The following is a 57,671-nucleotide window of genomic DNA, read 5'->3' as shown; positions in this document are numbered from 1 at the left end:
CGACCGTGCCAAAGCGCGTGCTAACATAACTGCCTTTTACAAAGGTTTCGGACGGTGAACGGCCGGGACGCCTACTCGAATGCTATGCGCGTGCTAACATAACTGCCTTTTACAAAGGTTTCGGACTATCATATGCTTCTCTAACTCTATGCTCAAGTCTATCAGTGCTAACATAACTGCCTTTTACAAAGGTTTCGGACGGTAAATCCGCACTACGTTGAACCAAAGTGCAATTTGTGCTAACATAACTGCCTTTTACAAAGGTTTCGGACAGGAGAGCAAACTATTCATTTACTCAAAGGTCAAGTGCTAACATAACTGCCTTTTACAAAGGTTTCGGACTGCTAGTCGTCCAAGGTGGCTTCAGACAAGCGATTCCAGGGTTATTTTCGAGCGAGGTCTCTCTATGGTGCATAGAATATTCTACAGAATCATCATATTCTCATCTCAATTTCTCCAAAACACTATTAAAATCAATCAATTCGAGCACTGCCCCAGTAAAATGACCAGCCCTATCGCTCGAAGGTATAAAAAACGAATGACGAGCTTCAGCTGTGATGTCCGAATTCACCGCTTAACGCCCGCCAGATCGTTTCCGAATCCTTTGTAAAAGGCAGTATTGTTCGTCGCTTTTGCATTAGACGGTTTTAAACCGTCTGCGCAGCACTTAATACGACTGAACTTATTCCCCTATAGAGAATTACGCTTATTTTACTATATTATGGACTAAAATACAACCTTTGTATGCCTTAGTCCATAATCGCTCTGTATTAGTATAACAGCTTAACCAAGTCCCGCGGCACAAATTCTCTTCCGATAGTACTAATCCGTTTGTCGAGCTGTTCATTGGTTACCGGGCCGATTCTAACAAACATGACTTGATCTTCGGTGGAATGAACAACCTTTTGAAGCTTGACCTTAAGGCGAGCTTCCTGTACATCCGTTAACTGGCACAGAAATACGGAATATTGTATATGTTCGCCGTTTGCATGCATCATTTTGTATACTTTACGCCACCGTTTCGGTTCGGAGATATCATAGCTGACCAATACATATTGTCGCATTCCGTTCTTTCCTCCTTACCTAGTCATTAGAGGGCGAAATTCCGGCAGATCACCTTCAATAAACCGTGCCAATAACCGCGTTTCTAAATCTAATGTCCTTCTATAGCTGATACGGTAACCGAAGTTCGGATGCATGAGTTCTTCATGCATCCGCCGCTCATACGCGCCGAAAAAGGCGTTTCGGCCAGCTTTTTTCAACTGACAGCTGTCTTGTCCGATATAGAAATCTCCGAGTGCTACTTCTTTCGTATTCCATGCGCGAATTACTACGCTATCTACAATCAATGGTCGGAAGGCTTCCATAAGGTCTAAAGCCAAGGCGGGGCGGCCGGCTTCCATACTGTGAAAAAAGCCGAACAGCGGATCAAAGCCCACCGATGCGCAGGCCGTTACCAAATCCCTAACTAACAAGGTATAGCCCAAAGAGAGCATCGCATTGATCGGGTCCTTCGGAGGACGGCGGTTTCTTCCATTCATCAGAACGGTTCCATCCATAATCTCGGTCTTCAGCATGGTCGAAAAAGCGCCCATGTATAATCTGGCTGCTCTTCCTTCCAACCCGCGCAGCGATTCTCCATTCCCCGCTTCCAAAGCCTTGTCCCTGAGATCCTTCATTTCAGCCAGCACTTGTTTAGACACGTTGCCATTGCGTCGCAAAAGGGTCCGCTGATTGGCGATTTTGGCATAAACGATGTTGCGTGCCAATCGCAAGGAAAACTCCGGATGTTGAAACTTAAGAAATTGCTGCTGACGAAGCCGAACATTCTTGGTCGTAAGGGGACTCGTCATACCGATTAAACGGCCATGTGTCGATAGGTAACTGATAGTAACACCGTTTTGCATAAGTAAATGAATCAATTGCGTAGAACATTGCACGTTACCCATTAGCGACAGGTGAACTAAATCCTTAACGGGGAGCTGCTCTACCCGTATTCCCTCCCGGGAAGTAATAACCAGGCTTTCGCCCGTGACGCCAAGCTTGGTACCGGGTTCCGACACATAAAGAATACCGCCGTCCGAACGGGATGGAATGATCCGACGGATGGCCGTTTCCTTTCCTAACAAATGATTCGTTTCATCGGGCATACATATGTAATTAAGCGAACAACGAAAGCATTTATTCGAATCAACGAGAGGCTTGGGAATTTCGCTTTCTACCAAGAGCCGGGCTTTCTTCACATAATGCAGGGTAGCCCCGACGAGCGACTCGGTAAATTCGATATGAATTTTCTTTTTGTTGCCCCGGTAATACAGAAAGCCGTAATTTGACTCGTAGCCGTTCGCCCGCAGCAGCAGGCCCAAGGCGCAAAGCTGAATCTGGTCGTTAGGCCATGCCGCCCCGGATAATTCATATCCCTCTACGATAAAAGACTGTTTCGTTTCCGGCGCACTGGAATGCTTACCTTCTACGGGGACCCAGTTTCCCTCTTCCAGTTTGACCGCGTCGAGTTTCCCGACCAGTTGCAGCCGATCGTCGCCCAAGTGAAGACTAAGGGGTGCCTCCCCCCATAAATCCGCAGGAGCCATCTCTCCTTTGCGCAGTCTCTGCTGAGCCCTATCATGCTGTGCGGAGCCTTCGATCATATCGGCGCTTTCCTCAAATAATCCTTGAACATGCATCAAGTGAAACAATCGCGGACAATACTGTACCTCATTTAACATTCTAACCGGAACGGCACCCATAGCTGACGAATCTCCCCCTAACCTGCCTGCCGATTCATCACGACTTTACGGGGTTACTTTGAAGCGAATCTCTCAATGTGGCATATAGTTTGTTTTTGACAACACTCCAATATTCCACTTGCGGAATCCAAAAGTCAGAAGGAAAGAAATAACCGCCGGCATCTTTAAAAAGCGTTTTATGCTCCCCTCGAAGCTCATCGGCTTGTTCTATATCTTCCGTCCACTCTTCGGATAACTCCACTTCGTCAGGCTGGTCGGCAGAACGTATTCTACTAACCAGTCTGGTAGATTCTCGCCATTTATATACCTCTAATTTGAAAAGGGGTTCCTTTTCTTCTACAAAAGCTCCCTTGCCCATTATCCCCCTGATTCTTTTGGACTTCGGGACATAGACGCCATCACCCGCAAATCTGCAAGCTGCGCGATACGGCTCGCTTAGCTGCTGCCAGAACCGTTTTTGTAAATTTTGTGCGGCATTCAAATCCGCGTGAATTTGCGTTAACCGAGCACCGTTCTTTTTCCCAAACGAAACGAACAGCTCACCGCCTGCCATGGGTATCAGATCCCCGGGCTTTAACCGTCCAAGATCCTTCTCAGGCATGAAGGCTTTATCCAATCGCTTTAAGACGGAAGAACGATCTTCCAGGTCATCTTTCGTTACAGCATGGCAACGTATACCCGGCGACCCCGTCTTCGCATGAAATCGCGATGAATATTCCGATGATACATCGCCGACCAACAATCCGAAGAGCTGTCCTTGCATATGCACCTCCCGCGGAATACTGCGGTGGGACCATTTCATCAGCCGGGAATTTTCGCTGCGGGAGCGATCGAGTCGGAACAAATATCTCCCCAAGTCTTCAAAAAGTACGGCTTGGCATGCCGGATAAGCGGCGACCCACTTCTTCGCTCGTTCATCATACACATATCCTAACGCCGTCATTACGATGAGATTGGCCGCTTGCTTCAACCGGTCGTTGCGTACCGCTTGCATGTGACGAAGCAGCCGGCTTGCGAACTTTTCATCCGAAGGGGGCCGCTTCAACTGTTGAGCGGGCAACCGGCTTCTTTTACTCCATGAGACCAGCAGCTTCCGGGTATTTTCCAACTCCTCCAAGCTCCACATCGAAAGTCCGGCCAGACCGTGCCGTTCCCTGGTCAGACTGCGCCTCCACTCGGAGAAAGCGTGCCCGACCTCCTTTTCCAACAGACGGTGGATACGAATGACCGCTTCGTTCCATTGTTCTTCAGAACCACGGATTTCTCCCTTCAATTGATCCAACTGTTCGAGCCAGCTGCTTTTTAACGGGGCCTCCCAACGATCTGTACCAGTAATGATTTCCATTAGTTTCTCGAGCATCGCTTCACGCTTCTGCAGGTCCGTATGACCAGCCAATCGCAGAATGCCTGCAAGCTGGCGTACTTGCAGACGAATCGCGTACATGGCTTCGTTACGCTCCCTGCGCTTGCTTTCCACCTCAGGCGTCGCGTCTTCTCCCGGAAGCTTTAACAGCACGCTTCGTCGATGTACTGCATACAATCCGGTCTGATGAACCGGTACATGAAGCTTGTCTCCGGAGGGCTTGGTTTTGACTACCTCAAACACACTCACCGCCGCCGATGTCCGTTGGCCCAAGTCAACACTCATTACACGGAGGCCTTGCGCGATGCTTTCGGGCCCCATTGGTCCTCCTTCCTCCGTTTGCTCCATCCACTGTTCCAGCTCTGCCGGCTTGTAGGATATAATTTTGGGCCAGTCCTTGGTATTCATTCGAAATAGCTTGCCAACCGGTGTGTTAACCCGATTGTTTCTCATGGCCTGCAGCGGCTCTACATCCACGGTCAAGTTAAAGTATACACTGCCGATATTGCCTTCCGTTAATGTCTGCTGCTTTAGCTCCAGGTGCCGCCGATCAAACTGCAGCTTCGCGCCTCCCAGCGTCCCCGAAAGCTCCAAGCGAGAACTATAATCCATAAATCGCAGGGTCTGTTTGCCCTTAGGATTGTCAAGTGAAGGAGTTAACCGTATTTGCCTCCAAAATTGTCGGGAAGTGGCAAGCTCGATGGTGATCCCCTTTCTCTCCGTCCAACCGTTGCCCTCAGGCCAAAGCAATCTTTCTAATGAAACACTCATATGCTTGTGTTTATCAGGGTCATTGGCTGTAAGCACATACGAATGTAAGTTCCCCCCTCTAGCATCGTATCTTACCCATAACGGGTGACGAATGGCGTCCGGATGCGTAAAGTTGGCTGTCGTCTTGGCCTTGGTATGCTTGATGAGAAGACGGTTGAGTACAGCCAAATATCTAAGCCTTTCCGGCTTATCGGTCCATAGATGGCGGTTCTCGATTTTGGATAGGTAAAGATACACTTTCGGGTCTCCAAATTCTTTGGGATGATCCGTTTGGTATTCAGCGACAACATCCCAATAAGCCTGATTGTCCGTTATATCGTCCTTAAATAACCGCAACCACTTCGCCGAGATTCGTTCCCATCCGCGAATTTGTCTGCTTGTGATGCGGTAGCGGTCTTTAGGGGCAAACGAATCCTTTTCGATTTCAAGACCTCGCTCTCTTTCATAGGTTTGCATTTCCATTAGCCATAGTTCATCTTCTTCCGTCCCAAAAAACTTCGTCATTACATCCGCAATCGACTGCTGCAGCTTGGAGCCTTCTTCAGCTATTCGGCGATTCCAGGATTCCCATGAGAGCATACGTTCAATTGCCTGTTGGAACATATCCCTATCCCAAGTACGGACAAACTGTTTTTTCTGCTTCGGAATCCAGTTGATATCTTTTTTTTGGTCGGTGTATAAAGGAATTAACGGCTTTAGGCCCCACTCCCGCAGCTTTTGTAATATGTACTTTGTGGGATCGGCTTCTTTCTTCGCCATCGCCTTATCTCTTTCCAGCTCCCAGTTCGGATCCCCTTCTTCTTGCATCCGTTTCCAACGCGGTTTATTGCCTGCGTTAGAGGTTCCCTCTCCCCCTTTACTGTCTGGGTCCGTGAGCGGACTCAGAAAGGCGCGGGCAAGCTGCTGGGCATCCCCGGTTCCACCATCGGCCGTTGGAACCATAAGGGTATAAAGCTGGCGCATCGTGGTAAAGATCTCCTCCACAGGAACCGGTTGTCCCTCCCAGCCGTTCTTTTCCTGCTGTTCACGGATTCGGTTTAGCAGTTCTACTTGATACTCCGCCTCCGAATGCTGTTCGTTTACAGCTTGCTGGCGCAGGCATAAGAGCCACTCCAAGTAGTATGCAACTCCTTCGTTAAGCAAACGGTGTGTACCCCATAGAGCCTTGCGAAGATTTGCAGCGTGCTCTTTTTCACTGGCTTTCGTCATCATTTTCAGCTTTATGCTGCGAACGGTCATTTCCATCACTCCCTCAACTCAACAATTTATCCATATTGTAACAAATGTTAAAGGATGCGGTGAATGGATTTTTTAAGCACAAAGATGAACCCTAGAGTTAGTCATGTTTTTATTTCATAGAAAATGAATATCACCTTTCGTTATGCATACTTATGGAATCATGACTGATCTAATTTTAAGGGAGGTTTTCTTTTGAAAAGACAATATTTCTTCTTTGTCTCTTGCGTGACGTTAATTATCATTGTTGCTCTCATATTCAATGCTCAACCTTGATGTATAGAACCCAAGAACACTTAAGAAACTGATATATTGGTTATTAAGGCCTATCGAGCCCGTTGCCTTTCCTCAGAATAATTAACCCCGCGGGCGATAGTGTCCGTAGCACAAAAAAGCCGGCTATAAGCTGGCGGACTTTCGCAAATCAGTGCCACGAATGCGTATAAACCGTATTCCAGATGCGAGAACCTAAAAGTTCGGCACTTTAAGCCGAAGATGTACCTTACGCGGCTTTTAAGAGGAGCAAAATAAAAGAGAGCAGATGAATGAATTCCATTTTTCCGATTCAAAAACTTGACATCATACCGCTGGCCATGTCTTGTATCTACAGCTCGTTTCGTGACGAGCACGATCTATAAACATAAGCGGTTAGCCAACAACGGGCAGGACGCAAAAGAAAACAAAAAAAACACCGCGCACCCAAAACCGAAATAAACTCGGTCATGGGCTGCACGGTTCGTTTATTATTGTTCTGCAGGCGGTTCTTTGTCTTTATCCGCCAGCTCTTGAATAGCCGATGCCGGGATGGTGTATGCCCACTCGCCGCCCTGCTTGGCGATCCAGACGTGGTCGCCCTCCGCTTTGCCCGCGTACACGGTTGATGCTTCTTTACCATCGTCGCCTGCCGTCTGAATCTCAATCCGCAGCTCGGGCTGTTCGAGGCCTTTCACCTCGGACGCGGGCTTGGCCGGCTGCTCAGTGGACAGGAAGGATACTTGATCGAGGTATCCGCCGGCATCCACGCCTTTGACTTCCTTATCCCCGAGCTTCCAGTTCGCCTCATAGGACGGCTTGTCCGGCTCCGCCTTGGTCAGCGTCCACTGATGCCCCTTCCAATCGACGCTCAAAGCGAGAACCTGCTCATAGTTGAGCTGAATCGGGCTTTTTTCCATAAAATCCATGGGCTGCTTCGCCAACGCCGTAAGCTCGGACTCACTGATCTGGAACACTTCAGGCGAGCCGCTGAACTTGGCGTAGTAGAAGCCCTGGACCGCTACCGGGCTGCCGACGGACAGCGTATGCGTCGTTCCGTCCGTGAGCTTCAGGCTGAATTCCTGAACCGGCGGATTCAGGCCGAATGGGGTCAGATCGGACGGATTCTCGTCGACGATTTTATCCTTTTTTACGGCGTTGAATGAATCGATCCACCCTGCCGGCTGAACCGCATTAAGCGGAAGCGCGGAAGGCCGGGTCATCGTCCAGCCTCCGTCTTTTTGCTGTAGCTCCATTACCGTATCGCCTTTTTTGATTGTGTAGCCTGCCACTTCTTCTTTATTCACGGTCACCAGAGCGGGCGCTTCCGGCGGTTTTTCCTTAAAAAAATCTTTGCTCGACGCAAACCAGAAGCCCCCGATGCACAGGATGACCAAGATGACCGTAGGGATCAGCCGCTTCATCCTTTTCTCCTCCTCCACCAAATCGCGCCGCCAAAGATCAGGAACAGCAGCGGGAAGAGCAGCACCGTTCCATAGAAAATCATGTTCGCCTGACCGGCAGTCACCAACGCGGTTTGAATAGCGTCTCCCTCACGGGGACGTATCGTGACCTGATCTGTCTGCTCCTGAAGCCATGCCACGCTGTTGAGCGCAAAGTCACGGTTGCCCTGCTGAGAAATGACCTGGTCGACGAAAAGCGTCGAACCGCCTAGAATGACCGCTTTCGGCTTCTGGTCCTTGTTTTCCACGACGTAACCCAAATTCAGCGGGCCTTGGATATCGGTTTGATCCTTGCTGCTTTGGCTGCTCCCCGCCAGCCGCTTCAGATCGGTTTCTCCGTAGGCCGCATTCGTCGTTTTAAGGATAGGGGTCGTCTGATAGTTCTCGTTCGGCTGATCCGCATTCAGCGACACAGCCAGCGTCATCATCGTAAGCAGATTATACTGCTGAAGCTTCTCCGTAATTTTGTGCTGCCCGTACTCCGGAATAATGGTCAGCGGATCATAAAGCATGCTTTGTTTCGGCTCGATGGCGACCGCATGCTGGTCTTTAATGCCGTAAGCCGACATGAGGCTGTCGATATTTTTCCACCCGGCCGCCATATCCTGATTAAACCCAAGCGCCAGGTACAGCTTGCCCTTGCCGTCCAAATACGTCTTGATCAGCTGGGCTTCCTGATCGCTGATATCGTGCTCAGGACCGATAATGAACAGCATCTCGGCGTCATCGGGAATTTTGCCCTCGCGCAGAAGGTTCAGGTCCGCTGCCTCATAGTTCTCGCCTTCGAGCCCGCTTCGCCACGTATTCATTTGATTTAAAGGAATTTCATTGTGTCCGGACAGAAAATACACTTTGCGCTTTTCCTTGCTGTTGAGATTCACAAGCGCCTGGGTCAGCTTCTCTTCGCCGCTGAACTTATACTCCCCTTGCTGTTGTCCGGGAAGGAACATATCGTAATAATAGATCGTCTTTTTCTGCGCACCGCTCTCCACTACCAGTGTCCCGGAAGGATCTACGTCATACTGCTTGGCAAGGGCCGGTTGCTTTACGATATCGTATTCGTCGAAGGTAATTTTCCCGTTGCGCTTCTTATATTCCTGCACCAGCTCGACCACCTGACGTTTAATATACGGATCGGTCTGATCGCTTGTCAGCGAAACGATGCGCACATCCTGATCCAGCGCGCCGAGCGTTTGCGTCGTCTGTTCCGACAATGAGAATTTCTTATTTAACGTTAGATCGAGCTGCAAGCCTTTCATCGAGTTCAAAAAGATCGTCAGCACGATGAAAATGCCGATCACGGCAAGAGACAGCACGACCGCGTTCGTTCCTCGTATCCACTTGTTCACTTTGGCTTTCCCCCTTCTGCTTGGCGCATAGCCCGCGCTTCAAGCGATTATCGATTATCTCCAGCGCTTGCGTTCCAGCACTTGAATGCTGAGCAGCAAGAAGACCGCAATCAGCGTGACATAGAAAAGCACGTCGGCAAAATCGAGCACGCCCTTCTGCAAATCGAGCGTACGTCCAACGATGGAGAACATCCCCAGGAAATCTTTGATTTTACCGCCTACCGTGTCTCCAAGCCATTCAATCGTCCAAAATACGAGCAGAATCGCAAACGCGGCGATGCCCGATACCATTTGGTGCGCCGTCAGCGAAGAGGCGAACAAGCCGATCGCCATCATCGCCGCTCCAAGCAGCAGCAAAGAAAGGTAAGACAACCACAGCGCCGGCATTTCGAACGTTCCGTAAGCGCTCAGAATGAGCGGATAAATCAGGCTGCCGATCACAAGCAGCAGTTGAACAATGGCCGCGGCGGCATATTTGCCGAGCACGATTTCCGTAATACTGGCAGGGGACGTCAGCAGCAGCTCATCCGTCCCTTGTCTCAGCTCCTCGGAAACCAGCCGCATCGTCAGCAAAGGGACGATAAACAGGAACACGAACGAGATATTCCCAACTACCGGGCGAATATCGACGACATACGGAGGATAGAGAAAATTCGCACTGAAAAAATAACCGGTAATAAGGAAAAAGAACGCAAAAGCCGCATACGCCGTCGGCGAGTAAAAATACATCTGCAGCTCTTTTTTGGCAATGGCCCAGGTTCTACGCATCCGGGTTCACCTCCCCCGAAAAGGCATCGCCGCCCGATGCACCTTCCAGCGCTTCGCTTGTCGTCAGCTTCAGGAAGATGTCCTCCAGGCTGAGGCTCTCCTTCTTCATGGACAGAATCGGGTATCTGCGCTCAGCCATTCTATAGAACAGCGCTTCGCGGATGTCCTCGTTTGCTTCCGCAGTAACAAGCACCTTGACGGTCGTATCCGGACTCTCCGCCGCGGCAAATACCCTATTCGAATGTTCATCATTTGCTTTCGGCTCCGATGCCCCCGCTTCCCCGGCCAGTTCCCGTACGTCCGCCACGCCGGGCATGCCGCTCAGCTCCTCAAGCACAGCCTCGCGCGGCCCTTTCACTTCCAGCGATACCTCAAAGGTTTCGCCCATCGTTTGCGCCAGCCGTTCGGGCTGCCCATCCAGCACGATCTTCCCTTGATTAATAATCAATACGCGATTGCACAGGGTGTTGATCTCCGGCAAAATATGCGTGCTAAGCAGCACGGTATGATTCTCCCCCAGCTCTCTGATGAGCTGGCGGATTTCGATAATTTGTTTGGGATCCAGCCCTGAAGTCGGCTCGTCCAGCACCAGCAGGTCCGGTTGATGGAGGATGGCCTGCGCCAGACCTACACGCTGCTTGTACCCTTTGGACAAACTGCGGATGACCTGCCGCTCCCGACCCTGCAAGCCGAGCCGCTCGACCACCTCGCCGATCCGCCGCTTCTGCTCCTTCACCGGAATACCCCGCAAATCGGCAATAAACTGCAAATAAGCCCCGACCGTAAGCTCCGGATACAGCGGCGGCGTCTCCGGCAGGTATCCGATCTTCTGCCGTGCTTTCTTTGGATGGTCCGCCATGGATAGGCCGTCAATCGTAATCGTGCCCTGCGTCGGATTCAAATAGCCGGTGATCATCCGCATCGTTGTCGTTTTGCCGGCACCGTTGGGCCCGAGAAACCCGACGATCTCTCCTCGGCTCATGGAGAAATCGATGCTTTGAACTCCTCTTTGATTCTCGTATACTTTGCTGACCTGCTTCACCTCGAGCATACCAAAACCTCCCGTCATAGCCGCTTTATCCACACTACAGCCATTCCCATCTTTTTTAAGGCTTAACCACAAACAATATACAAGCCCATGTATAATAAAACCTTAATCGAACCTGAAATCAGGATTAAAATTTGAATCAAATGCGATCCAAACCAAAAAAACCTTCCGACCCCATGGTCCGAAGGTTCTCCTGCTCAACATCGCTCTTATTTACAACGGTTTCCCTCGAATCGTACAGCTTGGCCCCTCCGAGCTGTCCTTGGAACCGGTCTTTGGCTTTAGTGGAGATTTCTCTTTACTCTCCAGCTGCTTCTTGGCGTTCGGAAAGAAGTCCTTGAGCGCCTCGCCATCGATCGGACCGGAATAATTCACGCCGATATTCAGCTTGCCCTCCAGGTCTTTAATACCCAAAGCACCGAAATTGTTGCTGTGATCCCATTTTTCGACGATCAGCTTGTCGATGGAGATATGCTCAATCACAACCGTCGGCCTGGCTTCCTCCGGCTTCGGTTCTTCCGGCTTGGCTTGGCCCTGTTCCTGAAGCTTGCGTTCCAGCTCGGCGATTCTCCGCTCCAAATGGCCGAAAGGATTGTCATTGGTCATAGACCCGCGCTTCGATTGGGAGAACGGCCACATGAGATCACCCCGTTTCACATAGAATGGACTAAGGTACTTCGACGGTACATGACGTTAAAGGAGGATGTCCCCTGTATTTTATCCATAAGTAGCCAATTTCGGTTTCGTCAAGTGAATAGGACTCATCAGTTACGATTCGGCAGCAACGTCCAGATTGCATCCATAACATCAGAAATTCAACGCTGTTCTTTGGCGTACAGTATGCCTACGGCAGTCCCGTCGTATGGCACAGCGGTGTCATCGATGACCGCGATCTGCTGGATACTCCGGCTGTCACAAGGCACATTCGCATCATTCAATATTAATGCTTCTCCGCGGTGCGGACGGCATAGGAATCCGGACAATCAGGAGGCCTTGATGAAAAGCCGCCCTAATCTCCTTGTCCGGATCGTACTTTCCTTCCGGGAGCTGGATGGTACGCTCAAAGTCTCCGTTCAACCTCTCGCGCATCAACGATGTCGTCCCCGGAAACAAAGTTTTGACCGTCCCGCCAATATGCAGCATCCCGCCGGATATGGACAGCTCCACATCTTCCTTGGCTACCCCTGGGAGATCTATCAATATAATAACTTCATCGCTGCTTCTCAGCATGTCCACCAGCGGAAGAGGATGCCCCTGCTGTTTATCGTTGTTTCCCTGGGACATCGGATTCATTCCCATCATCTGCTTGCCCCGGGACTGGTCAAACATGTCCGACCAAAAGTCGCTTCCGGTGAAATTTTTGGCAACTTCCAGCCATTTGCCGATTTTTTCGCTATCCATCTCCCCACCAGCCTTTAGTACTTTCATGGTTATATTTTCAAGCGCCAGAGTATACACATCATCATAATTCTTCCGGGGGTGATTCGAGAGGATGGGACATTCCAGTAATTAATCATATTTTCATTTTAAAAATTAATTCCATCAAAAATGCCTCGGCAGTCGATGCTGGACAAAATTTTTATCGGTATGAACAGTCTCGGGCAAACGTTGGCTGGGCCATGGACAAACTACCGTGATGAGGCGAGCCGGCACTTTGTTCAAAAACAGCTTGGTTTAAAGAAAAAAAACGCCGCACCGGCTTGGATGAAAGGCCGGGCGGCGGTATCTATACGTATTGCAGCTATTTCACCAGCTGCCCGCGTGTGACGCCGAGCTGGTTGGTCGATTTCAACGTCTTCCACACCTGTGTGCCGTTGATCTGTCCACGCAGGGCGCGTTCATACAATCCGAGCACCTCCTGTACCTTCTCCGGCGATTCCTCCAGAAACTCGACACGGTAGGAAGGCACCCCCAGCTCCATGAAGTTGGCCAAGTACTCCGCACCGGACTGGTCGATGGCATTGTACACGGTGTTCCGGCAGCCTTCATCGACACGAACCGGATGAGAGAAGCCGACACGGTCCTTCAGGGAAGCGCGATGGTCCTCGCACGGACGGCCGCAGTTCGTGTAGTTCGTGCCCGGGCTCATGAATGTGCAGTAGACGCAGTGCTCCGTATGGAACATCGGCAAATGCTGATGAATGACAATCTCCAGACGTGAAGTATCCGTACGGCGCAGCATATCGATCATTTGCTGAATGTTCAGGTCGTAGGACGGGGTCACCCGGGTCAGCCCGGCGTCCAGGAACAGCGCTGCCGTTTTATGATTGGCAACATTCAGCGAGAAGTCGCCGATCAGCTCCGGCCGGGCTTCGGACGGATGCTCGGCAAAGTAGCGCATAAACCAGTAGACCGCTCCCGTATTGCGTACCAATACGGCATCAGGCTTCAGATTCAGGATGTTCTTGAAATAACCCGTTTCACCAGGCATATGAATGCGCGGTGTCGCAAGCGCGATACGCTTGCCTGCAGCGCGGGCAGCCTCCACGGCAGCGGGAAACTGCTTGATGAACTCGAAATCGGCATAAATCAGGTCGACGTTCATCGAGCAGGCCGCCTGCACCTGATCGAGGCTGCGGCAGAGCGCCGTCAGCCGCGCCTGAGCCCGGCCGCCGACAGGCGTTGCCGGATCGGCCGCCTGCACAGGCGTATCGTCGTACGCCCCAACGCTGTGCTTGACATAAGCCCGGGGCTTCTCCCGCAGCTGCACCAGCAGCTCCGCGGCCTGACGGCGCATCTGGTTCAGCTCGCGCATCGGTACAATCAAATCGCCGCTAAGATGCACCTCCAGCTCGTTAAGCTCGAAGATCGTTCCGCCCAGCCGTCCGAACTGCTCCTGGAACAGCTCGACGGTCATCGGCCTCTTCTCGGCGGGAGCAAGCGGCAGCTCCGATTCAACGACTACGGTATGATTCGTATTCACGTCGGTCCACACGGTCTTCAGCGGCTGTCCGGCAGCTCCGGTCACCTTCACGTTGACCGGGAATACGCGGTAAGGCTTGTCCGTTTCAAACGACTGGCGCATTCTTTTGTCCAGATGCGGGTCGTTGGTCTTCCAAATCCGGTCACCGACATGCACGCGGCTCAGATCGACATCGTTGCGGCCGGCCACGATTTCAATGAGGCCGCCCGGCGCTTCGCCCTCCAGCTTTACACCCTTACGGCGCAGGTCGTACACGCGTCCGCCTTCTTCCTTCTTCGTCGGGTTGCCGGCATCAAAGCAAATGCCGTCACCCCGCTTCAGCGGCGCCTCCAGCTCGCACAATACGCCGTCTCTCAATACCTGCTTCACCCGTCCCAGGTACACGCCGCGGCTTTTGGGATACGTGCCCTCCACCAGCTGCTTATTGTTCGTCCCCTTCAGAAAGCCGTGCGTAAAGCCGCGCGAGAAGCTTTGCTCCAGCTCACGAAGCTCCTCTTTGGTCGGCTCCGGGTTCTCGCCGTCGAAGTACCGGTCAATCGCCTTGCGGTACTTGGAAACCACATTTGCCACATACTCCGGGCTTTTCAGCCGTCCTTCGATTTTGAAGGAGGTTACGCCCGCTTCAATCAGCTCCGGCACCAGCTCGATCGCCGCCAAATCCTTCGGCGACAACAGATAGGCCACATCCCCCATCGGCTTGTGCTCGCCGTCCACCATCAAGTCGTACGGAAGCCGGCAGGCCTGGGCGCACTCCCCGCGGTTAGCCGAACGGCCGCCCCACATCTCCGAGGTCAGGCATTGTCCCGAATAGGATACACAGAGCGCTCCATGGACGAATACTTCCATCGGAAGCTTAGCCTGGTCGCCGATCTGCTTGATCTGCTTCAGGTTGTTTTCACGCCCAAGAACAACCCGTTCCATATCAAACGGCTTCGTGAACTCCACCGCCTCCGGCGAAGTAATCGTCATCTGCGTCGAGCCGTGAATCGGAAAGTCCGGCGACAGCTCGCGAATCATCCGCACAAGCCCCAGGTCCTGTACGATGACCGCATCCACGCCGGCATCAATACAAGCTTCGATCAGCGACTTGGCATCCTCCAGCTCCTCTTCAAACACCAGAATATTAAACGTCAAAAAGCCCTTAACCCCGTAACGGTGCAAAAAGGACATGATCTCCGGCAGTTCATCGGTATGAAAATTGTTCGCCCGGGCCCGGGCATTGAATTTTTCCACGCCGAAAAAGATAGCATCGGCCCCGTTGGCTACCGCCGCGCGCATACAATCCCAATCCCCCGCGGGAGCCAGCAGCTCTATATCTGATTTGCGAATTTCGCTCATTGATCTTTTAACCTCCGAATTAAAAATACCTTATCCCTTCTAGTGTAACAGAAACTGACCCCGGGATAAACGGCTACTCCATCCCGTCAGGGTCTCTTGCATTCCAACCACCGGGAAAAGCATATCCGAACGCTTCATTATATAAGATACATTGGCGGCATATAGCGGCAAAGCCTGGATCCGGCCGGGTTTGCCGTTATGATGGCGGAAGCCCCTCGGCATCGAACTGGAGCCGGACTTGACTGGAGGGCAAAAAGTTAACAAAGCCCTCCATCCATGCTATAATGTCAGGGTAATGCAACCCAGAGGTAATTGAGGGATGACTTTGAATCCAATCCACCGGCGCAACGCCGTTGTCGTCATACTCGGACTGCTGGCACTGATGTTGGCGCTCATTTTGTTCATGCCCGCCAAGCAGCTCAAGGTACGCATGCTGTATGCCACTCAGGGGGACACTTTCGATACCGCCGCCTATGGGCATTTGCGGCAAACCCTTGTCGCAGGACTTGAGCTGGAGCGCTTGTCTTTGGACAAGCTCAGCGCACGGCAGCTCCGATCCTATGATACGATCATGTTGGATCCGTCCCTGCACCAGACGCTAAACGATCCGCAGCGCAAGCTGCTGATGGAATATGTCGAGGCGGGCGGACATCTGTTCCTTGAAAATACATTTGCCGACGATTTTGAGCCCGCCTTCCTGGGGGCCAAGGAAATTGTGGATGTGAAGGCGCCTGAGCGCAGCACGCTTCCTGTAAGCGCCGGCGCGTCACTTTGGTCCTACCCGGACACGGATCTCAACCTGCAAGGCGTTCAGCTGCTGCTTCGGTCGTTTGCGGATACCTTCTTCCGGCATGATACGGAAGGCAGCTTGAGCCGATTCTCCTGGGGTAAGGGCATCATTCCTTCCACCGCGGAAACGCTCGTCTCGATGAACGGGACTTCCTTATACACGGTGAACCGGTACGGACGGGGCACCGTCTTTTTTTGCGGCACTTTGCTGCCGAACCGGTATTATATTACGGGCTACGATCTGACAAGCGGCATGGATCCGAAGCTGGGCTTCGAGAAGCTCGCCGCGGAGACGAATGCCGCCAAGAAGGAGCAGCCGGGAGCGCTCTATTACGACCGCAGCCAGCTGCCGCTCGAGCCGTACTTTCACTTTACGTTCGCAGCCGGAAGCGACTTGCTGCGCAGCGAATATGCTGCCTTCGTCTCCAAGGCGAAGCTCGGCTACAGCGTGAAGAAAACGTTAGGCCCTTACGGGAGGCCGGCGATGGCGTATCAGAATCATTTTGAAGCGATGGAAGCGATTCGCGACGGCGAGGGCATTCAGTGGGCGGAGCTGCTGCGCAAGTACAACCAGATTCCATCCTTTTCGCTTGTCCGCTCCGCCTTCACTTGGGGACGGTGGCAGGAATCCGTGGTCGTCCACCTCAACACGGGCACGAACGAGAAGCCTGCGTTTGCCGGGGAGACGCCCAATTCGTTTTACTCCAGCGGCAGCCGGCTTATGGGCGAGGAAGGCCCGGTCCGGCTGGCCGCTTATCCGGAATACCGTTCGCTCGGGGATCCGATCACGCTGCCTTACCGTGCCGTTCCGGCACTGGCCGATGTGGACGGCGACGCAAGAGTCGACCTCATTGTCGGCTCGGCCGACGGCAGTGTGTACGTGTACTCTGGAACGGAGGCTGCGGATGACGCTTATGCCAACCAGCAGCTGCCGGAGGGCATGAAGCCGCCCGCGTCCTTCGGGAAGCGGGCACCCGTGCGGCTCGCAAACGGTGAGCCGCTGAAGGTCGGCTCGTACGCCAGCGTAGCGGTGGCGGACCTGAATGCCGACGTCCGGCCGGATCTCTTGATCGGCCGGCCGGACGGCACGCTCGCCGTCGCCTACGGCAGAGCCGGCGGCACGTTCACGGCGCCCGCCGCGCTGCTGGCAGGCGGGCAGCCCGTGCGCGCCGCCGCTCCGCTGGCGGCGGCTGTGGGCGACGTCACCGGAGACGGCGTCCCCGACCTTGTGGTCGGGGACGGCGGCGGCCAGGTGACGCTGTACCGCGGCGAGCGGGGCGCCGAAGGCGCGCTCGCCTTTGCTGCGGGCGCGGCGCAGTTGAAGCTGCCCGCGCCGTTTGCGGCGCCGTCCATCCGCGACATGGACGGGGACGGCAAGGCCGACCTCGTGGTCGGCGGCCTGGAAGGCGACCTGCGCGTATACCTGCAGCGGGACTCGAGCACAGGCGCAATCACTTGGCTTGACAACGGCGTCATAGAGGCCGCCTCGACGAACCAGCTCGGCAATCGGGCCCTTGTCGGCGGACACAGCTCCGTTCCGCTCTGGTATGATTTGAACGGCGACGGCCGTGACGACCTGATCGTCGGACAGCTGGAATTCGGCATGCCGTCAACGATTGATGACCCGAACTTTCCTTATGCCGGCCAGCTCAATGAATTTATTCAATACAGCAAGAAGCACCAGTTGGAATTGTATCCCCATATTTTCGTGCATAACTTTACAAGCGATGCGCAGGAGAAGCAGGAGATCGCCCTGCACCGGCAGGCGTTCGATAAGCTCGGCATCCCTTGGGGACTGACGGGCACAAACCAGCATACCTGGCGCATCAACTATCCCGATCGCACGCAGACGCTGCACAACGAACGGGAAGCGGATATTTGGTTTAACTTTGGCTTTAAGCCTTCCTATGCGAAGAACGACCCGAGGCTGGGCGTCGAGTATCACTGGGGCTTGCCGTTTCTGATGACCAATGCGCAGGGGGAGCCTGAGCTGAAGCAGCCGATGATGCTGTATACGCCTGCGCCGGTGCTGCGCACCGATCCGCAATACTCGACGAAGGATTTGTTCGAAGCTTATGCGGCCTTGGATTTGCCGATCGATTATTTCGAGCATATTGAGTATCATTTTCCGACGCGAGTTCCGGAGCTGCTGGAATTTGTCCGCTACCTGGACGGACTTCGAAACGATTACAGCTATAACTTTATGACCGAAACACAAATGGCCCGTTCCTTCCTCAATGCCATGACGACCCGCGTTGAGCTTGAACGGCCATGGCTCGATGTCATTACGGACCGGGTAAAGAAGATGCTCGGCATGCCGGTCGAGCCCGGCTTCCGCGTGAAGCCGGGCACCGGCGAAGTGCCGGAGCATGCGGCCGAATATACCGGCACGCTGGGCCTTAGCGTCGAGCTGGGGCAGCCTTACGCAGACAAACAGGCGGTGACCGATGCCGATGTGTACGATCGCCGGGGAGACAAGCTCTATTTGGGGGCGCCGCAAACGACGACGGTCCGCTTTGTGACAAAGGACCGCGCAAGCGCTCTTGAAGCCGAGCCTCACCTGCTGCGCTCAAACGTCCCGTACGAAATGGTGACATCCGGCGAACGCTGGATATTGAAGCTCAACGCGCCCGGCATGCAGCAGATCCAGCTGTACAGTTTGCAGCCGTTGACGTTCTCCGGGCTGGACCTGAAGGTAGACCGGGATGAAGCGGGTACGACCTATACCATCACGCACTTCGGTGACCCGGTCACCATTGAAATCCAACACGGGCGCTAGACGCCCGTTCCACGTTATTTCATATCAATCAAGGAGGCTTTATCCATGCAGGATGTGTTAGAACAGCTGGAAGCGCACATTAGGAACCGTTACGAAATTGAAGAAGACGACGAGGACTTCACGGTGGACGTCCACCTGTTCGATTATGGCTTCATCGATTCCTTCGGAGCCACCGCATTAATCGCGCATATCGAGCAAACGTACGGCATTCAGGTAACCAACCAGGATTTGATGATGTATCCGCTGAATACCGTTCGCGAGATTGCTACATTTATTCAGAACAAGAAGGGGAATTAAGAACAATGGAGTGTATCGTATCTCTGGAGCAGCTTGCCCCCAGCCAGCACGGACAATTAAAATACGCAGCCGCCTTCATCGATGAAACGATCAGCGACATTCGTATGGAATCGGGCCGGATTCATATCGTTCACGAATCGCCCAAAGGCAATGCAGCCGTCGAAGAACGGGTGCATAAGCTGATCGATCGCTTCTCCCAAGGAGATTTCGGCTTTAAGGAGAATATTCTGTTTGAGCACAAAGCGGATACCCCTTACGAGGGAGATATCATCGCCGAGCTTGTCGATCGTAAAATCATCAAGGTGCTGGAGCCGGGCTTGTTTATTTTCCGCGAGCCGTTCTCCAGCCTGATGCGCTTTTTCGACTACAGCTTCATGACCAAAGTGGCCGGCCGTTTCGAAGGTGTCAAGGAAGAGCATTACCCGGCTGTTATTCACAGTGAAACGCTGAACAAAACGAACCATTTCACCTCGTTCCCGGAGCATATTCACTTCCTTACGCATCTGCGTGAAGACCTGGATATCATCGAATCCTTCTCACAATCGATCCGCGACGCGGGCGGCTGGAAGCAGGATCAGGAGCTCGATTTGAACGCAACGATGCCGACGCCGAAATTCACTATGAATCCGTCGACCTGCTATCACTGCTACGAGGGCTTACAGAACGAAACGCTGGAAGGCGACGGTGTGATCGTTGCGGCCATCTCGAAATGCCACCGCTTCGAATCGCGCAACCACAGCGATTTCGGACGTCTGCTCGACTTCAGCATGCGGGAGATTATCTTTGTAGGAAAGCCTGACTTCGTGAAGGAAAACCGGCTTCGCGCCATCGAATATCTCAAAGAGCTGGCTGTGGAATGGAACGTGGACAGCGTGCTGGAGATCGCCAACGATCCGTTCTTCACGAACGATTTCCAAGTGAAGGCTTCCTTCCAACGCAATCAGGAGATGAAATACGAGCTTCGCCTGACGATTCCGAACATTAAAAAATCGATCGCCTGCAGCTCGGTGAATTTCCACAGCAATACGTTCGGCAACGCTTTTAACATCAAATTCGGCAAGCGCAACGCCGTGACCGGCTGCGTCGGCTTCGGCATCGAGCGCTGGACCTTTGCGTTCTTGGCTCAGTACGGATTGGACGAAGCCAAGTGGCCTGCCTCATTCCGGGAGCAGTATCACGCTTGGCAGCAAAAATCGCTGTAAGCCAAGCGCTTGTCGAGTCTTTACCGAAATCATGGCCTTGGCCTCCATGGCCTCTGCCTCATTCTTTTACAAAGTGTGGTTTTAACCATATGATCGCCTTTATCCGTAAAAACAGCTTTGTGCTGCTTCTTTTGGCCGCTTTCGTGCTGTCGGACGTTCTCATCGGCTGGTGGGATCCGATGGCATCGTCGCGGCGTTTTTATAAAAACGACTTTACCAAAACGCTCTATCATCATCATTGGGTTGACCATGGTCCCGTATTCTACGGCAACTCGGCGGTAACGGGCGCTTATATCGAAAACGATTCGGGCAAGCTGGTCGAAATGGGGCTATCCTACGGAAAGCTGACGGATCTGAAGGCTATTCTGGAGCGGCAGCTTTACCATGTGGAGGGCCAGCTCGTTGTAGGTATTGACGTTCATACGATGATTGACAGCCTCGAGACCGATCCCACCTACCAGTGGTTTAAGCCATGGTATCAGCCTTATGTCTACACGTACCGCGATTACTTTCGCGACTCCGGTACGGAGTTTATCCGCCAGCTGTACAAAGGCACCATCGAGCTGAACCGCTCCGAGCTGTTCGCCTACCAGCCGCGCTGGATTGATAAAATGCTTTATTTCGGCCAACTCCCCGATGAAGAGCTTCGCAAAAAGTGGGACGACTATGAACGCAAATTCGGCTGGATGTCCCGGAATGATTATCAAGATAACCTGCAGGCGCTGGATTGGATCATCAATTACTGTAAAGAAAAGCAGCTGCCGCTTCGGGTTGTTTGGATGCCCTGGAATCCGGGTTATAAGCTCCCGGCATATATGCACGGGCTGCAGGAAGACGTAAATGCCCGTTTGAACGCCGCAGGCGTGCCTGTTCTTGATACGCTGCTGACGTACGATCCGAAATATTTTCACGATCTCGTTCATTTGAGCCGTCAAGAAGGGGCTCCCGTGTTTACGAAGGAGGTGGACGCATGGCTCGCTTCGCTCGCAAGCTCATCGAAGTGATCGTGTATCTCGCCATGCTCATCATGGTGCTCATTTATTTTACCGGCAAAGGGCTGTTCATTTACGAAGGGTTCTGATTTTGGAGGCGTCAGGTTATGTGGTATTTGAATATGAACGCGGTCATGGCCATGATCGGCATGGTGCTTGTGCTCGCCCTTACCCGCCGATGGCCGAACAATAAGCGCTATCTGCTGCTCGCGTTCAATCTCTGCTTTTTGCTGCTGTTCAGCGAAAAGCTGTTCTTCTTTTATTTGGCCTATACATCGCTGAATTACATGGCCTTTTTGTTTCTATGCCATGTAAAGCACTTCCGCAAAGGCTGGTTTATTACGCTGATCGCCGCCAATGTGGCGGCGGTGTCGTCGCTGCGCTTATTCGGCATGGAAGTGTTCACGAACCCGCTGTTTGACGCGGTCATATTGCTCGGCTTGATTTACAACGTGCTGAAGGTGATCGACGCGCTCTATTTCGCCTATTTCTTCGGAAAAGACGCCCGTACGACGGTTTTGGACTATTTTAACTATATTTTGTTTATTCCTACCTTCACGTCCGGTCCGATTCTGAAATTCCGCGACTTTATGGCCGATACAAAGCAGCCCTACTCATTGAACGCCGTTCAGACCGAGCAGGCGATCAAACGGATCATTCTGGGCATGTTCAAAAAGATCGTACTCGTTACCTGGATGACGGACGTGTTCAACCAGGCCTCGCAGCAGCCGGAGCTGCATACTCATCAGTCGCTCTTTCTGATGGTTTGGTTTTACGCGCTGATCTTCTTTGATTTCTCCGGCTATTCGGATATTGCGGTGGGCTTTGGGCGCCTGATGGGCTACAACATCCCGGAAAACTTCAAAAAACCGTTCTCGTCCCCCACGCTTACGCAGTATTGGCGCAACTGGCATGCCACGCTTGGCGATTGGTTCCGCGACCATATCTTTATTTTCTTTTCGCGGCAAACGCCCACCAAATGGACGGCAGCAGGCTTATCCGTCCTGATCATGGTGCTGATCGGCTTATGGCACGGTTTTACTTGGCTGTATCTTCTCTGGGGCGTTTATCACGGTATTCTGCTAGCGCTCGAAAATCTGCTTGGAAAATCCACGGTCAACAAGAAAAAGGTTTCACGTACCTACTTCTACACCCGCTGCGCTTTGACGCAGTTGTTCGTTACCGCGGCCGTCATTGTATACAGCGGTCACGAAGAAACGGTGCTTCACATTTATCGCGGCCTCGTAAATTGGCCCTTTTGAACGTGAAAAAGCAGCGTCCCGATCAAACGGGTGCTGCTTTTTTGTTTGAACTCCATCGCAGTCAGCTTGCATCCGATTGCTGTAGAGGCATATCGAGGTTCTCCTGCTTCTGCGAAACCGCCGAGCATTGCAGCTGATTCTCTGTCGAGGAGATATATACATCGCCTATGTACTGATACACATTGTTTTCATCCTTTTTGTACACATTCACATGACCGTTCTTTACATTAATGTTCAATGAAATCTGATCGGGCAGTTCTACCAGGCAGTGAGACTTTTTGAAGCTGTTTGGAAAGCGAATCCATGTCCCGGCAACCGTTTCAACGATTTGGGTGTCTTTGTTCATCTCTAGATCAGCCCTTTCATTCCAGTTTGTAATCGACTGTTTTCAATGAAACACTATTAATATTAAACTAACCCCCGCGCAAAGAATCAGGAACGTTGTCATTTTTTTTGTCGAAATCCATTCTTATGGTTCACCGTAAACTTTTTACGCACATTCCCTATCTTTTCACCTCTGAAACTAAAACTTTGAGTTGTCTGCATTCAATGATATAATTTGAGTGGACCGTTATTTTGTACACGCGTTCATTTCCCATATTTATTCGGAGGTGCCCCATGAAATTAGGCGTTTTTACGGTTTTGTTCCAACAGAAGCCTCTGGAAGAGGCCCTGGATTACATTGCAGCCCAAGGCCTTGAGGCTGTAGAGCTCGGTACGGGAGGCTATCCCGGCAATGCTCACTGCAACCCCGATGTCTTGCTTAACGATGAGAGTAAATTAAAGGAGTTCAAAAAAGCGCTGGAATCCCGCGGGCTCATCATCAGTGCTTTGAGCTGCCATGCGAATCCGCTGCATCCGCAGAAAGCGATTTCTAAGGCAGATCATGAGGCGATCCTTAAGACCGTCGATCTGGCACAAAAGCTGGAGGTCCCTGTTGTCAATACCTTCTCCGGATGCCCTGGAGATTCGGAGGATGCCAAGTATCCGAACTGGCCTGTTGCTCCATGGCCGCCCGATTTCCAAGAAATTTTGGACTGGCAGTGGACTAACAAAGTCATCCCGTACTGGACCGAAACCGGAAAATATGCGTCCGACCGGGGCGTCAAGTTCGGCCTTGAACTCCACGGCGGGTTTTCCGTACATACCCCTGCAACCCTGCTTCGCCTTCGCGAAGCCGCAGGCGACGTGATCGGTGCGAACCTTGACCCAAGCCATATGTGGTGGCAGGGCATTGATCCTGTGCAAGCGGTTCAAATACTCGGACGTGCCGGCGCGATTCATCATTTCCATGCGAAGGATACAACGATTGATCCGGTCAACGTCAACCGTTACGGCTTAACCGATATGCAGCCTTACACGAACATGCTCGACCGCGCTTGGCAGTTCCGTACCGTCGGATATGGCCACGACGTTAAGACTTGGGCGGACATCATCAGCGCGCTTCGTCTGACAGGCTATGATTACGTGGTGAGCATAGAGCATGAAGACGGTCTCATGTCGATCGAGGAAGGCTTCACCAAAGCGGTTCAAAATCTGCAGCAGGTGCTGATGAAAGAGCCTCTCGGAGAGATGTGGTGGGCGTAAAGCGGTTTAAATAAAACGAGGTGCGGCTTCGCCTGCAGCAGGCGAAGACCGCACCTTATTTTTAAGCGGATGAACTTGAGCATAAAGCAAAAAACAGTGCCGCAGCACTGCCTTTTTTACGTCTCTATTTATGTTTGTGAAACGTACACTTACAATTTACCCATCCAACCCATGATCATGACAACGTCCATCGTTAAAAAAACCAGCAAGCTTACGATCGTAAAACCGATGGCAAAAGGATTCTTCTTCGGTGCAGCGAGCAGACGTAACAAGCCAATGGCAATAACAATCGTAAACAAGATTACGAACGGGTCGAAACCGGTAAATTTGCTTGCTGTAGCTGCCGCCTCTTCAGCCAAAAACATGGAGAGACCTCCTTCAATATACAGAAATGCTTAGTATCTATCTTATCTTGACTCGTCCCGATGTGCAAGCGATTTATCCGCTGAGGTTTTTACAAAAGGTACGAAAAAAAACAAATGTAACAAGATTGTCAACTTTTTCAATGGGATATCCTCATTGCATTTTTGGTATAATCCAACAAACGATATTTTCCTGCCCAGCCGTAATCTTTCAAGCCTTCCATGTACATATAAATTGTCCATTTCTTCTAATATTTATAACTTCAGTCATGTGAAATTGTATGCGTAGAAAAAGGGCCCACCCCAGAAGTGAGCTTTTCACTTAAAGGGGCGGCCCTCAGTACGGTCGATCTCCGATAAAGGAATCCGACTGAACCCTTACACCACGGCATCTTCCATTTTTTTCAGCCGCTGACGGTAGTCCTCCGAACGGGCCGTGTCCCGTTCAAGAATCGGTTTTAAATACTTACCGGTATAGGAGCCTTCCACTTTCACGACGTCCTCCGGTGTACCTGCAGCTACGATCGTTCCCCCGCGATTTCCGCCTTCCGGTCCGAGGTCGATGAGGTAATCGGCTGTCTTGATTACATCCAGATTATGTTCGATGACAAGCACGGTATCGCCGTTCTCCACTAACCGGTGCAGCACCTTAAGCAGACGGTCGATATCGTGGATATGCAGACCTGTCGTCGGCTCATCGAGAATATAAATCGTTTTGCCTGTACTGCGCCGATACAGCTCCGCTGCCAGCTTCACACGCTGCGCTTCGCCCCCCGAAAGTGTTGTGGCAGGCTGTCCAAGGTTCATATATCCAAGCCCGACATCAAGCAGTGTCTGAAGCTTGCGGTGGATACGCGGAATGTTCTTAAAGAACTCGCATGCATCCTCGATCGTCATCTCGAGTACATCCGATATGTTTTTCCCCTTGTACTTGACCTCCAGCGTTTCCCTATTGTACCGCTTGCCCTTGCACACCTCGCACGGGACATACACATCCGGCAGAAAATGCATTTCAATCTTAATAATCCCGTCTCCGCGGCATGCTTCGCACCGTCCGCCCTTCACGTTAAAGCTGAAGCGGCCTTTCTTGTAGCCCCTCACCTTTGCTTCGCTCGTCGCCGAGAACACATCGCGGATATCGTCGAACACTCCCGTATAGGTAGCCGGGTTGGAACGGGGCGTCCGCCCGATCGGAGACTGGTCGATGTCAATCACTTTATCGACATGCTCCAGCCCTTTGAATTCCTTATATTCTCCCGGACGAACCTTGGCTCCGTTCAGTTCTTTGGCCAATGTTTTGTACAACAGCTCGTTAATCAACGTACTTTTGCCCGATCCGGAAACACCGGTCACGCAGCCAAATACCCCCAGCGGAATCTTGACATTGACGTTGCGCAGGTTATTTTCCTTTGCGCCCCGGATTTCCAGCCATTTGCCGTTAGGCTTACGCCGTTCGGCCGCAACCGGAATAAACTTTCGGCCGCTAAGATACTGTCCGGTTAAGGAGTTCGTATCCTCCATGACCTCCTTCGGCGTACCCTGGGATATGACCTGGCCGCCGTGAATGCCTGCCCCCGGACCGATATCAATGATATAGTCGGCAGCCAGCATCGTATCCTCGTCATGCTCTACCACGATCAGCGTATTGCCGAGGTCGCGCATATGCTCCAATGTCTTGATCAGACGGTCGTTGTCTCTCTGATGCAGACCGATGCTCGGTTCATCCAAAATGTACAGTACGCCCATTAGGCTCGAGCCAATTTGCGTAGCCAGCCGGATCCGCTGCGCTTCCCCGCCGGATAAGGTTCCTGCGGCCCGATGCAGCGTTAAATAGTCCAGCCCGACATTCACCAGGAAACCGAGTCTGGCATTGATTTCTTTCAGAATCAAATGCGCAATTTGGATTTCACGGTCGGTCAGGGTAAGCGATTCAAACCATCCCTGCGCCTCGCCGATCGACAGCGACGTCACATCGGAAATATTTCTCGAGTTAATGATAACGGCCAGCGACTCGGGCTTTAGACGGTGTCCTTTACACTTGCCGCAAGCCTTTGCGCTCATATAAGTTTCAATATGCTCGCGAATCCCGTCGGAGAATGTCTCCCGGTAACGCCGCTCCAGGTTGTGTACGATTCCCTCAAAGGAGACCAAGGCCTCCTTTTTGTGGCCAAAATCATTCTCGTAGCGGAAGCGTACTTTTTCCCCATCTGTTCCGTACAGCAGCTTTTGCATTTGATCCTTGCTAAGCTCAGATACCGGCTTATCCTGCGGAATACCGTAATGCTCGCATACAGCCGCCAGAAATTGCGGGTAATAGTTCGAGGTGCTTCCTGCCCAAGCTTCGAAAGCCCCTTCGTTGATCGTCAGCTTCGGATTAGGCACCAGCATCTCAGGATCCACGACCATCTTTTGGCCGAGACCGTCGCACTCCGGGCAAGCGCCGAACGGACTATTAAACGAGAACATCCGCGGCGCCAGCTCCTCGATGCTGAAGCCGCACTCCGGACAAGCCAAATTTTGGCTGAACAGGAGCTCTTCTTGTTCCATCACATCGACGATCACGCGGCCTTCCCCCAGCTTCAATGCGGTCTCCAATGAGTCAGCCAGGCGGGTTTGGATGTCTGCCTTCACTACAATACGGTCGACTACAACCTCAATATTGTGTTTTTTATTTTTTTCCAGCGTAATCGATTCCGATAACTCGCGGATTTCCCCGTTCACCCGTACCCGTACAAAGCCCTGCTTTTGTATTTCCGCTAAAAGCTTCGTATGCTCGCCTTTGCGCCCGGAGATAATCGGCGCCAAAATTTGCAGCTTGGTGCGTTCCGGATATTCCATAATCCGGTCGACCATTTGTTCAACCGTTTGCGAAGTGATTTCTATATGGTGCACCGGACAATGCGGACGTCCGATACGGGCAAACAGCAGGCGAAGATAATCATAGATTTCGGTTACCGTTCCAACCGTGGAGCGCGGGTTGCGGCTCGTCGTTTTCTGGTCGATTGAGATGGCGGGTGACAGTCCTTCGATCGAGTCGACATCCGGTTTGTCCATCTGACCCAGAAACTGCCGCGCATAGGCGGACAGAGACTCTACATACCGTCTCTGCCCTTCAGCATAAATCGTATCGAATGCGAGCGATGATTTGCCGGAGCCGCTAAGCCCCGTCAGTACAACGAACTTATCCCGCGGTATAGTGACGTCGATATTTTTTAGATTGTGCGCTCTTGCGCCTTTAATTACGATATTGTCTCTGGCCACGCGCCTATCCACCCTTCCCTACGTTTACAGCTCCGCCTTCAGCTCAAGCACAGCATCGCGCAGCTCTGCGGCGCGTTCGAACTGCAGGTTTTTGGCTGCTTCCTTCATTTCCTTCTCCAACCGTTCGATCAGGGATATCCGGTCCTTCTTGGACATCTTGGTCTGCTTGACTTCCGCCAGGTATTCCGTCTTCTGTTCGGCGACCTTCGTCGCTTCAATCACATCGCGTACTTTCTTCTGTATCGTTTGAGGCGTTATGCCGTGCTTTTCGTTATAAGCCATCTGAATGCTGCGGCGGCGTTCGGTTTCTTGCATCGCTTTGGCCATCGAATCGGTCATCTTGTCTCCGTACATAATGACCCGCCCGTTCGCGTTTCGCGCAGCGCGGCCAATCGTCTGAATCAGTGATCGTTCCGCGCGCAGGAAGCCTTCCTTATCCGCATCTAGGATAGCTACAAGCGATACTTCCGGAAGGTCAAGTCCTTCCCGCAAAAGGTTGATCCCTACCAGCACGTGAAATACGCCAAGCCGCAGGTCCCTCAAAATTTGCATGCGTTCCAGCGTCTTGATATCCGAATGCAGATAGCGCACCTTGATGCCGATTTCTTTAAAATAGTCGGTTAAATCCTCCGCCATTTTCTTGGTCAGCGTCGTCACCAGCACGCGTTCGTCCTTCTTGATGCGGTCCTGAATTTCTCCGATCAGATCGTCAATTTGTCCCTTTGTAGGTCTGACGTCGATCTCGGGATCCACCAGGCCGGTCGGCCGAATGATTTGCTCGACCATATCCGGACAGTGCTCGATTTCGTAAGGTCCCGGCGTTGCCGAGATATATACGATCTGATTGACCTTCCGTTCGAATTCTTCAAATCGGAGAGGCCGGTTGTCCAGCGCGGACGGAAGACGGAAGCCGTGCTCCACCAACACTTCCTTACGCGCCCGGTCACCATTGTACATGCCTCGAATCTGCGGCAGAGTGACATGGGACTCATCGATGAGAATCAGCATATCGTCCGGAAAATAATCCAGCAGCGTGTATGGCGTGGCTCCGCGTTCGCGGAATGTCAGCGGACCGGAATAGTTCTCGATGCCCGAGCAGAAGCCCATCTCCTGCATCATCTCAATGTCATAGCGTGTACGCTGCTCCAGCCGCTGGGCTTCCAGCAGCTTTCCCTGTTCCCTCAGCTCGGCCAGTCGCTCCTCCAGCTCCCGCTCAATATTGACAAGCGCGCGCTTCATCGTATCCTCATGAGTCACGAAGTGGGAGGCCGGAAAAATGGCGATATGATCCCGTTGGCCGATAATTTCTCCCGTAAGCACATCGATCTCCGTAATCCGTTCGATCTCGTCCCCGAACAGCTCGACGCGAACAGCCTGTTCCCCTCGCGAGGCAGGGAATATTTCAATGACATCGCCGCGGACACGAAATGTGCCGCGGACAAAATTCAAATCATTTCTCTGGTATTGAATATCGATCAACCGATGTAAAATTTCATTGCGCGAGCGCTCCATCCCCACTCGCAGCGACAGAACCAAATCACGGTATTCCATAGGCGAACCGAGACCGAAAATACAAGACACACTGGCCACAATAATCACGTCCCTGCGCTCAAACAAGGAGCTAGTGGCGGAATGCCGCAGCTTATCAATCTCTTCGTTAATGCTGGAATCCTTCTCGATATAAGTGTCTGACGACGGTATATACGCCTCAGGCTGATAATAGTCATAGTAGCTTACAAAATACGATACCGCATTATTCGGAAAAAACTCCTGAAGCTCGCTGCATAATTGTGCAGCGAGCGTCTTATTGTGGGCAATCAGCAGCGTCGGCCGGTTCAGCTGAGCAATGACATGAGCGGCTGTAAAGGTTTTGCCCGTGCCCGTCGCTCCAAGCAGCGTCTGATGCTTCTGTCCCGAGCGGATGCTCTCAACCAGACGCCTGATCGCTTCCGGCTGGTCGCCTTGAGGCTCGTAATCCGACACCAGCTGAAACTTCTTATCGCTTACCACTACCTCGTTCATTTCATCACCCGTTTCATGGAAAAGAGTTCACTATATAAACTTTTATTTCGCACTTTCCGATTAAATATATAGGCATCAAACGTACGGATTCGGTATCGTCCGACAATTTTCGCTATAGGAATATTTGTTCCCATATATTATACCTTTTTTCTGTTTTCGTTGCAAACAGCTCCCATTTCCTCTCTTACCAAAAAGGAGCATTTTATGCCGCTAAACGAATGAACCGCTGTATGCCTATTATACAAGAAAATCTAGGGGTGGAACCAAAGTGGATATAACTACAATTCTTGGCATTATTATCGGTTTAGCAGCTTTGATCGGGGGATACCTTTGGGATGGCGGACATGTAGAAGCGTTGTTCGTCCCCAGTGCGGCACTTATTGTGATCGGGGGTACGATAGGTGCGGTCGTTGTCAGCTTTCCCATGTCCCAATTGAAGCAAATCGGGCAAGCCCTGAAAATGGCATTTAAGAATTCAAAAACAAGTACTTCGATGGTGATAGAAGAACTCGTCGACATGGCTGCCGACGCAAGAAGAGAAGGCGTTCTCTCATTAGAGCAGCGGGCGCTGGAACACCCTAACGATTTTCTCCGCGAGGGTCTGGTCATGGTCGTTGACGGAACGGATCCGGAATTAACGCGGCAAATTCTTGAATTGGAAATGGATGCGCTGGAGCATAGGCACGAAAGCTGGGCCAAAATTTTCGAAGCGGCGGGAGGCTTCGCGCCCACCATGGGGATTATCGGAACGGTAATGGGACTCATTCACGTCCTCGGAAATTTGTCTGACCCCGGCGCTCTTGGGCCTGCCATTGCCATAGCTTTCTCCGCCACGTTATATGGCGTTGCTACAGCGAATGTCATTTATTTGCCGATTGCCAGCAAAATCAAAGTCCGCAGTAAGGAGACCATCTCTGAAATGGAATTGATGCTTGAAGGCATCCTGGCGCTTCAAGCCGGGGAAAACCCCCAGCTGATCAAGAAAAAACTGAATTCCTTCCTTCATTGGGAGAGCAAAACCGTTGAAGGCGCAGGTGAGGCCGATGGCGAGGAGAAGTAGGCGCAAACACCAACCGCAAGAGAATCACGAGCGCTGGTTGATCACCTATGCCGATTTGATTACACTCCTGCTGATCTTCTTTGTTGTGATGTACGCGATGAGTAAAGTGGATGTCAACAAGTATGAAGTATTGTCTCAGGCGCTGAAATCGGAATTTCTAAAAGCTGATTCGATCCTGCAGCAGGGGGAAGGCGTCATGGGTGCAGCTAATCCGGCCAAAGGCGGAACGGACGAAACCAAGACCGAGCAGGAAAAAGGGCAGAAAGATCGGCAGCTGGAAAATTTGCTGGAGCAAATTCAAGCCTATATTGATCAGCATCAGCTTCAGGCTCATATCTCGGCAGCCAATACACCCCGGGGGGTCGCCATTACGCTAAATGACCTGTTCCTGTTCGATCTGGGCAACGCCGAACTGAAGTCCGCCGCATTCCCGATCCTCGATCAGCTGGCAAGTCTGTTCCCTTCACTGGATGCGACCATCAGTATTGAGGGACATACGGACAATCTTCCACTAGCGACCGGTTCGGTCTTTCGGGATAACTGGGGCTTATCCCAAGCCCGCTCCTTATCGGTTCTGCGCTACTTCGTAAACAATGCACATCTTGACGAAAAAAAGTTCATTTCGACCTCATATGCCGACACGCGGCCGGTAGCGGAGAACAATACACCGGAGAACCGCGCCAAAAATCGGCGCGTGGAAATCGTTGTGCTGAGGGGGAGCTCGACTCCTTAAATGCAAGTAAAAAAGGCGTTTCCTTTCCCTATTTTGGCAGGAGATCGGAAGCGCCTTTCTTACTTGTTTTTTTCTTAGATCGACTCTGAATTCCGTTTATTATGATTCAACCCTGCGGGCTTACGGCTAAAATATGCCCAGATCGAGGTTTGTGTTGTCTCAGCGTAATGCAGCGCATCCTGATCCGGAGCGAGGATGATCCCCAGCTGATGATGATCCCCGGAGAACACAGCCCGTTTCAAAAACTTGCTTTCCCCCTCCAAATTCAACACCTCCAGCTTACAGAAGGCTGAATTTTGCTGCATGGCCAGATGAAGCTCCTGCTTGGTCCGTACAGGCACACCGTTCACTTTATGAACGATTTCGCCCGCGTTAAGTCCCATTTCCTCAGCCGGACTTCCGGGCAGAATCCCCAATATGGTGAGGCCCTTGCTGCTGTGTACAAACAACGGAGTTCTCCTTGCTTCATCCCAGTGGCTGTAGGCGATCAACGCCTCATGCATGGCAATGCACAATAGGCAAGCGGCAGCCGTAAGCACCGGCCATATTGCAGCCATTCCTGCAAGCAGCAGCAATATCGCGGAATACAGCACAAGCCGATTCGAGCTGACCTTGACCTTGTCCTTGGGAAGTCTGGACATCGTCATCTCCGTAAAGCCGATCATGACAGGGAAGCCGATGATTGTCCAGCCGCTATTCCATAAATCTCCCCCAAGCAGCGGTGTCCACGGAAGCGGTCCGGCTCCAGGGCTGTTCACCGGAACCAGCAGAAACAGCACCACCGGCCAAAAGCCTTGAAGCTGGTATCCTCCAACGATTTTACCCCGCTTGCTCTCGAAAAACATCGGCGTACCCATTCGCGATCCCTGACGGCGAATCAGTATCGCCTCTACCAAATGGAGTATGGCAATAAGCGCCAACATGGACGGCATATTCAGATCAAGTAAAGATTCTGTGAGCCAAGCCCACGACGCGCCGCTATCCTGCAAAGCCGGAACCGCGAGAACGATCGCCTGCAGCACACCGATGACGCCAACGGCATATGCCCAGCATAAAAACCTCACACGTATTAAAATCAGCAGCAAAGAAATCAACCAGATCAGCAGCACAGCGCGGGCATCAATCGCAGCTCCCGCCCCGGCCATGATTACGGAAGCGGCGATGCCTCCGATCCATCCCCACAGTACGGTTCGCCAGGTCTCCGACAGAAGCGAATGCAGCTTAGTGGAGAACATCTTTCGCTCCAACGCAATTTGCCTGCGGTATTGCAAGAGGATGAACAATATTCCTGCATAGTAAAAAGGGTGCATGAACAATTGCAGCAGAGCATGATACCCTTGAACGACCAATTCCATAATCCAGTCCATGGCCTGCTCCTTCACCAAATAAGGATAAACGGCTCCGGTGTTCTATGAAGAACTCGAGCGTTAGTTAACGTGCTTCGGGTGCCGTATCAGAATCTTTTTCGATACTCTTTCCGGAACACAAAGATAAGAAGGTCAGGCTCCGTTCCGAAAGCCCGCCTTCTTCATATCATTTCGACGCCGATTTCGCTTTTCCTGCCGTCAGCCGGAATTTGCCGATGGCCAATAACGCCGAATTCTTATTTGATTACCGAATGCATATAATCCACGGCTGCCTTCAGCTGCAGATCGTTCTTGGAATCCCGGATCGCTTCCAAGATGGCTTTCTCCAGCTTCCCGGCCGTTGCCGTATCCACTTCCCCGGTGACCGGAAGGCTGTTCATACGCTGGAACGCTTTGACGGCGAGAGCCGTTTTTTCACTAAAGTACCCGTCCGTCCGGTCAGGATTCAAGCCCAACCCCTGCAAAATAATCTGAAGGCTTTTGACGTCTTCGTTGTTCATATCCGGCTTTAACGTCTCTTTTTTGCTAAGCGGTGCGACCTTGAAATATGCCGGCTGTTCTACCGTCATGTTGGGTGCAATTCCATTCTTGTGGATCCATGTTCCGTTTGGCGTAAGCCATTTATAAACAGTCATCTTGATGTTGCTGCCGTCGCCCATTTCCTTCTCGAAGGTCACTTGTACAGTACCTTTACCGAAAGTATTCTCGCCGATCAGCTTGCTTCCCGCCGAATCGTGAAGCGCTCCGGCCAAGATCTCCGATGCACTGGCGCTGCCTTTATTGATGAGTACCGAAACCGGATAAGGCTTACCCTCTCCCTGCGACTTGGTTTCCTCACGCTCTCCGCTCCGGTTTTCGATCTGAACGATCGTTTTGCCTTTGGGGATGAATGGCTCTACGATCTCCACCACCGCCGAAAGCAAGCCGCCTGGGTCATTTCTTACATCAATAATAAGACCCTTCATGCCTTGATCTTCTAATTTTTTCAACTCTTCCTTAAAGTGCCCGGCCGTGTTGCTTGCAAATTGCCGGATTTCGATTTTCCCGATCTGCCCCGGAAGCATTTCCGCATAGACCGTCTCCACGTCTATATCGTCACGTACGACGATGATCGGTATAGGTTCAGGCGAACCGCTTCTTAAAATCTCGAGCTTGGCCTGTGTCCCTTTCGGACCGCGAATTTTCATAATCGCTTGGTTCAGAGACAGCCCCTCCAGCTTCTCGCCGTTTACCGAAAAGATAACATCGTTCGCATGAAGACCTGCTCTCTCCGCGGGAGAACCCTTAATCGGAGAAACAATGACTACTTTTCCGTCCTCGGAGGTGACCTCGGCTCCAATGCCTTGAAATGAAGATGTGATATTCTCGTCAAATTGCTGCGCTTCCTTTTGATCCATGTACACCGTAAACGGATCTTCCAGCGTGGACAGCATGCCGTTAATGGCCCCGTTCACGATCTTCTCGTGGTCGACCTCCGTTAAAAACTTGCTCTCAATCAACTGGTATGTTGTTGCGATCTTAGATAGGTCCTTAGAGCTCAGCCCTGATTGAACATCCGTCCGCAATCCTGCTTCTTTCCCAACCGAAGCAAAAATGGACGGATGTACAATCGTAAGCGTCATGATGCTGCCCGCAAACATCGACAACAAAACGAATACCAGTACCGTTCGTCCTTTGAAATTCATTTCTGTCCCCACACCGCCTTTGCTGTTCCCTGCTTCTTGCAAGAACTTGTCTTTCTAGTTTATGACAAGCTCTGCCTATTTATGAACAGCTGGATTTAGCGCAAATACGGCTTTGGATCTACAGTCGATTCATTAACCCGCACTTCAAAATGCAGATGGTTCCCGGTAGACCGGCCTGTAGAGCCGACCTCGGCTACCTTCTGTCCGCGTTTGACGGTATCGCCTTTCTTCACAACGATCCCATTGTTTCGGATGTGTCCGTACAACGTCCAAACACCTTTGCCATGGTCGATAATGACCGTATTTCCGTAGCCGCTCCACCAACCAGCCAAAATGACTACGCCATCTTCCGCAGCCAGGATACTTGTACCGGCCGGGGCGGGAAGGTCAATACCGCTATGCGTCGCCTTGCGTCCTGTGAACGGATCGGTTCGCGTCCCGTAATCCGATGACATCCGGACTACGTTCGGCAGCGGATAGGCGAACTTGCCTCCGCTGTATGTGTAAGCCGAACCGCTTGATCCCGGCTTGGCCGCCGATGCGGCTGCCGCCGCACGTTCTTTAGCCTTCGCCTGCTGAAGCGACTGCTGCTTCGCCGCTTCGTCCCTGGCCAGCTTCAGCATTTGCTGCTCTTCTTCCCGGTTGGTATCTTCAAGCACTCGTTCCTGTTCGGATAAGCTTGCAATCTTGACTTGCTTTTGTTTCTCCTTCACATCAAGCTCGGCTTTAATGGCGTTCGATTGCGCAATTAAGTTTGTTACCTCGGCAAACTGCTTTTCAATCACCACACGCTTCTCCGCAACGAGGTCGCGGTCACGCTTGTTCGCTTCCAATATTTCCTTATCCTGATTCACGATGGACTTCAGCGCATTCAGCCTGTCGAGAAAATCGGTGAAATTGGTCGAGCTGAGCAAAACATCGGCATAAGAAACGACGCCGTTCATATACATCAGCCTTAACCGGGATTTGAGCATTTGGTCACGGGAGGAGATACGCTCTTCCGCTTCATCCAGCTGCACCGCATTTTCCTCAAGCGAAGCGGTGACCTTATCCTCTTGATCCTGCAGCTGATTCAGCTTTTTGTTCGTTGCATCGATTTGCTGCAGAATGACATTGAGATCACTCGCTGTCTGCTGCTTCTCCTGCTGTACTTGTGCAATTTGTTTCTCCGTTTGCGCAGCTTTTTGCTGCAAGGCAGCTCCCTGCTTTTTCAACTGATTAAGCTCTTGCTGAATCCGCTGGGATTCCGAAAGGGCAAAACCGGACTGCGGTACAAGCAATGTGCCTAATAAACCGGCGGCTGCGACAAGCGGTAATAAAGACTTCTTCAATACAGTTCCTCCTCCGACTTTTCAACCTTTCAGTCAAGTCTTGGTGGCTATAGCGTTATACCTTCAAAAATTTCCGAACGGACAGCGTACTGCCCCATATACCGATCAGAACACCTATACCGATCAAAAGACCCGCCGTTTCCCAACGAATGCTCTCAAAAGGAAGCAATTCAATGAGGAGCAGATTCAAATCGAGTTGAATCGACTGCATCATCTGCCAATAACCGTAAAGCAGAATGATTACCGGGATGATCGAGCCGATGGTTCCGAGCAGCGCCCCTTCAATGAAGAAGGGCCACCGGATAAAAGCATTCGTAGCCCCCACCAGCTTCATAATCGAAATTTCGCGCCGACGCGCCACAATCGTCAGCTTGATGGTATTGGCGATCAGGAACATGGCGGTCAGAGCCAGCCCCGCTACAATAGCAAGCCCTACGTTACGAACAATGGAAGTAATTTTGAACATCGTTTCTACGGTTCCTTGGCCGTAGCTGACGCGCTGAATCGGCTTTTCCGGCTTGCCATTGTTGAGATTGTTGATCTGCTGTGCCACGGTGGCCACTTGTCTTGGCTCCGACACCTCGACGGTAAACGAGTCATTCAGCGGATTGTTATCCCCGTCAAAACCATCCAGCAGCTGGCCGCCGCCCTCGCCAAGCTTTTCCCGAAGAAAGACAAGCCCTTCTTCCTTGGATACGAAACTGACTTTATTGACTTGCGGTATAGCCGCAATCTCATTTTGCAGCTGATTGATTTGCTGTTCCGAAGTATTGATTTCCATGTAAACGCGTATTTCTACCTGCGATTCGATTTGCTGCGCCAAGAAATTGACATTCAGCGTCAAAAGCAGAAAGACTCCCAGGATAAATAATGAAATGGATATTGAACTGATCGAGGCGAACGACATCCAGCCGTTTCGAATAACGTTTTTACCGCCTTCCCGGAGATGCCTTACGGCCGTGCTAATCTTCATAGCCGTATTCACCCCTCGTTTGATCACGTACGATCTTGCCCGACTCGATAGCCAGTACCCGCTTGCGCATCGTATTCACGATCTCTTTGTTGTGCGTTGCCATGACAATCGTGGTACCGCGAAAATTGATCTCCTCCATCAGCTTCATGATCTCCCACGACGTGTCCGGGTCCAGATTCCCCGTTGGTTCATCGGCAATGATGACGGATGGCTTATTGACTATTGCCCGGGCAATAGCCACACGCTGCTGCTCCCCTCCCGACAGCTGTGTCGGAAGCGAGTTTGCTTTATCTTTCAAGCGGACCAGCTCAAGCACCTCAAGCGTACGCTTCTTGATGATTTTTTTGGGCGCCTCAATAACCTCCATCGCAAAAGCCACGTTCTCGAAAACCGTAAGCTTCGGCAGCAGACGAAAATCTTGAAATATGACGCCGATATTTCGCCTGACATACGGGATTTTACGCTGTTTCAGCTTTTCTAAATTGAACCCATTTACGAAAATGGTTCCTTTGCTGGGTCTTTCTTCTCTATAAATCATTTTCATAAACGTCGATTTACCGGCACCGGACGGGCCGACGACATAAACAAATTCGCTTTGGTCTACCTTGACGCTGATGCCTTGTAAGGCGTGGGTCCCGTCTGGATATGTCTTCCAAACGTCCTGCATTTCGATCACGGTATCACATCCTGAATATTGCGAGTTTTACCCATTGCAATGGGCAGCTTGAACTAAGAAGTTGGACAGAATCCTACCAGCTAATAATAGTTCGACATAAGAACACAAAATCCTTTATACCTCTTCCGATTTTCTACAGATTGTCACATTTAGAAAAAATTTTAGTTATCCGCCGGCTTGGGAAGGCGAAAAAAAACCAAAATCGACGAATCTGCACATCATCCGGCACCTTCCGCCGCTTCGGCTCTTTGCCGGCACCTTATAGGTTTGTGGCAAGTTTCCGAGCTTGGCCGCATAACTATGAAGGGAACAGTTGAGGTTTTGTGAAAAAGGAGATTTACGGATGGCCTATACAAATTCCCGTCTGCTAATCCGGATATGGATTAGTATCCTGACACTATCCTTATCCGCTTGCCTGACGATTGTCATTTACGGCTCGCTGCAGCGTATTCCAAACGATGTGAGAATCGGAAATTGGATCATCGGCGGTCTAACTTTGCCTGAATTTACAAAACAGCTGGAGGCTAAAAAGGAAAAACTGTCGGAGTTCAAAATTCGGTTAAACGTCGAAGGAGGACGCCTGTCCGCGGAACGAACGCTTGAGCAGCTTGGATTGGAGATGAATACTCAGGAGGTGCAGGCTCGTCTTGAGCCGCTAATCCAGGGGTCTCCGTTTCGGCGTGCGATGTACCGCTGGCAGATTCGCCATTCGGTTTGGGCGCTGAATCCCGGCTTACAGGAAGAACACTTTCAAGACGATTTGAAGGAGGTCTTTGGTGAGATATATGCTCGTCAGCCGATCAATGCCCAACGGGTGATTGAGCCGGATGACACCATTCGCTACACTCCGGAAGTTCGGGTACAGCAGATCGATGAAGGAAAGCTGAAAGAGCAGCTGGAAAAGGCGCTGTCCTCTTGGGAGGCGCTGTGCGGCTCAGCAAATCAGCCGCTTTCGCTTGACGTTCCTATGCGAACCGTTGAACCCCAAATTACGCTGCTGACGCTGCAAGAGCAAGGAATCGTTCGAAAAATCAGCGAATTTACAACCCATTTCCCTCTTAACCCGTCGCCCACAGTGAGCAATGAAGGGCGGGTACATAACGTCAGGTCCACGGCAGCTTCTCTTCAGGACGTCCTGCTGAAGCCGGGTGAAGTGTTCGACTATGCTCCTTATATCGAACAAACCGAAAAACGGTTTGGATTTAAAGAAGCGCCTGTCATTGTCAACGGCAATCTCGTCCCCGGCATAGGCGGCGGAATATGCCAGGTGTCGTCTACATTGTACAACGCTGTGCTGAGGGCCGGACTTACCGTTGTAGAACGTCGAAACCACTCGCTGCCGGTCAGCTACGTACCGCTGGGTCAAGATGCCACCTTTGCGAGCGGGCACATCAATTTCAAGTTTCGAAACAGCACGGAGCATGCGCTGCTCATCCGAACGAGAACGGACCATCGCAGCCTGACCGTGAAGCTGTTCGGCCAAACGCCTCCGGACATTACGTATGAGATCGAATCGAAAACGGTTGAGACACTTGAACCTCCGGTCAAATATGTCCTGAATCCAGCCTTGAAGGTAGGCTCAAAGGAACTGATTTCCACAGGCAAGCCCGGTTATATCGTCGAAACGTATCGCTATAAGAAGCAAAACGGCAAATTGGTTTCCCAAGAGAGGCTGTCTCGCGATACCTATGCCGCCCAGCCCACCATCATGGCATCCAACAACGGATCGGGCGCAGGCGACCGTTCTTCGCCTTCCCCCGGAGCCAAAAAGCCTGAGCTTCTGATCGAGGATGGCATTAAAGGGCCTCATTTCCAGTAGATGATGGAATCTATAGACCGGGCAGGCTATTCAAGCCGGTTGAGGGAGCTTGGGTAAAGCAGCGCGTCTCTGTTAACCGGCGGGCAGCTATGGAGCACACCTGCAGCGCCTGACCTCCGAAAACACGATGGGGCGCCCATCGGCCCTGATCCGGCCGCGGCGCCCCGTTAGACGATCGCTTCTCTTATCTGCTTTTCTCGTAATATTCTTCAAACCATGCGGTCGATCCGGCCAGAACGGCTGCCGCACGCTCGATCGCTCCGCTCACCTGAGCCTCTGCCGTGCCGCCATAGACATTGCGTGCATTTACGACGCTTTCCGGCTGCAGCACAGTGTAGATATCCTGATCAAACAAATTGGAGAATTGATGAAACTCCTCCAGCTTCAGATCAAGCAGATACTTTTGATTTTGAATGCAGTAAAGCACCGTTTTGCCGATGACTTCATGCGCTTGACGGAACGGCATGCCCTTGTTCACCAAGTAATCCGCAATATCGGTTGCGTTGGAGAAATCCTGGTTCACCGCCTGCCGCATCCGCTCCTTGTTCACTTTCATTGTGGCAATCATCGGTGCGAACAGCTGCAAAGCGCCCTGCAGGGTGCGGACCGTATCGAACATGCCTTCCTTATCTTCCTGCATGTCCTTGTTATAGGCCAGCGGGAGCGACTTCAGTACCGTTAGGAGACCAAACAGGTTGCCGTACACGCGGCCCGTTTTGCCGCGGACGAGCTCGGGTACGTCCGGATTTTTCTTTTGCGGCATGATGCTGCTGCCCGTACAGAATGCATCGTCAAGTTCAATGAACCGAAACTCGGTACTGGACCAAAGCACGAACTCCTCGCTTAGCCGCGACAAGTGCATCATGATCATCGACGCGTTCGACAGAAACTCGATAATAAAGTCGCGGTCGCTGACCGCATCCAGCGAATTCTCGTACACCCTTTCGAAGCCGAGCTGCTGGGCTACGAAATGGCGGTCGATCGGGAACGTCGTCCCCGCCAGAGCGCCCGCCCCAAGCGGCAGCACGTTCACGCGCTTGTAGCTATCCTGCAAACGCTCGATATCCCGCTGGAACATCGATACATACGCCATCAGATGATGAGCGAACAAAATCGGCTGCGCCCGCTGCAAATGCGTGTAGCCCGGCACAATCGTATCCAAATTTTGCTTGGCCTGTCCGATGAGCGCCTCCTGCACTTTATTCAAAAGCCCGATAAATTCGACTACGCGCTTGCGCAGCCACAGATGCATATCCGTCGCCACTTGGTCGTTTCGGCTGCGTCCGGTATGAAGCTTGCCGCCGACAGAACCCACCTCGTCGATCAATGTCTTCTCAATATTCATGTGGATGTCCTCATCGCTGATCGAGAACTCCATTTCACCGTGGCGAATCATGCCCTGTACCTTCAGCAGGCCGTCTTTGATTTTCTCTACGTCCTCCTGCGTAAGAATACCGCATTTACCCAGCATCGTCACGTGCGCAAGACTGCCCTGAATGTCCTCCTCGGCAAGCTCCTTATCGAACATGATGGAAGCTGTATATTCTTCTACCAGTTGGTCTGTTTTTTTCGTAAACCGTCCACCCCAAAGCTTAGACACGTCGTTGCTCCCTCCTCATATACATAGGCTTAGGGTTTTCCGAGGCGGAAAACCCTAAGCTCTTGACCGCATTCAATTTATTTTCCTGCGTTTTGCTGCTCTACGCCGGAGGCTACGCGCAAACGCAGCGCATTCAGGCGGATAAAGCCGGTAGCGTCGCCTTGATTGTACGCTTGAGTCGGATCGGCTTCCATTGTCGCAATGTTCGGATTGTACAAGCTCACCGGGCTCTTCACGCCGGCGGCAATAACATTGCCCTTATACAGCTTGAGACGAACCGTGCCGCTTACGTTCTTCTGGCTTTCGGTCACGAGCGCTTGTACAGCCAAACGTTCAGGCGCGAACCAGAAGCCGTTGTACACGAGCGATGCATAACGCGCGATCAGGGAATCACGCAAATGCATGACTTCCCGGTCCATCGTGAGCGACTCCATTTTACGGTGTGCAGTGAACAAAATCGCTCCGCCTGGTGTTTCATACACACCGCGGCTCTTCATGCCCACAAAGCGGTTCTCCACCATATCGACGCGGCCTACGCCGTGCTTGCCGCCGAGCTCATTAAGCTTCTCCATGACGTGAAGCGGAATCATCCGCTCGCCGTTAACGGCTACGCAGTTGCCCTGTTCGAACTCCAGCTCTACATATTCCGCTTGATCCGGAGCATCCTCAGGATCCACGCTGAGCAGGTACATGTCTTTATTTTCAGGCGCGCTGGCATCAAACCACGGATCCTCCAATACGCCGCTCTCATAGCTGATATGAAGCAGATTGCGGTCCATCGAATACGGCTTGGCAGCCGATGCGGTAACCGGAATGCCGTGCTTTTCCGCATAAGCGATCATTTCTGCGCGTCCCGGGAACTGCTCGCGGAACTGCTCCAGACGCCAAGGCGCAATCACTTCAATGTCAGGAGTCAGCGCAGCAGCCGTCAGCTCGAAACGAACCTGGTCGTTTCCTTTGCCTGTAGCGCCGTGCGCAATCGCTGTAGCGCCTTCCGCGCGGGCGATTTCGACCATCCGCTTAGCGATCAGCGGACGCGCGATGCTCGTACCGAGCAAATATTGTCCTTCGTACAGCGCACCCGCCTGAAACATCGGATAAATGAAGTCGCGAGCAAATTCTTCGCGCAGGTCATCGATGTATACTTTGGAAGCACCGGTATTCAGCGCTTTTTCTTCCAGGCCGTCAAGCTCTTCCTTCTGTCCGATATCAGCGGTAAAAGCAATAATTTCCGCGTCGTACGTTTCCTTCAACCATTTCAAAATGATCGACGTATCCAACCCGCCCGAATACGCCAACACAATTTTTTGCTTTGCCATACGCTTTTCGCTCCCCTAACGTTTAAGCTATTCTACATAATTGCAGCCATGACCGCTTTTTGCGCGTGCAGACGGTTTTCCGCCTGATCGAAAATGACCGAGTTCGGCCCGTCGATCACACTTTCCGAAACTTCTTCCCCGCGATGCGCCGGCAGACAGTGCATGAACAGATAGTCCTTTTTCGCGTATTTCACGAGCTCATCGTTCACCTGATAATTCTTGAACGCGATCTCCCGATCCTTCTGCTCCGCCTCAAAGCCCATGCTGGCCCATACATCCGTGTATACGACATCGGCATCGGCAATCGCTTCCTTGGGATCCGTGCCAACGTAGATGCTGGCGCCCATTTTTGAAGCCATATCACGGGACATATCGAGCACTTCCTGATCCGGCTCATAGCCTTCGGGTGTTGCCACCGCAAAATTCACCCCGAGCTTGGCAGCCCCCATTAACAGAGAGTGTACCATATTATTCCCATCGCCGATATAGGCTACTTTGAGCCCCTGCAGACGGCCTTTTTTCTCAAAGATCGTCTGGTAATCGGCCAATGCCTGGCAGGGATGCGACAAATCCGTCAAGCCGTTAATGACCGGAACGGTGGCTGCCCGGGCCAGCTCGATTACCGTGCGGTGAGCGTAGGTACGAATCATAATGCCGTCAAGATATCGCGACATCGTCTGTGCCGTATCTTGAATGGTCTCCCCGCGCCCGATCTGCAGATCGTTCTTGCTGAGAAACAGCGCATGACCACCCAGCTGGTACATCCCGACTTCGAAAGAAACCCGGGTCCGGGTCGAAGATTTTTCGAAAATCATCCCGAGCGTTTTTCCTTTGAGCGGCTGATACACCTCTCCCGCTTTTTGTTTCTTTTTCAATTCAACAGCCAAATTGATTAAATATTGAATCTCGTCCGGCGCGTAATCCACCAATCCGATGAAGTCGCGTCCTTTGAGTTGAACCGCCATATCCTGTTCGGTTGCTCCCGGCATGGAAACATCCCCTTTCTGTTTATCCGTAAAACCAACGTAAAGATTAAACCGCAGCCCCGGCCTTTTTCGCTAAAACGGTGCAGATCGCATGAATGCCGCGATCCAGGTCCTCTTTGGAGATTAAGAGGCTTGGCGCCAAACGAATCACGTTCGGTCCCGCCGATACGACGAGTATGCCCTCCTCGTGCAGCTCGCTAATCAGGTCCGCCGACGGTCGGTTAAGCCCGATGCCAATCAGCAGTCCCAGCCCGCGAATCTGCTCTACAAGCGGGTTGCTTGCCAGCTTTTGCTCCAGCTCGCCGACAATGTAGCGGCCAAGCTCAGCCGCCCGGTCCGACAGCTTCTCTTCGAGAATCGTCTCCACCGTAGCAACGCCTGCCGCCGTGGACAAATAGTTGCCGCCAAACGTGGAGCCGTGGCTCCCTGGGGAGAACGCTTCGCGCAGCTTCTCCTTGCCGAGCATCGCACCGATCGGCATCCCGCTTCCCAGGCCCTTGGCCAGCGTGATCACATCCGGCTCGATCCCGTAATGCTCATAGGCAAACAGCTTGCCCGTACGGCCCATACCGGTCTGAATCTCATCGACGATCAGCAGCAGTCCGTGCTGCTCGCACAGCTCTGCAACCCGCTTGACAAACGCCGCATCCGCCGGATTCACGCCGCCTTCCCCCTGCACCATCTCCAGCATAATCGCGCACGTCCGGCTGCTGATCAGCTTTTCTAAAGCTTCCGCATCGTTAAAAGGAGCATATACAAAGCCTTCCGGCAGCGGCAGGAAGCCTTCCTTCACCTTGTCTTGCCCGGTTGCCGTCAGCGTAGCCAGCGTCCGTCCGTGAAAAGACATATGGAAGGTGATGATCTCATAGCTTTCCGGCTTGCCGAGCACCTTCTGAAAGTAACGCCGCGCCAGCTTGATCGCCGCTTCGTTCGCCTCCGCTCCGCTGTTGCAAAAAAACGCCGCATCCGCGCAGCTGTTGGCTACCAGCAGCTCGGCCAGCTTTTGCTGATCCGGGATATGAAACAGGTTGCTCGTATGCCAGAGCGTATCGACCTGATTTTTCAGACGCTCCTTCACCTGCTTCGGAGCGTGCCCCAGGTTGGTCACCGCCAGCCCGCACATCAGATCCAAATATTCTTTGCCGTTTTCATCCCACAGCCTGCTGCCTTCCCCCTTCACAAAGGTAAGAGGGTAACGTCCGTAATTCGGAAACAATGCGCTTTGAGACTCTCCCATGCTGATCACTCCTTTATCATAAAAAGGTTCTTTTATTCCCTGACAATCCGCGTTCCGATGCCGCCGCCCTTGAGCGCTTTGCTCAACACCTGCGGTTCGGCTCCGTTAACGATCACAACCTCGCGCACCTTCCCTTGAATACACTGCACCGCTGCGCGTACTTTCGGGATCATCCCGCCATAAATCTCGCCGCTTTCGATCATCTCATCGATTTCCTTTACGGTCACCGAAGGGAGCACCTTTTTCTCTCCGTCTACGGTTTTCATAATTCCCGGCACGTCCGTCACTACGATCATCCGCTCCACGCCGATATGAGAGGCTACCGCCCCCGCCGCCGTATCGGCATTGATGTTATAGCGCTGGCCGCCGTCAGCTCCAATTCCTACAGGCGCGATGACCGGCATATAGCCCATGTCCACGATTCCCTGTACGAGCTCTGCGTTCACCTGCGTGACATCGCCGACGAGCCCGACCTCATGCGCGTTTGCCACAGGCGCCGCTTCAATCAGGTGACCGTCCACTCCGGATAATCCGAGCGCTTTGGCTCCGGAGCGCTGAATTTTGCGGACGATTTCTTTGTTAATTTGTCCAGCAAGCACCATTTCGACTACATCCAGTACCGCTTCGTTCGTCTTACGCAGCCCGTTTACAAATTCGGTCTCAATGCCCAGCTTCCCCAGCGTGTCCGATATCGCCGGACCGCCGCCATGGACGATAACCGGGATCAGGCCTTCCTCCTGCAGTCTTTTCAGATCCTCAAAAAATCCATCCGGAAGCGCCGCTAATGTACTGCCGCCGCATTTCATTACAAAACAATTGCTCATCCGAACCGTTTCCCCTTTATGAATCGGCCGTATCCTTTGCCATTCAACAAGACAAGGCCGCAAATATATACCCTGGTTGCTTCCTTATTTCTCTATACCCTTTGCACGCGTTTTGCAAACTAGGTTCTGTAAGCTGCGTTGATCCTCACATAATCATACGTCAAGTCGCAGCCCCAGCCGGTGGCGGTCTGATCGCCCATATTCAGATTGACATGGATTTGCACAAGCTCGCCCTTCAAATATTCGGCCGCCCGGTCCTCATCGAATTTCACCGGACGCGACTGCGCCAGCACGACAATGTCGCCAAGTCGGATGTCTACCGTTTCCGTTTGCACCGGATGCCCCGCACGGCCGACGGCTGCAATAATGCGCCCCCAGTTCGCATCCGCGCCGAAGCAGGCGGATTTGACCAGACTTGAACCGATCACGGTTTTGACGATCGCACGCGCCGCTTCTCGGGATGCCGCCCCGCTTACCGTCACCTCAATCAGCTTGGTTGCGCCTTCGCCGTCGCGGGCGATCGCTTTGGCCAAATATTCGCCGACATAATTGAACGCCGCCGCAAACGCCGGCCAGCTTTCATGCTCCGGAGTCAGGCTTTCGCCACCCGCCAGGCCGCTGGCCATGACGACGACCATATCGTTCGTGCTCGTATCGCCGTCAACCGTAATCATATTGAAGGTGGAATCCGTAACATCATTCAACAGCTTTTGCAGGTTTGCGCTCTCGATGTTGGCATCGGTCGTAATAAACCCGAGCATTGTCGCCATGTTCGGATGAATCATGCCCGAACCCTTTGCCGCGCCGGCAATATGTACCGTGCGACCGTCCACCGTCAGGCTGACGCAGATCTCCTTCTTCACCAGGTCCGTTGTCAGAATCGCCTGACAAAAATCATCCCCGCCGTCAGTCTTCACCCCCGCCGGAAGCCTTTCGATTCCGCTCAGCACCTTCGGCATCGGGAGCAGCTCGCCGATCACGCCTGTCGATGTGACGCCGACCAGATGCTCGGCCACGCCGAACGTCTTGGCACCCGCCGTTCGCATCGCACGGGCATCATCCTCGCCCTGCTGTCCGGTGCATGCATTCGCGTTTCCGCTGTTGACGAGCATGACCTGCAGCATGCCTCCCTGCGCAATGCTCTCCTGCGTCACGCGCAGCGGAGCAGCCTGAAACTGGTTCAGCGTATATACGCCCGCCGCCTGCGCCGGCACTTCACACACGATCGCGCCAAGATCATGGCGCTCCGTCTTCTTCAGTCCGCAATGCAGACCGCCTGCCCGAAAACCTTTCGGTGTCGTGACGGACCCTTCCGATACGATCACGAACGATTCCTTGCCTAACATAGCCATCCTTCTCCTCACCGTTCCTTAGCGCTTTATGGATACACCGGGGTGAACGCAAGACCCGTCGTTTCATCCCAGCCCATCATCAAATTCAAGTTTTGGACCGCCTGCCCGGCTGCGCCCTTTACCACATTGTCTATAACGGATATAATCGTCAAACGACCCGTCCGCGGATCAAGGGACAAGCCGATGTCGCAGTAATTGGAGCCCCATACTTCCTTTGTTGCCGGGTACTTGCCTTTGTCACGAATACGGACGAATCGGCGTCCTTCATAGTACTTGCGGTAAAGATCGAATATCTCGTCCTCGCTGTGCTGTTCTCTCAGGTTTACATAAATCGTCGACAAGATTCCGCGCGTCATCGGAACGAGGTGCGTCGTAAACGTCATGACGATCTCCTCGCCGGCAATGCGGCTCAGCGTTTGCTCAATCTCCGGGGTATGCTGATGCTTGTTTACTTTATAAGCAAGGAAGTTCTCATTGATTTCCGAATAATGAACCGTCAGGCTGAGTCCGCGGCCCGCTCCCGAAACGCCCGATTTGGCGTCGGCAATGACGGATTTCGGGTCCATCCAGCCGCTTGCGGCAATCGGCGCCAGACCCAGCAGCGTTGCGGTCGGATAGCATCCGGGGTTGGAAATAAAATCCGCTCCCCGCACGTCATCAGCGAACACCTCGGCCAGTCCGTAAACCGCCTTTTCTATATAAGCCGGATCTGCAGGCTTGTGTTTGTACCAAGTTTCGTAAGCCTCGCCCGATTTCAGACGAAAATCGCCGGAGATATCGATCACTTTCAACCCCGCATCGAAAAGCTTCGGCGACAGCTCCGTACTTACGCCGTGCGGCGTCGCCAAAAAGACAACATCCGCCTTCTCCCGAATCAAATCGACATCCACGGCATCCAGCTTATCGGTCAGAATTTGATTCAAATGCGGATATCCGTCCGCGATCGGCGCGCCTGCGCTGGAAGACGAGATCACCGAAGTAATGGCCACATGCGGATGAGCCAGCAGAAGCCGGATAAGCTCTACCCCTCCGTAGCCCGTAGAACCGATAATGGCCGCTCTTAATTTCGTAGACATGGTTCCGTTCCCTCCACATAAAAACTATGTATTATTATACATTCTAGAGTATAATAATTCAATGTATTTTTCCTTTATATATAGGGCCTGTTCCGCGATGATACCCCTGCAAAATCAAGCATTTTGGGCGACTAAACATGATTCCCCTCCTCATCGTAACCCACTATGGCGGCTCAATCAAGAGAAACGTCTCCGCTGAAGTCAAGATGGCCTTTTTTATCTTGAAAACAGCTATCCGCAGTGATAAAATAGTCTTGGAGAAAACGTTGCCACAAACGGAGCTGTTCGGAATGAATAAAACGGAAGCCGAATTCAGTAATTTGGTGAAGGCGTTTCGTAAACGTCACATAGGAAAAGGGCCTCGCGAGATCCGCACCACCTTTTGCAAAAACTGGGCCATCTGCGAGATGGAGGGACATCTGTCCCCCGTGGAGAAATTTATCGCTTCCGCAAGCGACGGCAAGCATGTGCTTCGCACGGCACGGACGGAAATGATCAAGGAGATGTACCGGACTCACCGCCCTATCGAAATCGAAGAGCTTCTGGGCGCACAATTTGTCGATTTATTTCTTGACATCGATTTGGACAAAGATGTAGGCATGAGCATTTTTGTATTCGATCAGGATATCGAAAAAAAATTCAGCTCGTCCTAGAGTCGAATACGCACACCAAAATATACGTGCCGTTGGCACTTGGCAGCGAACCTGCTCAAGACTAACCGCCGCAACAGATTCCATCCTTTATTCCGACAAATGGACATGGGGAGAAGAATCTTTGCGGCTTTTTTCATTCCATCGTTCATCCAAAATTTCATACAAGGTGGTAATTATTCATGGGTAAAACGAAACATTCAGGACGCATCAGTCTTCCAAGCCGTCCAGACCCTAAGCTTTGGGCCAGCAAAATGCCGTTTGGTCTTAACCGGATCAAGCCCCGGCATATACGGGACACTTTAAAAGTCGTGTGGGATAATCGCGACCAGCTTCCCTATGCCTTTCGTATTTTGACTCAGGGTGTTTGCGACGGCTGTGCGCTGGGGGTATCCGGCCTGAGAGACCAGACGCTGGAGGGGCCTCATTTGTGCACGACGCGGCTGAACGTGCTGCGGCTTAATACGATGCCGGCTATTCCTGAACAAACGCTGCATTCGGATATTGAAGAGCTTCGCAAGCTGGACAGCACGGAGCTTCGTAAACTGGGCCGTATACCTTATCCTTTAATCCGCCGGGCCGGAGAGAGCCGGTTTAGCCGCTTGTCCTGGGACGAGGCGCTGAATACGATTGCCGGAAAAATCCGCAATATCGATCCCAAGCAGCTGGCCTTTTACTTAACAGCTCGCGGAATTACCAATGAATCCTACTACGTCGCCGCCAAAGCGGCCCGTTTCTTGGGCACCAATCATATCGACAACGCCTCCCGGATCTGTCATTCTCCGTCCAAGACCGCTTTGAAGCGTTCGGTCGGTATCGGGGCGTCAAGCTGTAACTACAAAGACTGGATCGGTACGGATGTACTCGTGTTCTGGGGCAGCGTTGCCGCAAACAACCAGCCGGTATCCACCAAGTATATGTATGCAGCCAAGCGGAAAGGGACCAAGATCATTGCCATCAACCCTTACCATGAGCCGGCTATGGATCAATATTGGATTCCGTCCGTAGGCGAATCCGCTCTGTTCGGAACCAAGATTACCGATGATTTCTATCAGGTAAACATCGGCGGGGACATCGCCTTTATGAACGGTGTAATGAAGCACTGGTTCGAGATGGAGGAGACTGCTCCCGGTTCTGCCGTAAACAAGGCCTTCGTTCAGGAACACACGAACGGCTATGAAGAGCTGCGGGCACATGTCATGAAGCAGGATTGGACTTTACTCGAGCAATCGTCCGGACTCTCGCGTGAGAGAATGCGCGAATTCGCCCTGCTGCTTGCCAAAGCCAAATCGGCTGTCTTTGTATGGAGCATGGGACTGACGCAGCACCGCTTCGGTACGGACAACATTTCGCAGGTGGCTAATCTCGCGCTGCTCCGGGGCTTCCTTGGCCGTGAGCACTGCGGGCTCATGCCGATCCGCGGACATAGCGGCGTACAAGGCTCCGGCGAGATGGGAGCGGACCCGTTCAGCTTGCCTGGCGGAGAGTTTAAAGGCGCCGACATCCCAAGAATCGAAGAGATTTGGGGCTTCAAGCTGCCCGAATGGCAGGGGGATATCGTCGGAGTCACGCTCGAGAATGCGCTGCTACCGAATGATCACGATCGGAAGCTGAAGGCGTTCTACACTTCGGGCGGCAACTTCCTGGAAACTATGCCGGACCCTGATTTCGTCGAACGCTGCTTGCAAAACGTAGAGCTGCGGGTACACCAAGACATTATGCTGAATACCTCTACGCTGGTGGATGCCAAAGAAACGGTTATCGTCCTGCCTGCCATGACCCGCTATGAGCAGCCTGGCGGCGGAACTTCCACGTCGACGGAGCGCATGGTGTATTTCTCCCCTGAAATCGACGGGCCTCGCATGCCTGAAGCCCGTTCGGAATGGGAAATCTATGTAGACTTGGCTTCACGCGTGAAGCCTGATCAGGCGCATTTGATCCAGTTTAAAGACGCTGCCGCGGTCCGTGCGGAAATTGCCAAGGCTGCGCCAAATTACGACGGCATTCAGCACCTGAGCAAACGGGGTGACGTATTCCAATGGGGCGGAGCATGGCTTTGCGAGGATGGCATTTGCCCTACGCCGGACGGACGCGGGAATTTGCTCCCAATTGAGCTTCCTGAGCTGCGCAAGCCGGAAGGCCATTACTTTGTTACCACCCGCCGCGGAAAGCAGTTCAATTCCATGATCTACAGCGAAACCGATCCATTCAACGGTGCGGACCGCTACGACGTCCTGATGAATGCGGAGGACGGCAAGGCACAGCAGCTGCAAGAGGGCGATGCCATCGTCGTATATAATAAGTATGGCGTATTCCATGGACGGGCCAAATGGGCTGATGTCAGATCCGGCAATATCCAAGTTCATTGGCCTGAAGGCAACGTCGTCATTCCAAAAGGCGTCTATGAACCGCATGCGGGGATTCCGGAATACAACACCACGGTAATCGTGGAAAAGGCAGAAACGTATCATGCATTTAAAGACACCAAATATGTCGAGCGCAGAATTGACGAATTGGAGATGGAAAGTGAGTGACGGCCGTGGATGTATCGGTTTCGACTCGAACAGTATGGCGTTATGACGGGGGACAGCTTAACGAGCAGGAAGACCCTATCGCCAAAGAAACGCCGTTAACCATCCGACTGGATGGAGAAGAATTCGCCACCATCGTATGCACTCCCTCCGATATGGAGGATATGGTTTTCGGATTTTTAGCTTCCGAAGGAGTCATCCGGGAAGCCAACGAGGTGACCGGCCTGCAGCTCAATGCGAGCCGGGGATTCGCCGATGTAACGCTGCTTTATCCCGAGCGCGGAAAAGTAATGGATCATTCCAAGCGCGTCATCGGATCGTGCTGCGGCAAAAGCCGGCAGTTCTATCTGCGCAGCGATGTGCGGACAGCCAAAACCGTGATGACCCGTTCACGCATTACTCCTGACGAGTGCCTCAAGCTGATCCGCCAGCTGCAGGAAGGCTCCGATGTCTTCCGCCAGACGGGCGGGGTTCATAATGCGGCGCTCTGCTCCAGAGAGAAGCTGCTTGTCACCCGGACCGATATCGGCCGCCATAATGCGCTTGACAAAGTATACGGGCACTGCTTGAGAGAGCGCATATCCATGAAGGATACCGCCGTCGCTTTCAGCGGCCGGGTGAGCTCGGAGGTGCTGCTCAAAACCGCCAAGATGGGCGTTGGCATTCTCCTTTCCAAATCGGCGCCTACCGATCTGGCGCTGGAGCTTGCCGATGACCTGGGCATCACCGTTATAGGATTTATTAGGGGGAGTACGTTTAACGTGTACTCGCATCCGGAGCGATTAGCATAAACAACAACAGGAGGAACCGGCCCTTTTATGGGCTGGTTCCTCCTGTTCCGTTTAGCTTGAAGCCTTCTCCAAGCACCTCGTTCGTATCGCTCAGAATGACAAAAGCGCCGGGGTCGATCCGGCGTACCAGCTCTTTGAGCCGGCTCACTTCCGTCTGACCTACGACAACCATAAATACTGTCCGCTCCTCTCCCGTGTAGCCCCCCGTAGCTTGCAGCTTGGTCAGACCCCGGTCGAGTTCATAGAGGATGGCCTCCTTCAGCGCTTGCTCCGACTCTGATATGATAAATGCCACTTTAGAGTAGCTTAAGCCCACTTGCACCACATTAATCGTTCTGCTCGTTACGAATAACCCGATTAGCGCATACATCGCCTTCTCAGGAGAAATCAGCAGGCCCGCGGTGACAATGACCAGACCATCCAGCAGCGCAATGCAGAGCCCCAGAGTGATACCTGTATATTTATGCAATATTTGCGCAGCCAAATCCAGACCGCCGGTTGATCCTCTTCCCCGAAACACCAGTCCGAGCCCAATGCCGATAAGTACACCGCCATAAATACTGGCAAGCAGGATATTATTCGTCAGCGACGGCAGATCTCGCGTGAGCAAGACGAGCAACGGCAGCACCACGGAGCCGACCGCCGTTTTCACGCCGAATTGTTTCCCCAGCAGGAATGTACCCGCCAGAAATAAAGGAATGTTAAGCGCCCATTGCGTCAGCGCCGGTTCAATGCCCATGATGCTGTTCACAATGATGCTGATGCCCGACACGCCGCCTGAGGCAACCTGATTCGGACTCAAAAATACATTAAAGCTGACCGCAATGATCGCCGACCCAAGCAGCAAAAGCACATACTCCAGCAGACGTTGATTCCACCCGCCTCCCGCGCCTCTACGGGCGCCGCGCCTGCGGCGGGAACCGTGTTTGCTTGCTCTCGTCATGGGAGTCACGCTCTGATCTGTCCCGGCAGCCTGCATCCGCCACACCTCCTGCATCATGCAAAAAATCCTACACTCCGCCGCAGCTTCCCTCCTGCAAGCCCCGTCTTCAAATCACGTCTGAGGTTTGCAGGAAGCTTTCTGCACTTCTAGTGTAGGATGAGCTTGGAAACTCCGTTTTATGTTTTCTCAGCTTTCTTTTTCCGGCTTCGCTATTTGCTGGCGCAAATAAGCGTCAATAAACGGATCGAGATCGCCGTCCATCACGGCGCCTATGTTTCCGGTTTCCGCCTGCGTTCTGTGATCCTTCACCATGCTGTACGGATGGAAGACGTACGAACGGATTTGGCTCCCCCAGGCGATATCGGAAACTTCCCCGCGGATTTCCGCCAGCTGCTTCTGCTGCTCTTCAATTTTCTTCTCGTACAGCTTGGACCGAAGCATTTTCATCGCACGTTCCCGGTTTTTGATCTGCGAGCGCTCCGTTTGACAGCTGACCACGACGCCGCTCGGAATGTGCGTAATCCGCACGGCCGAGTCGGTCGTATTGATGTGCTGTCCTCCCGCGCCGCTGGAACGGTACGTGTCCACCTTAAGATCCTCGGTTCGAATCTCGATCTCCACGTCGTCATCGATTTCAGGCATAACATCGCATGAAACAAACGACGTGTGCCTGCGTCCGGAAGCATCAAACGGCGAAATGCGCACCAGCCGGTGAACGCCCTTTTCCGCTTTCAAATAGCCGTAAGCATTATACCCCTTAATCAACAGGGTTACGCTCTTCACACCGGCCTCGTCACCCGGCAAATAATCAAGCACCTCCACTTTGAAGTCTCTCTTCTCCGCCCAACGGCGGTACATGCGAAGCAGCAATTCGGCCCAATCCTGCGATTCCGTGCCGCCCGCACCCGGATGCAGCTCCACAATGGCATTGAGCCGGTCATACGGCTGGCTGAGAAGAAGCTGCAGCTCAAAATCCTCAAGCTTCTTGACGAGAGCGGCGATCCCGGCCGTAATATCGCCGGCCATGCTTTCATCCTTCTCCTCCTGCATCAGCTCCACGAGCACCTCAAGATCTTCGTATTCGGAAGCCAACGACTGAAACTGATCGACTACGCTCTTAACTCCGTTGGCTTCCGCAATCAGCTTTTGCGCGCGCTCGTTATCGTCCCAAAAATCGGGAGCCGACATTTTTTCCTCATAGTCAGCCACTTGCTCCAGCTTGAGATCTAAGTCAAAGAGACCCCCTAAGCTCAGCCAATCGCTTGGCCGTTTCTTGTAAATCGCGCTTCACATCTGCTTCTAACATGTAAACACACCTCTATCCGTAGTTTTAGCAGAAAAAGAGACCGGAGCGATTCCCCCGACCTCCCTTTCCGACGTCCTGTTTTCTTTATTTCTTAAACTCCATGGCACTGCTTGTATTTTTTGCCGCTGCCACATGGGCAAAGGTCGTTACGTCCGATCTTGTCTTCGTTCACGACAGGCTTCTTCGGCGCAGGCTCTCCGTCGCTGCTGTTGGTAGCCATCTCATGCTCTTCGACCACTGCTTCACGCACGAGGTTCGTCTCTACATGAGCCTTCATGATGTAAGTGGCCACTTCCTCCTGGATGTTCTGGATCATCTCCTGGAACATCTCATAGCCCTCAAATTGATATTCGCGCAAAGGATCCGTACCGCCGTAAGCGCGAAGATGAATTCCTTGGCGAAGCTGGTCCATCGCATCAATATGATCCATCCACTTGCTATCGACCGCACGGAGCACAACGACCTTCTCAAATTCACGTATGAATTCTTCACCGATCTCCCGCTCACGATCTTCATACAGCCTTCTCAAGAGATCCTTCATGTAATCGATGATCTCTTCTTTTTCTTTACCCCACAGCTCATCGGCCGTCAACTGGCCTTCATGCAGAAATGTTCCGTTGGCGTAATCGACAATCGCCTGCAGATCCCACTCTTCGGGCACCTGATCATCAGGGCAGTGAGCTTCAACAATACGGTCGATGACCGGCATCATCATTCCGAGCGTGATATCCCGGATATTTTCGGATTCGATCACCTCGCGGCGCTGCTTGTAGATGATTTCCCGCTGCTGATTCATCACATCGTCATACTGAAGAACGATCTTCCGTACGTCAAAGTTGTTGCCTTCTACACGCTTTTGTGCAGATTCGATGGCTTTGGAAATCAGCTTGCTCTCAATCGGCTGGTCTTCCTCAAAGCCAAGACGCTCCATCATTCCCATGATGTTCTCCGCCCCGAATCTACGCATCAGGTCGTCTTCCAGCGACAAGTAGAACTGGGAAGAGCCCGGGTCGCCCTGACGTCCGGCACGTCCGCGCAGCTGGTTATCGATCCGTCGGCTTTCATGGCGCTCTGTACCTATAATATGCAGCCCGCCGACTTCGGCTACCCCATCTCCGAGCATAATGTCGGTTCCGCGTCCCGCCATATTGGTGGCGATCGTTACCGCACCAGGCTGTCCCGCACGGGATACGATTTCCGCTTCCTCGGCATGATATTTTGCATTCAGAACCTGATGCTTTACGCCTCTTTTCTTCAGCATTTCAGACAACCGCTCGGAGTTCTCGATCGATACCGTACCGACCAGCACCGGCTGGTTTTTCTTATGGCGCTCTACGATCTCATTGACTACCGCACGGAACTTGCTGCCCACCGATTTATATACAATGTCCGGCAAATCTTGACGGATCGCAGGCTTGTTGGTAGGAACGACGATAACGTCCAGCCCGTAAATCTTCTTCAGCTCTTCTTCCTCTGTCTTCGCCGTACCCGTCATCCCCGACAGCTTGCGGTACATCCGGAAATAGTTCTGCAGTGTAATCGTCGCCAGCGTCATGGACTCGTTCTGTATTTTTAGCTTCTCTTTAGCTTCGATCGCTTGGTGAAGCCCTTCGCTGTAACGGCGGCCCGTCATCAAGCGTCCGGTAAATTCATCAACAATGACGATCTCGCCTTCACTTACTACATAGTCCACATCAAGACGCATAATGGCATGCGCCTTCAACGCTTGTTGGATATGGTGATTTAACGTCACATGCTCATGATCGAATAAGTTCTCAATGCCGAACGTTTTTTCGGCTTTCTCCACCCCTGCCTCCGTCAATGTAACCGAGCGCAGCTTCACATCAATAACATAATCCTCTTCTTCCTTCAAACGCCTAACAAAATTATCGGCCGTCATATACATGTCGGTGGATTTGGCGGCTTGTCCGGATATAATCAGCGGTGTACGGGCTTCATCGACCAGAATGGAATCGACCTCGTCGATGACCGCGTAATATAGCGGCCTTTGCACCATTTGTTCTTTATAAACAACCATGTTATCGCGCAAATAGTCAAATCCGAACTCGTTGTTCGTGCCGTACGTTACATCGCAGGCGTACGCCTGCTGCTTTTCCGGATGCCCGAGATTCTGCAGGTTTACCCCGACGGTCATGCCCAAAAATTCATAAATTTTGCCCATTTCCGCACTGTCGCGTTGAGCCAAATAATCGTTGACCGTAACCACATGAACGCCTTTGCCCAAAAGCGCGTTCAAATAGACCGGGAGCGTACCGACCAGTGTCTTTCCTTCCCCTGTCCGCATCTCTGCGATCCGGCCTTCATGCAGCACCATGCCGCCAATAAGCTGAACGTCATAATGACGCTTGCCCAGCACGCGCTTGGAGGCTTCCCTCACCACGGCAAAAGCTTCCGGCAGCAGATCGTCCAGATCCTCACCGTTCTCCAGCCGGCCGCGGAATTCGTTGGTTCTATTGCGTAAATCTTCATCAGTCAGCGTCTGAATGGATTCTTCCAGCGAGTTGATATACTCAACCACTTTCCACATCCTCTTCAGCTCGCGGTCATTTGAATCGCCAAATATTTTTTTCACGAGTCCTAGCATGCAGCTAATCCCCTTTCTTTTCATCGAACAATATCATATAACCTAAATTGTAGCAGTTTGCTCATCTCGCCGCAACAAACCACTCTATTTCCCTGTATTACTAAAAAGAGCCTGCCCGTGCGCCGCAGGCATCGGAACGATGCGCCGTCAGCGATTCAGGCAAGCTCGGATTTTTCAAATGAACGGATTACCGGGCCGGCTCAATTAAACCGTATCTCCCGTCATCACGTTTATATACCACGTTGACCTGTTCCGTATCAGAGTTGGCAAAAACAAAGAAATTATGGCCTACCATGTTCATTTGCAAAATGGCTTCTTCCACATCCATCGGCTTTAGCGTAAACCGCTTTGTCCGCACCAATTCGTATTCATCCTCATCTTCTAGGGAATAGGAAGCGCTTGGTTCGGGTTCTACCCGAAATAAATCCTTTATCCCGCCTTCTTGGCGGAGCTTGCGGTTAGCCTTCGTCTTGGCCTTACGAATTTGCCGTTCCAGCTTGTCTACCACAAGATCGACGGATGCATACATATCCGCATGCTTCTCTTCCGCCCTCAGCAGCAAGCCCGTAAGCGGGATCGTCACCTCGATGGTCTGCATGCCTTTCACGACGCTTAGTGTTACGTTAACTTCAGATGTAGGGGGAGCTTCAAAGTACCTTTCCAGCTTACTCAGCTTTTTCTCAACATGGTCTCTCAACGCTTCTGTCACTTCGATGTTTTCTCCGCGAATGTTGAACTTCATGTAGTACTCCTCCTTTCATACCTACAGTATACTATATTCTCCTTCCTCTTCAAAAATCCTTCCGTCTGCCAGTCCTATTTTTCACGAGAATCCGACGAAATCCCCATATATTTCGACAAAGTATGCGCAATCGAGTAGGAGGGGGCGCCTAGCCCCCGACCTCTCACACCACCGTACATGCGGGTCCGCATACGGCGGTTCCAAAAGGTTAACAAAGCTCTAAATAACGAGAAAGCAAACTTCTCAGCCCTTTC

Annotated in this window: 45 protein-coding genes and 1 CRISPR repeat array (1 of these 46 running past the window's edge); of the genes, 13 read left to right on the top strand and 32 right to left on the bottom strand. The window is 52.3% G+C overall.

Going from position 1 to position 57,671, the window contains the following annotated elements:
* A CRISPR array of direct repeats spans positions 1-342; the repeat unit is 36 nt; unit sequence GTGCTAACATAACTGCCTTTTACAAAGGTTTCGGAC; it reaches 8,499 nt to the left of the window's first position.
* A gap of 428 nt (positions 343-770) precedes the next feature.
* From cas2 to ACZYR9_RS20100, 10 genes are all read right to left on the bottom strand, one after another.
* The gene (gene cas2, locus ACZYR9_RS20145) at positions 771-1,064 is read right to left on the bottom strand and encodes a CRISPR-associated endonuclease Cas2 (RefSeq protein WP_488980258.1); all 294 of its coding nucleotides are present in this window, start codon (positions 1,062-1,064) and stop codon (positions 771-773) included.
* A 15-nt stretch (positions 1,065-1,079) separates the two neighbouring features.
* Positions 1,080-2,747 (bottom strand): CRISPR-associated endonuclease Cas4g/Cas1g, encoded by a 1,668-nt coding sequence (cas4g/cas1g, locus tag ACZYR9_RS20140; protein ID WP_488980257.1) that lies wholly within the window; start codon positions 2,745-2,747, stop codon positions 1,080-1,082.
* Between the two features lie 37 nt (positions 2,748-2,784).
* Positions 2,785-6,120, bottom strand: a complete 3,336-nt coding sequence (gene cas12b / locus ACZYR9_RS20135) for a type V CRISPR-associated protein Cas12b (protein ID WP_488980256.1) — start codon at positions 6,118-6,120, stop codon at positions 2,785-2,787.
* Positions 6,121-6,860: 740 nt separating this feature from the next.
* Complete coding sequence (locus tag ACZYR9_RS20130; protein WP_488980255.1) at positions 6,861-7,793, bottom strand: DUF4340 domain-containing protein; 933 nt, start codon at positions 7,791-7,793, stop codon at positions 6,861-6,863.
* Positions 7,790-9,181 carry a GldG family protein gene (locus ACZYR9_RS20125; protein WP_488980254.1) on the bottom strand — a complete coding sequence of 464 codons (1,392 nt, stop codon included), beginning with the start codon at positions 9,179-9,181 and terminating at the stop codon, positions 7,790-7,792. Before ACZYR9_RS20125 ends, ACZYR9_RS20130 begins: the two co-directional genes overlap by 4 nt.
* A gap of 54 nt (positions 9,182-9,235) precedes the next feature.
* The gene (locus ACZYR9_RS20120) at positions 9,236-9,949 is read right to left on the bottom strand and encodes an ABC transporter permease subunit (protein WP_488980253.1); all 714 of its coding nucleotides are present in this window, start codon (positions 9,947-9,949) and stop codon (positions 9,236-9,238) included.
* Positions 9,942-11,000 (bottom strand): ABC transporter ATP-binding protein, encoded by a 1,059-nt coding sequence (locus ACZYR9_RS20115; protein ID WP_488980252.1) that lies wholly within the window; start codon positions 10,998-11,000, stop codon positions 9,942-9,944. The genes ACZYR9_RS20120 and ACZYR9_RS20115 overlap by 8 nt, the downstream gene beginning before the upstream one ends.
* Before the next feature lie 210 nt (positions 11,001-11,210).
* On the bottom strand, positions 11,211-11,636 hold the full coding sequence (locus ACZYR9_RS20110; protein ID WP_488980251.1) for a hypothetical protein: 426 nt from the start codon (positions 11,634-11,636) through the stop codon (positions 11,211-11,213).
* A 176-nt stretch (positions 11,637-11,812) separates the two neighbouring features.
* Entirely contained in the window at positions 11,813-11,935 is a 123-nt protein-coding gene (locus ACZYR9_RS20105; RefSeq protein ID WP_488980250.1) for a hypothetical protein, read from the bottom strand.
* Complete coding sequence (locus tag ACZYR9_RS20100; RefSeq protein WP_488980249.1) at positions 11,928-12,398, bottom strand: Hsp20/alpha crystallin family protein; 471 nt, start codon at positions 12,396-12,398, stop codon at positions 11,928-11,930. Before ACZYR9_RS20100 ends, ACZYR9_RS20105 begins: the two co-directional genes overlap by 8 nt.
* Before the next feature lie 162 nt (positions 12,399-12,560).
* Between ACZYR9_RS20100 and ACZYR9_RS20095 the strand changes: the two genes are divergently transcribed.
* Complete coding sequence (locus ACZYR9_RS20095) at positions 12,561-12,764, top strand: hypothetical protein (RefSeq protein WP_488980248.1); 204 nt, start codon at positions 12,561-12,563, stop codon at positions 12,762-12,764.
* Here ACZYR9_RS20095 and ACZYR9_RS20090 read toward each other — a convergent pair.
* Positions 12,739-15,258: a U32 family peptidase gene (locus tag ACZYR9_RS20090; RefSeq protein WP_488980247.1), complete on the bottom strand. Its 2,520-nt coding sequence runs from the start codon at positions 15,256-15,258 to the stop codon at positions 12,739-12,741. The genes ACZYR9_RS20095 and ACZYR9_RS20090 overlap by 26 nt on opposite strands.
* A gap of 319 nt (positions 15,259-15,577) precedes the next feature.
* On the opposite strand from ACZYR9_RS20090, the gene ACZYR9_RS20085 reads away from it, so the two are divergent.
* The 5 genes from ACZYR9_RS20085 to ACZYR9_RS20065 all read left to right on the top strand — a co-directional run bounded on the left by ACZYR9_RS20085 (position 15,578) and on the right by ACZYR9_RS20065 (position 22,579).
* On the top strand, positions 15,578-18,826 hold the full coding sequence (locus ACZYR9_RS20085; protein ID WP_488980246.1) for an FG-GAP-like repeat-containing protein: 3,249 nt from the start codon (positions 15,578-15,580) through the stop codon (positions 18,824-18,826).
* A gap of 45 nt (positions 18,827-18,871) precedes the next feature.
* Complete coding sequence (locus tag ACZYR9_RS20080) at positions 18,872-19,123, top strand: acyl carrier protein (protein ID WP_488980245.1); 252 nt, start codon at positions 18,872-18,874, stop codon at positions 19,121-19,123.
* A gap of 5 nt (positions 19,124-19,128) precedes the next feature.
* Positions 19,129-20,325, top strand: a complete 1,197-nt coding sequence (locus ACZYR9_RS20075) for a class-II aminoacyl-tRNA synthetase family protein (RefSeq protein ID WP_488980244.1) — start codon at positions 19,129-19,131, stop codon at positions 20,323-20,325.
* Positions 20,326-20,414: 89 nt separating this feature from the next.
* Positions 20,415-21,329, top strand: a complete 915-nt coding sequence (locus tag ACZYR9_RS20070; protein WP_488980266.1) for a hypothetical protein — start codon at positions 20,415-20,417, stop codon at positions 21,327-21,329.
* A 95-nt stretch (positions 21,330-21,424) separates the two neighbouring features.
* Positions 21,425-22,579 (top strand): MBOAT family O-acyltransferase, encoded by a 1,155-nt coding sequence (locus ACZYR9_RS20065; RefSeq protein WP_488980243.1) that lies wholly within the window; start codon positions 21,425-21,427, stop codon positions 22,577-22,579.
* 61 nt (positions 22,580-22,640) lie between these two features.
* On the opposite strand, the gene ACZYR9_RS20060 is transcribed toward ACZYR9_RS20065, so the two are convergent.
* A complete protein-coding gene (locus ACZYR9_RS20060; RefSeq protein WP_488980242.1) occupies positions 22,641-22,925 on the bottom strand; it encodes a hypothetical protein in 285 nt (94 codons plus the stop codon).
* A gap of 272 nt (positions 22,926-23,197) precedes the next feature.
* On the opposite strand from ACZYR9_RS20060, the gene ACZYR9_RS20055 reads away from it, so the two are divergent.
* Positions 23,198-24,166 (top strand): sugar phosphate isomerase/epimerase family protein, encoded by a 969-nt coding sequence (locus ACZYR9_RS20055; RefSeq protein WP_488980241.1) that lies wholly within the window; start codon positions 23,198-23,200, stop codon positions 24,164-24,166.
* 149 nt (positions 24,167-24,315) lie between these two features.
* Here the strand turns inward: ACZYR9_RS20055 and ACZYR9_RS20050 are convergent, their stop codons facing one another.
* The 3 genes from ACZYR9_RS20050 to uvrB all read right to left on the bottom strand — a co-directional run bounded on the left by ACZYR9_RS20050 (position 24,316) and on the right by uvrB (position 29,811).
* Complete coding sequence (locus ACZYR9_RS20050) at positions 24,316-24,531, bottom strand: hypothetical protein (RefSeq protein WP_488980240.1); 216 nt, start codon at positions 24,529-24,531, stop codon at positions 24,316-24,318.
* A 375-nt stretch (positions 24,532-24,906) separates the two neighbouring features.
* On the bottom strand, positions 24,907-27,789 hold the full coding sequence (gene uvrA / locus ACZYR9_RS20045) for an excinuclease ABC subunit UvrA (RefSeq protein WP_488980239.1): 2,883 nt from the start codon (positions 27,787-27,789) through the stop codon (positions 24,907-24,909).
* A gap of 24 nt (positions 27,790-27,813) precedes the next feature.
* Positions 27,814-29,811, bottom strand: coding sequence for an excinuclease ABC subunit UvrB (gene uvrB / locus ACZYR9_RS20040; protein ID WP_488980238.1), 1,998 nt, complete (start codon positions 29,809-29,811; stop codon positions 27,814-27,816).
* 268 nt (positions 29,812-30,079) lie between these two features.
* Here uvrB and ACZYR9_RS20035 point away from each other — a divergent pair, with 268 nt between their 5' ends.
* Complete coding sequence (locus tag ACZYR9_RS20035; protein WP_488980237.1) at positions 30,080-30,871, top strand: flagellar motor protein; 792 nt, start codon at positions 30,080-30,082, stop codon at positions 30,869-30,871.
* The gene (locus tag ACZYR9_RS20030; RefSeq protein ID WP_488980236.1) at positions 30,855-31,604 is read left to right on the top strand and encodes a flagellar motor protein MotB; all 750 of its coding nucleotides are present in this window, start codon (positions 30,855-30,857) and stop codon (positions 31,602-31,604) included. Before ACZYR9_RS20035 ends, ACZYR9_RS20030 begins: the two co-directional genes overlap by 17 nt.
* Positions 31,605-31,678: 74 nt before the next feature.
* Here the strand turns inward: ACZYR9_RS20030 and ACZYR9_RS20025 are convergent, their stop codons facing one another.
* The 5 genes from ACZYR9_RS20025 to ftsE form a co-directional block, all read right to left on the bottom strand.
* The gene (locus ACZYR9_RS20025; protein WP_488980235.1) at positions 31,679-32,971 is read right to left on the bottom strand and encodes a PDZ domain-containing protein; all 1,293 of its coding nucleotides are present in this window, start codon (positions 32,969-32,971) and stop codon (positions 31,679-31,681) included.
* A gap of 236 nt (positions 32,972-33,207) precedes the next feature.
* Positions 33,208-34,656: a S41 family peptidase gene (locus ACZYR9_RS20020; protein WP_488980234.1), complete on the bottom strand. Its 1,449-nt coding sequence runs from the start codon at positions 34,654-34,656 to the stop codon at positions 33,208-33,210.
* Between the two features lie 95 nt (positions 34,657-34,751).
* Positions 34,752-35,987 (bottom strand): murein hydrolase activator EnvC family protein, encoded by a 1,236-nt coding sequence (locus tag ACZYR9_RS20015; protein ID WP_488980233.1) that lies wholly within the window; start codon positions 35,985-35,987, stop codon positions 34,752-34,754.
* A 55-nt stretch (positions 35,988-36,042) separates the two neighbouring features.
* On the bottom strand, positions 36,043-36,960 hold the full coding sequence (ftsX, locus tag ACZYR9_RS20010; RefSeq protein ID WP_488980232.1) for a permease-like cell division protein FtsX: 918 nt from the start codon (positions 36,958-36,960) through the stop codon (positions 36,043-36,045).
* Positions 36,950-37,636 carry a cell division ATP-binding protein FtsE gene (gene ftsE, locus ACZYR9_RS20005; RefSeq protein WP_488980231.1) on the bottom strand — a complete coding sequence of 229 codons (687 nt, stop codon included), beginning with the start codon at positions 37,634-37,636 and terminating at the stop codon, positions 36,950-36,952. Before ftsE ends, ftsX begins: the two co-directional genes overlap by 11 nt.
* A 343-nt stretch (positions 37,637-37,979) precedes the next feature.
* Here ftsE and ACZYR9_RS20000 point away from each other — a divergent pair, with 343 nt between their 5' ends.
* Positions 37,980-39,455 (top strand): VanW family protein, encoded by a 1,476-nt coding sequence (locus ACZYR9_RS20000; RefSeq protein WP_488980230.1) that lies wholly within the window; start codon positions 37,980-37,982, stop codon positions 39,453-39,455.
* 184 nt (positions 39,456-39,639) lie between these two features.
* Here ACZYR9_RS20000 and argH read toward each other — a convergent pair whose 3' ends face one another.
* From argH to argC, 7 genes are all read right to left on the bottom strand, one after another.
* A complete protein-coding gene (gene argH / locus ACZYR9_RS19995) occupies positions 39,640-41,055 on the bottom strand; it encodes an argininosuccinate lyase (RefSeq protein ID WP_488980229.1) in 1,416 nt (471 codons plus the stop codon).
* A gap of 77 nt (positions 41,056-41,132) precedes the next feature.
* Positions 41,133-42,374: an argininosuccinate synthase gene (locus ACZYR9_RS19990; protein WP_488980228.1), complete on the bottom strand. Its 1,242-nt coding sequence runs from the start codon at positions 42,372-42,374 to the stop codon at positions 41,133-41,135.
* Positions 42,375-42,406: 32 nt separating this feature from the next.
* Positions 42,407-43,363, bottom strand: coding sequence for an ornithine carbamoyltransferase (argF, locus tag ACZYR9_RS19985; protein ID WP_488980227.1), 957 nt, complete (start codon positions 43,361-43,363; stop codon positions 42,407-42,409).
* A gap of 43 nt (positions 43,364-43,406) precedes the next feature.
* Positions 43,407-44,597, bottom strand: a complete 1,191-nt coding sequence (gene argD, locus ACZYR9_RS19980) for an acetylornithine transaminase (RefSeq protein ID WP_488980226.1) — start codon at positions 44,595-44,597, stop codon at positions 43,407-43,409.
* Positions 44,598-44,629: 32 nt separating this feature from the next.
* Positions 44,630-45,421 carry an acetylglutamate kinase gene (gene argB / locus ACZYR9_RS19975; RefSeq protein ID WP_488980225.1) on the bottom strand — a complete coding sequence of 264 codons (792 nt, stop codon included), beginning with the start codon at positions 45,419-45,421 and terminating at the stop codon, positions 44,630-44,632.
* Positions 45,422-45,540: 119 nt separating this feature from the next.
* Entirely contained in the window at positions 45,541-46,773 is a 1,233-nt protein-coding gene (argJ, locus tag ACZYR9_RS19970; protein WP_488980224.1) for a bifunctional glutamate N-acetyltransferase/amino-acid acetyltransferase ArgJ, read from the bottom strand.
* Positions 46,774-46,799: 26 nt separating this feature from the next.
* Positions 46,800-47,849 carry an N-acetyl-gamma-glutamyl-phosphate reductase gene (gene argC, locus ACZYR9_RS19965; protein WP_488980223.1) on the bottom strand — a complete coding sequence of 350 codons (1,050 nt, stop codon included), beginning with the start codon at positions 47,847-47,849 and terminating at the stop codon, positions 46,800-46,802.
* Between the two features lie 290 nt (positions 47,850-48,139).
* Between argC and ACZYR9_RS19960 the strand changes: the two genes are divergently transcribed.
* The 3 genes from ACZYR9_RS19960 (at position 48,140) to fdhD (ending at position 51,821) form a co-directional block, all read left to right on the top strand.
* Positions 48,140-48,502: a Na-translocating system protein MpsC family protein gene (locus tag ACZYR9_RS19960; protein ID WP_488980222.1), complete on the top strand. Its 363-nt coding sequence runs from the start codon at positions 48,140-48,142 to the stop codon at positions 48,500-48,502.
* Positions 48,503-48,681: 179 nt separating this feature from the next.
* Positions 48,682-51,033: an FdhF/YdeP family oxidoreductase gene (locus ACZYR9_RS19955; protein ID WP_488980221.1), complete on the top strand. Its 2,352-nt coding sequence runs from the start codon at positions 48,682-48,684 to the stop codon at positions 51,031-51,033.
* A gap of 5 nt (positions 51,034-51,038) precedes the next feature.
* Positions 51,039-51,821 (top strand): formate dehydrogenase accessory sulfurtransferase FdhD, encoded by a 783-nt coding sequence (gene fdhD, locus ACZYR9_RS19950; RefSeq protein WP_488980265.1) that lies wholly within the window; start codon positions 51,039-51,041, stop codon positions 51,819-51,821.
* 25 nt (positions 51,822-51,846) lie between these two features.
* On the opposite strand, the gene ACZYR9_RS19945 is transcribed toward fdhD, so the two are convergent.
* The 5 genes from ACZYR9_RS19945 to ACZYR9_RS19925 form a co-directional block, all read right to left on the bottom strand.
* Positions 51,847-52,764, bottom strand: coding sequence for a YitT family protein (locus ACZYR9_RS19945; protein ID WP_488980264.1), 918 nt, complete (start codon positions 52,762-52,764; stop codon positions 51,847-51,849).
* 186 nt (positions 52,765-52,950) lie between these two features.
* Positions 52,951-54,070 (bottom strand): peptide chain release factor 2 gene (prfB, locus tag ACZYR9_RS19940; protein WP_488980220.1). Its coding sequence is split into 2 segments (ribosomal slippage): positions 52,951-53,997 and positions 53,999-54,070, totalling 1,119 coding nucleotides; the frame shifts between segments, so codons are not numbered across the junction.
* A gap of 91 nt (positions 54,071-54,161) precedes the next feature.
* Positions 54,162-56,675, bottom strand: a complete 2,514-nt coding sequence (gene secA / locus ACZYR9_RS19935) for a preprotein translocase subunit SecA (RefSeq protein WP_488980219.1) — start codon at positions 56,673-56,675, stop codon at positions 54,162-54,164.
* 187 nt (positions 56,676-56,862) lie between these two features.
* Positions 56,863-57,417 carry a ribosome hibernation-promoting factor, HPF/YfiA family gene (hpf, locus tag ACZYR9_RS19930; protein WP_488980218.1) on the bottom strand — a complete coding sequence of 185 codons (555 nt, stop codon included), beginning with the start codon at positions 57,415-57,417 and terminating at the stop codon, positions 56,863-56,865.
* Positions 57,418-57,491: 74 nt separating this feature from the next.
* Positions 57,492-57,671, bottom strand: a 180-nt coding sequence (locus tag ACZYR9_RS19925; RefSeq protein WP_488980217.1) for a hypothetical protein, incomplete at its 5' end; no start/stop codon positions are given.

Source organism: Paenibacillus sp. F024 (assembly GCF_057814255.1).
Note: the sequence above shows the minus strand (reverse complement) of the source record. Positions and strands in the feature narration are given on the sequence as shown.

Excerpts from the sequence above, each read along its gene's own strand:
- cas2 (WP_488980258.1), bottom strand. The coding sequence starts at position 1,064 with ATGCGACAATATGTATTGGTCAGCTATGATATCTCCGAACCGAAACGG.
- cas4g/cas1g (WP_488980257.1), bottom strand. The coding sequence starts at position 2,747 with ATGGGTGCCGTTCCGGTTAGAATGTTAAATGAGGTACAGTATTGTCCG.
- cas12b (WP_488980256.1), bottom strand. The coding sequence starts at position 6,120 with ATGACCGTTCGCAGCATAAAGCTGAAAATGATGACGAAAGCCAGTGAA.
- ACZYR9_RS20130 (WP_488980255.1), bottom strand. The coding sequence starts at position 7,793 with ATGAAGCGGCTGATCCCTACGGTCATCTTGGTCATCCTGTGCATCGGG.
- ACZYR9_RS20120 (WP_488980253.1), bottom strand. The coding sequence starts at position 9,949 with ATGCGTAGAACCTGGGCCATTGCCAAAAAAGAGCTGCAGATGTATTTT.
- ACZYR9_RS20115 (WP_488980252.1), bottom strand. The coding sequence starts at position 11,000 with ATGCTCGAGGTGAAGCAGGTCAGCAAAGTATACGAGAATCAAAGAGGA.
- ACZYR9_RS20110 (WP_488980251.1), bottom strand. The coding sequence starts at position 11,636 with ATGTGGCCGTTCTCCCAATCGAAGCGCGGGTCTATGACCAATGACAAT.
- ACZYR9_RS20100 (WP_488980249.1), bottom strand. The coding sequence starts at position 12,398 with ATGGATAGCGAAAAAATCGGCAAATGGCTGGAAGTTGCCAAAAATTTC.
- ACZYR9_RS20095 (WP_488980248.1), top strand. The coding sequence starts at position 12,561 with ATGCTGGACAAAATTTTTATCGGTATGAACAGTCTCGGGCAAACGTTG.
- ACZYR9_RS20090 (WP_488980247.1), bottom strand. The coding sequence starts at position 15,258 with ATGAGCGAAATTCGCAAATCAGATATAGAGCTGCTGGCTCCCGCGGGG.
- ACZYR9_RS20085 (WP_488980246.1), top strand. The coding sequence starts at position 15,578 with ATGACTTTGAATCCAATCCACCGGCGCAACGCCGTTGTCGTCATACTC.
- ACZYR9_RS20080 (WP_488980245.1), top strand. The coding sequence starts at position 18,872 with ATGCAGGATGTGTTAGAACAGCTGGAAGCGCACATTAGGAACCGTTAC.
- ACZYR9_RS20075 (WP_488980244.1), top strand. The coding sequence starts at position 19,129 with ATGGAGTGTATCGTATCTCTGGAGCAGCTTGCCCCCAGCCAGCACGGA.
- ACZYR9_RS20070 (WP_488980266.1), top strand. The coding sequence starts at position 20,415 with ATGATCGCCTTTATCCGTAAAAACAGCTTTGTGCTGCTTCTTTTGGCC.
- ACZYR9_RS20065 (WP_488980243.1), top strand. The coding sequence starts at position 21,425 with ATGTGGTATTTGAATATGAACGCGGTCATGGCCATGATCGGCATGGTG.
- ACZYR9_RS20060 (WP_488980242.1), bottom strand. The coding sequence starts at position 22,925 with ATGAACAAAGACACCCAAATCGTTGAAACGGTTGCCGGGACATGGATT.
- ACZYR9_RS20055 (WP_488980241.1), top strand. The coding sequence starts at position 23,198 with ATGAAATTAGGCGTTTTTACGGTTTTGTTCCAACAGAAGCCTCTGGAA.
- ACZYR9_RS20050 (WP_488980240.1), bottom strand. The coding sequence starts at position 24,531 with ATGTTTTTGGCTGAAGAGGCGGCAGCTACAGCAAGCAAATTTACCGGT.
- uvrB (WP_488980238.1), bottom strand. The coding sequence starts at position 29,811 with ATGAACGAGGTAGTGGTAAGCGATAAGAAGTTTCAGCTGGTGTCGGAT.
- ACZYR9_RS20030 (WP_488980236.1), top strand. The coding sequence starts at position 30,855 with ATGGCGAGGAGAAGTAGGCGCAAACACCAACCGCAAGAGAATCACGAG.
- ACZYR9_RS20025 (WP_488980235.1), bottom strand. The coding sequence starts at position 32,971 with ATGGACTGGATTATGGAATTGGTCGTTCAAGGGTATCATGCTCTGCTG.
- ACZYR9_RS20020 (WP_488980234.1), bottom strand. The coding sequence starts at position 34,656 with ATGAATTTCAAAGGACGAACGGTACTGGTATTCGTTTTGTTGTCGATG.
- ftsX (WP_488980232.1), bottom strand. The coding sequence starts at position 36,960 with ATGAAGATTAGCACGGCCGTAAGGCATCTCCGGGAAGGCGGTAAAAAC.
- ACZYR9_RS20000 (WP_488980230.1), top strand. The coding sequence starts at position 37,980 with ATGGCCTATACAAATTCCCGTCTGCTAATCCGGATATGGATTAGTATC.
- ACZYR9_RS19990 (WP_488980228.1), bottom strand. The coding sequence starts at position 42,374 with ATGGCAAAGCAAAAAATTGTGTTGGCGTATTCGGGCGGGTTGGATACG.
- argF (WP_488980227.1), bottom strand. The coding sequence starts at position 43,363 with ATGCCGGGAGCAACCGAACAGGATATGGCGGTTCAACTCAAAGGACGC.
- argD (WP_488980226.1), bottom strand. The coding sequence starts at position 44,597 with ATGGGAGAGTCTCAAAGCGCATTGTTTCCGAATTACGGACGTTACCCT.
- argB (WP_488980225.1), bottom strand. The coding sequence starts at position 45,421 with ATGAGCAATTGTTTTGTAATGAAATGCGGCGGCAGTACATTAGCGGCG.
- argJ (WP_488980224.1), bottom strand. The coding sequence starts at position 46,773 with ATGGCTATGTTAGGCAAGGAATCGTTCGTGATCGTATCGGAAGGGTCC.
- argC (WP_488980223.1), bottom strand. The coding sequence starts at position 47,849 with ATGTCTACGAAATTAAGAGCGGCCATTATCGGTTCTACGGGCTACGGA.
- ACZYR9_RS19960 (WP_488980222.1), top strand. The coding sequence starts at position 48,140 with ATGAATAAAACGGAAGCCGAATTCAGTAATTTGGTGAAGGCGTTTCGT.
- ACZYR9_RS19955 (WP_488980221.1), top strand. The coding sequence starts at position 48,682 with ATGGGTAAAACGAAACATTCAGGACGCATCAGTCTTCCAAGCCGTCCA.
- ACZYR9_RS19945 (WP_488980264.1), bottom strand. The coding sequence starts at position 52,764 with ATGACGAGAGCAAGCAAACACGGTTCCCGCCGCAGGCGCGGCGCCCGT.
- secA (WP_488980219.1), bottom strand. The coding sequence starts at position 56,675 with ATGCTAGGACTCGTGAAAAAAATATTTGGCGATTCAAATGACCGCGAG.
- hpf (WP_488980218.1), bottom strand. The coding sequence starts at position 57,417 with ATGAAGTTCAACATTCGCGGAGAAAACATCGAAGTGACAGAAGCGTTG.